The organism is Ensifer sp. ENS08 (assembly GCF_014852195.1).
Taxonomy (GTDB): domain Bacteria; phylum Pseudomonadota; class Alphaproteobacteria; order Rhizobiales; family Rhizobiaceae; genus Ensifer; species Ensifer adhaerens.
In genome coordinates this window covers 114,647-172,317 of sequence record NZ_JACVBF010000017.1, presented here as the reverse complement: position 1 = coordinate 172,317, position 57,671 = coordinate 114,647, and the positions used below count along the sequence as shown (strand labels likewise).

52 protein-coding genes and 1 pseudogene (2 of these 53 running past the window's edge) are annotated in these 57,671 nt (G+C 61.1%); 32 read left to right on the top strand and 21 right to left on the bottom strand.

Features of this window, described 5'->3' with window-relative positions:
- Positions 1-696: the 3' portion of a fatty acid desaturase gene (locus IB272_RS27995; RefSeq protein ID WP_192445499.1), read on the top strand. The gene continues 387 nt to the left of window position 1, outside the view; only the last 696 of its 1,083 coding nucleotides appear in the window; its start codon lies beyond the left edge, outside the window; it ends in the stop codon at positions 694-696.
- 310 nt (positions 697-1,006) lie between these two features.
- On the opposite strand, the gene IB272_RS27990 is transcribed toward IB272_RS27995, so the two are convergent.
- Positions 1,007-1,789 carry an NAD(P)-binding domain-containing protein gene (locus tag IB272_RS27990; protein ID WP_192445498.1) on the bottom strand — a complete coding sequence of 261 codons (783 nt, stop codon included), beginning with the start codon at positions 1,787-1,789 and terminating at the stop codon, positions 1,007-1,009.
- Between the two features lie 70 nt (positions 1,790-1,859).
- On the opposite strand from IB272_RS27990, the gene IB272_RS27985 reads away from it, so the two are divergent.
- The 10 genes from IB272_RS27985 (at position 1,860) to IB272_RS27940 (ending at position 10,613) form a co-directional block, all read left to right on the top strand.
- Positions 1,860-2,444: a TetR/AcrR family transcriptional regulator gene (locus tag IB272_RS27985; protein ID WP_234852818.1), complete on the top strand. Its 585-nt coding sequence runs from the start codon at positions 1,860-1,862 to the stop codon at positions 2,442-2,444.
- A 1,280-nt stretch (positions 2,445-3,724) separates the two neighbouring features.
- Positions 3,725-4,738, top strand: coding sequence for a methyltransferase (locus IB272_RS27980; protein ID WP_034803348.1), 1,014 nt, complete (start codon positions 3,725-3,727; stop codon positions 4,736-4,738).
- Between the two features lie 21 nt (positions 4,739-4,759).
- Positions 4,760-4,930 carry a hypothetical protein gene (locus IB272_RS27975; RefSeq protein WP_162728724.1) on the top strand — a complete coding sequence of 57 codons (171 nt, stop codon included), beginning with the start codon at positions 4,760-4,762 and terminating at the stop codon, positions 4,928-4,930.
- A 94-nt stretch (positions 4,931-5,024) separates the two neighbouring features.
- Complete coding sequence (locus IB272_RS27970) at positions 5,025-5,951, top strand: amino acid ABC transporter permease (RefSeq protein WP_034803346.1); 927 nt, start codon at positions 5,025-5,027, stop codon at positions 5,949-5,951.
- Positions 5,948-6,712 carry an amino acid ABC transporter ATP-binding protein gene (locus IB272_RS27965; protein ID WP_060519003.1) on the top strand — a complete coding sequence of 255 codons (765 nt, stop codon included), beginning with the start codon at positions 5,948-5,950 and terminating at the stop codon, positions 6,710-6,712. The genes IB272_RS27970 and IB272_RS27965 overlap by 4 nt, the downstream gene beginning before the upstream one ends.
- 31 nt (positions 6,713-6,743) lie before the next feature.
- Positions 6,744-7,604 carry an ABC transporter substrate-binding protein gene (locus IB272_RS27960; RefSeq protein WP_060519001.1) on the top strand — a complete coding sequence of 287 codons (861 nt, stop codon included), beginning with the start codon at positions 6,744-6,746 and terminating at the stop codon, positions 7,602-7,604.
- A gap of 22 nt (positions 7,605-7,626) precedes the next feature.
- The gene (locus IB272_RS27955; protein ID WP_127890328.1) at positions 7,627-8,427 is read left to right on the top strand and encodes a GntR family transcriptional regulator; all 801 of its coding nucleotides are present in this window, start codon (positions 7,627-7,629) and stop codon (positions 8,425-8,427) included.
- Position 8,428: 1 nt separating this feature from the next.
- On the top strand, positions 8,429-9,169 hold the full coding sequence (locus IB272_RS27950; RefSeq protein WP_034803342.1) for a BtpA/SgcQ family protein: 741 nt from the start codon (positions 8,429-8,431) through the stop codon (positions 9,167-9,169).
- Positions 9,166-9,675, top strand: coding sequence for an ureidoglycolate lyase (locus tag IB272_RS27945; protein ID WP_060607946.1), 510 nt, complete (start codon positions 9,166-9,168; stop codon positions 9,673-9,675). The genes IB272_RS27950 and IB272_RS27945 overlap by 4 nt, the downstream gene beginning before the upstream one ends.
- Positions 9,672-10,613, top strand: a complete 942-nt coding sequence (locus IB272_RS27940; RefSeq protein ID WP_060582121.1) for a carbohydrate kinase family protein — start codon at positions 9,672-9,674, stop codon at positions 10,611-10,613. The genes IB272_RS27945 and IB272_RS27940 overlap by 4 nt, the downstream gene beginning before the upstream one ends.
- A 258-nt stretch (positions 10,614-10,871) precedes the next feature.
- Here the strand turns inward: IB272_RS27940 and IB272_RS27935 are convergent, their stop codons facing one another.
- Both IB272_RS27935 and IB272_RS27930 read right to left on the bottom strand, forming a co-directional pair.
- Positions 10,872-12,200: an aminotransferase class III-fold pyridoxal phosphate-dependent enzyme gene (locus IB272_RS27935; RefSeq protein ID WP_060607948.1), complete on the bottom strand. Its 1,329-nt coding sequence runs from the start codon at positions 12,198-12,200 to the stop codon at positions 10,872-10,874.
- A gap of 57 nt (positions 12,201-12,257) precedes the next feature.
- Entirely contained in the window at positions 12,258-13,376 is a 1,119-nt protein-coding gene (locus IB272_RS27930; protein WP_060607951.1) for a C45 family peptidase, read from the bottom strand.
- A gap of 131 nt (positions 13,377-13,507) precedes the next feature.
- On the opposite strand from IB272_RS27930, the gene IB272_RS27925 reads away from it, so the two are divergent.
- The 6 genes from IB272_RS27925 (at position 13,508) to IB272_RS27900 (ending at position 21,121) form a co-directional block, all read left to right on the top strand.
- Entirely contained in the window at positions 13,508-14,419 is a 912-nt protein-coding gene (locus tag IB272_RS27925; RefSeq protein ID WP_060582123.1) for a GntR family transcriptional regulator, read from the top strand.
- 137 nt (positions 14,420-14,556) lie between these two features.
- On the top strand, positions 14,557-16,116 hold the full coding sequence (locus IB272_RS27920) for an ABC transporter substrate-binding protein (RefSeq protein WP_348646823.1): 1,560 nt from the start codon (positions 14,557-14,559) through the stop codon (positions 16,114-16,116).
- 15 nt (positions 16,117-16,131) lie between these two features.
- On the top strand, positions 16,132-17,076 hold the full coding sequence (locus IB272_RS27915) for an ABC transporter permease (protein ID WP_034803329.1): 945 nt from the start codon (positions 16,132-16,134) through the stop codon (positions 17,074-17,076).
- The gene (locus IB272_RS27910) at positions 17,073-17,891 is read left to right on the top strand and encodes an ABC transporter permease (protein WP_060518987.1); all 819 of its coding nucleotides are present in this window, start codon (positions 17,073-17,075) and stop codon (positions 17,889-17,891) included. Before IB272_RS27915 ends, IB272_RS27910 begins: the two co-directional genes overlap by 4 nt.
- Positions 17,888-19,504, top strand: coding sequence for an ABC transporter ATP-binding protein (locus tag IB272_RS27905; RefSeq protein ID WP_060607960.1), 1,617 nt, complete (start codon positions 17,888-17,890; stop codon positions 19,502-19,504). Before IB272_RS27910 ends, IB272_RS27905 begins: the two co-directional genes overlap by 4 nt.
- Positions 19,505-19,681: 177 nt before the next feature.
- The gene (locus tag IB272_RS27900) at positions 19,682-21,121 is read left to right on the top strand and encodes an NAD-dependent succinate-semialdehyde dehydrogenase (protein ID WP_034805416.1); all 1,440 of its coding nucleotides are present in this window, start codon (positions 19,682-19,684) and stop codon (positions 21,119-21,121) included.
- A gap of 153 nt (positions 21,122-21,274) precedes the next feature.
- Here IB272_RS27900 and IB272_RS27895 read toward each other — a convergent pair whose 3' ends face one another.
- Entirely contained in the window at positions 21,275-21,412 is a 138-nt protein-coding gene (locus tag IB272_RS27895; protein ID WP_156623649.1) for a hypothetical protein, read from the bottom strand.
- Here IB272_RS27895 and IB272_RS27890 point away from each other — a divergent pair.
- The gene (locus IB272_RS27890) at positions 21,412-22,161 is read left to right on the top strand and encodes an exonuclease domain-containing protein (protein ID WP_060521192.1); all 750 of its coding nucleotides are present in this window, start codon (positions 21,412-21,414) and stop codon (positions 22,159-22,161) included. The two genes, IB272_RS27895 and IB272_RS27890, sit on opposite strands and share 1 nt — an antisense overlap.
- A 113-nt stretch (positions 22,162-22,274) precedes the next feature.
- Positions 22,275-22,844, top strand: a complete 570-nt coding sequence (locus IB272_RS27885; protein WP_063891283.1) for a 2'-5' RNA ligase family protein — start codon at positions 22,275-22,277, stop codon at positions 22,842-22,844.
- Between the two features lie 160 nt (positions 22,845-23,004).
- Here the strand turns inward: IB272_RS27885 and IB272_RS27880 are convergent, their stop codons facing one another.
- The 4 genes from IB272_RS27880 to IB272_RS27865 form a co-directional block, all read right to left on the bottom strand.
- Positions 23,005-24,228, bottom strand: a complete 1,224-nt coding sequence (locus tag IB272_RS27880; protein ID WP_060604799.1) for an MFS transporter — start codon at positions 24,226-24,228, stop codon at positions 23,005-23,007.
- A 37-nt stretch (positions 24,229-24,265) separates the two neighbouring features.
- A complete protein-coding gene (locus tag IB272_RS27875) occupies positions 24,266-24,877 on the bottom strand; it encodes a TetR/AcrR family transcriptional regulator (protein WP_034791852.1) in 612 nt (203 codons plus the stop codon).
- 320 nt (positions 24,878-25,197) lie between these two features.
- The gene (locus IB272_RS27870; protein WP_192357334.1) at positions 25,198-26,847 is read right to left on the bottom strand and encodes a caspase domain-containing protein; all 1,650 of its coding nucleotides are present in this window, start codon (positions 26,845-26,847) and stop codon (positions 25,198-25,200) included.
- Positions 26,848-27,534: 687 nt separating this feature from the next.
- Positions 27,535-29,499, bottom strand: a complete 1,965-nt coding sequence (locus IB272_RS27865) for an AI-2E family transporter (protein WP_192357336.1) — start codon at positions 29,497-29,499, stop codon at positions 27,535-27,537.
- A gap of 796 nt (positions 29,500-30,295) precedes the next feature.
- On the opposite strand from IB272_RS27865, the gene IB272_RS27860 reads away from it, so the two are divergent.
- The 8 genes from IB272_RS27860 (at position 30,296) to IB272_RS27825 (ending at position 37,108) form a co-directional block, all read left to right on the top strand.
- Positions 30,296-30,559: a hypothetical protein gene (locus IB272_RS27860; protein ID WP_156623648.1), complete on the top strand. Its 264-nt coding sequence runs from the start codon at positions 30,296-30,298 to the stop codon at positions 30,557-30,559.
- Between the two features lie 238 nt (positions 30,560-30,797).
- Positions 30,798-31,109 carry a hypothetical protein gene (locus IB272_RS27855; RefSeq protein ID WP_051659234.1) on the top strand — a complete coding sequence of 104 codons (312 nt, stop codon included), beginning with the start codon at positions 30,798-30,800 and terminating at the stop codon, positions 31,107-31,109.
- Entirely contained in the window at positions 31,102-31,350 is a 249-nt protein-coding gene (locus IB272_RS27850; RefSeq protein ID WP_060521197.1) for a hypothetical protein, read from the top strand. The genes IB272_RS27855 and IB272_RS27850 overlap by 8 nt, the downstream gene beginning before the upstream one ends.
- Positions 31,351-31,836: 486 nt before the next feature.
- Positions 31,837-33,141 (top strand): extracellular solute-binding protein, encoded by a 1,305-nt coding sequence (locus tag IB272_RS27845; RefSeq protein WP_246810452.1) that lies wholly within the window; start codon positions 31,837-31,839, stop codon positions 33,139-33,141.
- Between the two features lie 75 nt (positions 33,142-33,216).
- The gene (locus IB272_RS27840; RefSeq protein ID WP_060521199.1) at positions 33,217-34,107 is read left to right on the top strand and encodes a sugar ABC transporter permease; all 891 of its coding nucleotides are present in this window, start codon (positions 33,217-33,219) and stop codon (positions 34,105-34,107) included.
- 7 nt (positions 34,108-34,114) lie between these two features.
- Positions 34,115-35,002, top strand: coding sequence for an ABC transporter permease subunit (locus tag IB272_RS27835; RefSeq protein WP_060521200.1), 888 nt, complete (start codon positions 34,115-34,117; stop codon positions 35,000-35,002).
- A 42-nt stretch (positions 35,003-35,044) separates the two neighbouring features.
- Complete coding sequence (locus IB272_RS27830) at positions 35,045-36,166, top strand: sn-glycerol-3-phosphate import ATP-binding protein UgpC (protein ID WP_060604819.1); 1,122 nt, start codon at positions 35,045-35,047, stop codon at positions 36,164-36,166.
- Positions 36,167-36,193: 27 nt separating this feature from the next.
- Positions 36,194-37,108 carry a sugar phosphate isomerase/epimerase gene (locus tag IB272_RS27825; RefSeq protein WP_060521202.1) on the top strand — a complete coding sequence of 305 codons (915 nt, stop codon included), beginning with the start codon at positions 36,194-36,196 and terminating at the stop codon, positions 37,106-37,108.
- A 794-nt stretch (positions 37,109-37,902) separates the two neighbouring features.
- Here IB272_RS27825 and IB272_RS27820 read toward each other — a convergent pair.
- The 13 genes and pseudogenes from IB272_RS27820 to IB272_RS27760 all read right to left on the bottom strand — a co-directional run bounded on the left by IB272_RS27820 (position 37,903) and on the right by IB272_RS27760 (position 52,947).
- Entirely contained in the window at positions 37,903-38,436 is a 534-nt protein-coding gene (locus IB272_RS27820; RefSeq protein ID WP_192357340.1) for an NUDIX hydrolase, read from the bottom strand.
- Positions 38,437-39,128: 692 nt separating this feature from the next.
- Positions 39,129-39,323 (bottom strand): annotated as a pseudogene (locus tag IB272_RS27815) (hypothetical protein); the annotation flags it as partial.
- 289 nt (positions 39,324-39,612) lie between these two features.
- Positions 39,613-41,319 (bottom strand): adenylate/guanylate cyclase domain-containing protein, encoded by a 1,707-nt coding sequence (locus IB272_RS27810; RefSeq protein ID WP_192357342.1) that lies wholly within the window; start codon positions 41,317-41,319, stop codon positions 39,613-39,615.
- A gap of 147 nt (positions 41,320-41,466) precedes the next feature.
- Entirely contained in the window at positions 41,467-42,405 is a 939-nt protein-coding gene (locus IB272_RS27805) for an XdhC family protein (RefSeq protein ID WP_192357344.1), read from the bottom strand.
- Between the two features lies 1 nt (position 42,406).
- Complete coding sequence (locus tag IB272_RS27800) at positions 42,407-42,988, bottom strand: UbiX family flavin prenyltransferase (RefSeq protein ID WP_034791753.1); 582 nt, start codon at positions 42,986-42,988, stop codon at positions 42,407-42,409.
- Positions 42,989-42,992: 4 nt separating this feature from the next.
- Positions 42,993-44,366, bottom strand: a complete 1,374-nt coding sequence (locus IB272_RS27795) for a UbiD family decarboxylase (RefSeq protein WP_192445496.1) — start codon at positions 44,364-44,366, stop codon at positions 42,993-42,995.
- A gap of 60 nt (positions 44,367-44,426) precedes the next feature.
- Positions 44,427-45,371: an amidohydrolase family protein gene (locus tag IB272_RS27790; protein WP_192445495.1), complete on the bottom strand. Its 945-nt coding sequence runs from the start codon at positions 45,369-45,371 to the stop codon at positions 44,427-44,429.
- An 18-nt stretch (positions 45,372-45,389) separates the two neighbouring features.
- Entirely contained in the window at positions 45,390-46,313 is a 924-nt protein-coding gene (locus tag IB272_RS27785) for an amidohydrolase family protein (protein ID WP_034791747.1), read from the bottom strand.
- Between the two features lie 401 nt (positions 46,314-46,714).
- Positions 46,715-47,851, bottom strand: coding sequence for a GTP-binding protein (locus IB272_RS27780; protein WP_192445494.1), 1,137 nt, complete (start codon positions 47,849-47,851; stop codon positions 46,715-46,717).
- On the bottom strand, positions 47,848-50,154 hold the full coding sequence (locus IB272_RS27775; RefSeq protein WP_060529470.1) for a xanthine dehydrogenase family protein molybdopterin-binding subunit: 2,307 nt from the start codon (positions 50,152-50,154) through the stop codon (positions 47,848-47,850). Before IB272_RS27775 ends, IB272_RS27780 begins: the two co-directional genes overlap by 4 nt.
- On the bottom strand, positions 50,151-50,633 hold the full coding sequence (locus IB272_RS27770; protein ID WP_034791743.1) for a (2Fe-2S)-binding protein: 483 nt from the start codon (positions 50,631-50,633) through the stop codon (positions 50,151-50,153). Before IB272_RS27770 ends, IB272_RS27775 begins: the two co-directional genes overlap by 4 nt.
- On the bottom strand, positions 50,630-51,493 hold the full coding sequence (locus IB272_RS27765) for a xanthine dehydrogenase family protein subunit M (protein ID WP_192445493.1): 864 nt from the start codon (positions 51,491-51,493) through the stop codon (positions 50,630-50,632). The genes IB272_RS27770 and IB272_RS27765 overlap by 4 nt, the downstream gene beginning before the upstream one ends.
- 62 nt (positions 51,494-51,555) lie before the next feature.
- Positions 51,556-52,947, bottom strand: a complete 1,392-nt coding sequence (locus IB272_RS27760) for a nucleobase:cation symporter-2 family protein (RefSeq protein ID WP_060521231.1) — start codon at positions 52,945-52,947, stop codon at positions 51,556-51,558.
- A 164-nt stretch (positions 52,948-53,111) separates the two neighbouring features.
- Here IB272_RS27760 and IB272_RS27755 point away from each other — a divergent pair, with 164 nt between their 5' ends.
- The 5 genes from IB272_RS27755 to IB272_RS27735 all read left to right on the top strand — a co-directional run.
- Positions 53,112-54,008, top strand: a complete 897-nt coding sequence (locus IB272_RS27755; RefSeq protein ID WP_034791737.1) for a LysR family transcriptional regulator — start codon at positions 53,112-53,114, stop codon at positions 54,006-54,008.
- 185 nt (positions 54,009-54,193) lie between these two features.
- Positions 54,194-54,982 carry an aldolase gene (locus tag IB272_RS27750; protein WP_034791888.1) on the top strand — a complete coding sequence of 263 codons (789 nt, stop codon included), beginning with the start codon at positions 54,194-54,196 and terminating at the stop codon, positions 54,980-54,982.
- A 222-nt stretch (positions 54,983-55,204) separates the two neighbouring features.
- Entirely contained in the window at positions 55,205-56,500 is a 1,296-nt protein-coding gene (locus tag IB272_RS27745; protein WP_192357353.1) for an amidohydrolase family protein, read from the top strand.
- 54 nt (positions 56,501-56,554) lie between these two features.
- Complete coding sequence (locus IB272_RS27740; RefSeq protein WP_162250988.1) at positions 56,555-57,544, top strand: BMP family protein; 990 nt, start codon at positions 56,555-56,557, stop codon at positions 57,542-57,544.
- A gap of 67 nt (positions 57,545-57,611) precedes the next feature.
- On the top strand, positions 57,612-57,671 hold the beginning of the coding sequence (locus IB272_RS27735; protein ID WP_051659225.1) for an ABC transporter permease. 1,035 nt of this gene lie beyond the right edge of the window; only the first 60 of its 1,095 coding nucleotides appear in the window; its start codon is at positions 57,612-57,614; the stop codon falls past the right edge of the window.

Below are 57,671 nucleotides of genomic sequence, written 5' to 3'. Positions count from 1 at the left end.
TCGGCAGGCAACCTCGACGAGCGAGGTGTCGGTGACATCACCACGCTTACCGTTGCCGAATACGACGCCCTCACGCCAGGAGGACGGGTTCGTTACCGCCTCTACCGGCATCCGCTCGTGATGTTCGGCATCGGTCCCGCCTGGCTCTTCCTGTTCAAGCAAAGGTTGCCGTTCGGAATGATGCGCTCTGGCGCTCTTCCGTGGGTTTCCACCATGGCAACGAATGTGGCGATTGCCGCACTCTCGGGCATTCTTATCTGGGCAGTGGGTGTCGCACCGTTCCTCCTGATCCATCTGCCGATCGTCCTTCTTGCTGGGGCTGCAGGTGTCTGGTTGTTTTATGTCCAGCACCAGTTCGAAGACACGCACTGGTCAAGGCCACCCGAGTGGACGTTCCAATACGCGGCCATGCATGGCGCCTCGCACTACGATCTGCCGCAGCCCTTGCGCTGGATCACCGGCAATATCGGCATGCACCATCTCCATCACCTGTCGAGCCGAGTTCCCTTCTACAGGCTTCCTGAGGTCATACGTGATCATCCTGAACTGGGAGATATGGGCCGCATCACCATCAGGCAAAGCCTGGGCTTGGTGAAGCTCGTCCTTTGGGACGAGGCCTCCCACCGACTGATATCATTTCGAGAAGCAGACGCGCGCGAAACTGTGGCACGATCGGCTTTGCCGACACCTGCTTGAGCGCACCAGGCGCCGGCCGCGGCACGCGGCCAGCCCCCGTTCTTCCCCGGCTTGACCCGTCAAAAGAGCCGCTCGCCAAGAGGTTCAGCGTAGCGCCCGCCAGCGTCCAGGAACGTTATCCAACTAGCCGCTCCGGTCGCTTTCATCGCACCATCGTCGCGCCCAGGCTCCATCGCCTGCTTGCAACGGGTCGACCTCACGGTTTTTTTGCTGATCGACAAAGCAAGACCGCTCGAAATGTTAATTTGGACAGCTCCGTCTAGCTGCACAGCGTATTGCGGCAGCACGCCTGCAGTTTAGAGAACCGTTTTCACCAAGCGCGGATCACTTTAACAATCGCACAATGCTCCTCGGCGCCGTACCCCGCGTCTGTAGCGTTGCGAAAGAGATCAGAGGCAAAGGCGGGAAACGCGGTGTTGATGTTCAAATCATCCGCTATCTCGACGAGCCGCGTGATATCCACGCCGACCGACCTGATGGCTATTGTTTCGCCAAATTCCGCGACATCCATTCCTTCCGCAGCACACATCGCCGCCCCGTGGCTGAAGCCAATCCAGTGCCCGGCAAAATAGGCAAGAGCCGCATTAAAGAGAACCTTTGCGCGGCTTATATCGTTTCCAACGTGAGTAAGATTTGGAGCGAGCAGCCTTAAGCTCGCTTCGAGCGAGGTGAAGACACTTTCTCGTCCGGCGATAACGATCGAGGCCTCAGGTCCACCGATCTGACTTGGCCAGGCAGAAATCGCGCCGTCAAGATAGCTTCCTCCGCGGTTCGCCACCCATTCTTCAAGCTGACGCGCTTGCTTCGGCGTGCCCGACGTGAGTTGCACGACGGTCTTTCCTTGGAGCAAGTCTGTCGCGCATGCGTCGAGGACCATCGAGGTTGCCGCGTAGTCTGACAGGCAGACGATAAGTGTGCTGCTGGCGGCAATAGCAGCGGACGGCGTTTCCGCCCTCGACGCGCCGAGGTGTTCCAAGGCCTCTGCCTTGCCTGGAGTTCGGTTCCAGACTGTAACGCTCCTTCCCGAAGTTATAAGCGCTTTGGCGAGCGCGCTGCCCATGCGCCCCAGCCCGATGACAGCTACTTCACTCATCACTTCACCCTTGACCGGTTAGTTACACTATGTAACTTACATATTGTAACTTTAGGTGCAAGGGGCAACCGTGAAGCTCAAGAAAGATATGCGTCGCGAACAAATGCTTGATGTCGCGATGCAAATTGTCCGGGATCAGGGCGCGGATGAACTGACGCTCGGGACCTTGGCTGCAAAAGCAGGGGTCAGTCGTCCGATCGCTTACGGACACTTTTCTACCCGGTCCGGACTTTTGCTGGCACTGTTCAAGCGGCTGGAGGAAAACTATGTCCACCGTCTCCGCTCCGCGCTTTGCGAAGCGCCAAAGGAGCTCACCGCCGTAGCTGACATTATCAGCAAAGCATACTTCAATTGCCTTGCCGATTTTGGCCCAGAAGGTCTCGCAATATCCGCGGCGCTCAAAGGGACAGAAGAGATGGCCGCGCAGCAACGGCTCATGATTCGCGCATACATAGATTTGATGTGTAATGCCCTTCGGCCATTCTCAGAGCTGGAAGTTGGCCATATCCATCCTGTGTGCGTCGGTCTGTTAGGTGCAGCGGAGGCGCTTGCTTCCGAAACGCAAACCGGCGCGATATCTGAGCGGGTCGCCACGGCCGTTCTGGCGGCGCTCATCATCAAAGGGGTCGCAAGTGAGCCGAGCAAGGTTGGGTGAATTTTACCCATGAGGCTTGAAGCCTCAATATCCTAAACCGGCTGGCCGACGCAGGATGCATCGTCAGGCGTCAGCAGTCTTTCGCAGCCGCTACGGTCATACGGCCGATTGATGCACGACGGCTCGTATCATCCACCGAACCACCCGCGATTGCCCTCTACAGAAACGCTGCTTCGTCTATCAGCGAGCGGGTGCTGCGGCACAACAATCGACGCGGAAAGGCCAGCGTCAATAACGACTAAGCGAAGCCCCGCGCGACAGGTCGGCTGTGCACTTTTACGATGGAGCGCATGGCCCGTTGTGCATTTCCAAGGAAACCGCCCTCGCGACAGTACCCACCTTGTCCCTTGGTGTTTCTCCTTGGCCGTTGGTCCGAGGAGCATATTTCAGGTTTCACGCCAAGCACCCGGGAGTATGCTGACAACAGACAATTCGTACTTGCCAATCAGCAAGCAACCTCTCGGCGTTTTCGAAGGGCTGCCTCCAAGGAGGTGCACAATGAGAGCCGCGCCATCATCCATTTATCTGATTATTCTTGCGACAATCTCAGTCGGAGTCGTCCGAACGGACGCTCACCAGGCAAAGACCGGCTGGACCTATCCTCTGGCGTGCTGCAAGGCCCATGAGGCAGGTGGCGATTGTGCTGCCATCCCCGCGCCCGACATTTTGCGAGGGGCTCGTGGTTTTTCCGTTTTCTTGCATGCTGGCGACCACCACATGGCAAGACGACCGCACGTGTTCTTTATCCCCTATGGCGATGAGATCCCCTCGGGCGATGGGCAGTATCATATTTGCCTTCATCCGACGGAAGACGACGTGAACTGTTTCTTTGCCCCACCTGACAGCAGCTAATGCGAATACGCCACCCCGGAGTTCAACCGCTCGAGGTCGCCCGCGTCCGTCATTCGCGGGCGCGATATCGAGGCGGTCCTCGCTGCCGTGACCGTAACCGAAACATCGATCCGAGGTTTCGGCAAATAAAGCGCGAGTCTCGCAACCTCATAGCTCGTGCGACGATCAAGGTAGCTGCTGAAGTTGACTTCGTACCAGCAAGACCCAGGCTCATCACACGACGCGAACAATTCCACCTGAAGTCACGCAACGGGATCTTTGATTGCGGTCCTTGCTAGTGATTCTTGATTAATTGCACCCCATCGCAGAACGCAATATTTTATTGCGTCGATGAGACGGGACGTCCACGGCCAGCGCTGCCGAACAGTTTCGGGTTCCGCACCAATCCCAGATGCCGTTCGACGACACGATCCACGAGGAGACGAGCGATGGGCACAACGACACCGAACAACATCATGCAGGTCGGCATGGGGTTCTGGGCGTCCAAGGCCCTGCTCAGTGCGGTTGAACTCGGCGTCTTCACCGAGCTTGCGACTGGCCCGGCCGAACTGCCGGATCTGCAGGCCAGGCTGAAACTGCATCCCCGCTCGGCCCGCGACTTTCTCGACACCCTGGTCGCGCTGAAGCTGCTCGAACGCGAGGACGGCCGCTATCGTAATGCCCCTGACACGGACCTCTTCCTCGATAAGGCGAAGCCATCCTATATCGGCGGCATCCTCGAAATGGCCAATGCCCGGCTCTACGGTTTCTGGGGTTCGCTGACCGAAGCCCTGCACACCGGAGAACCACAGAACGAAGCCAAGCACAGCGAAGATTTCTTCGCCGCGATCTATGCGGAACCGGCACGGCTGCGCGGGTTCCTCGAGGCGATGAGCGGGATCAGCGCCGGCGCGGCGCAGGCGATCGCCGCCAGGTTCGACTGGTCGAAATACACGACCTTCGCCGATGTGGGCGCGGCGCAGGGGATGGTGCCGGTGGTGATCGCGCGAGCGCATCCGCATCTCAAGGCCATCGGCTTCGATCTGCCCGCCGTGCAGCCGATATTCGACGACTTCGTCGCCCGGCAGGGCCTTACCGACCGCATCACCTTCCAAAGCGGCAACTTCTTCGACGGCCCAATGCCCAATGCGGACGTGATCGTGATGGGGCACATCCTGCACGACTGGGATCTTGCCGAAAAAAGGAAGCTCTTGGAAAAAGCGTTCGCTGCGCTGCCGAAAGGCGGAGCCGTGATCGTCTACGACGCCGTCATTGACGACGAGCGCCGCTTGAACGCCTTCGGCCTGTTGATGAGCCTGAACATGCTGATCGAGACCCGCGGCGGTTTCGATTATACCGGCGCCGACTGCCAAGCCTGGATGCGCGACGCCGGTTTTGTGTCCACGCGCGTCGAGCCGTTGCTGGGGCCGGACTCGATGGTGATCGGCTTCAAGCCCGGTTGATCGGAAACCAAACCCCGACCGTTGTTCCGCAAGACCGACCACTGGAGCAATTTCGATTGCCGGCAGCTGACAACGCCGTTGCTCAATCTGACTTTTGAACAGTCGCCGCAAAAGCGCCGCTACCAGCAGCCGACGTTTCTTGAAGTGCCGTCGGGAAAACCGAACCGCCTGCGCAATTCCCCAAGCAGCTAAACATGCAAACCCTCAAATATACCCGAGGGGGCCGCTTGACTCCCTCAGGCCGCGCCAGTATCAAGTTGTAGGCCTAACCCTACAATTGGATGCCATGCACCAGTCTCAGTCAAAACCAAGTCCCGCACTGTCGTTGTCGGATCTTCCCGCTCCCGATGTCGTCATTCGCCGGCTGAAACACCCCGGACGCTGGATCAGCGGCGGTCTCGTCATCCTGCTTCTGGCGGTGATCGGACGCGCCTTCGCCGTCGGGCAGATCCAGTGGACGGTGGTCGGCGAGTTTCTGACGGCCGGTGTCATCATCACCGGTTTCGGCTGGACGCTGCTCATTTCGGCCTGCGCGCTGGTGCTCGGCGTGCTGCTCGGCTTTGCCTTCGGCATCATGCGGCTCTCGGAAAACCCGATCCTGCGTTTTGCCGCCTGGCTCTATGTCTGGATCTTCCGCGGTACACCGGTGCTGCTCCAGCTTCTCATCTGGTTCAACATCGCGCTGATCTTTCCGAAGCTCTACATCCCAGGTCTTATTGACGCCCGCATGGTCGATGTGGTGACACCCTTCGTCGCCGCGGTTCTCGGTCTCGGCGTCAATGAAGGGTCGTACCTCACGGAAGTCGTGCGCGGCGGTATCGGTTCGGTCGACAAGGGTCAGAAGGAGGCGGCCCACACTCTCGGCATGACGCCCGGGCAGACGATGCGGCGCATCATCCTGCCGCAGACCCTTCGGCTGATCCTGCCCGTGCTCGGCAACAGCGCGATCGGCATGCTGAAGTTCTCTTCGCTCGCCGCCACCATCGCCATGGGCGAGATGCTGAACGCGGCCCAGCGCATCTACTTCATCAACGGCGCCGTCATCGAACTGCTGTTTGTCTGCGCCGTCTGGTATCTGGCCGGAACCACGGTTCTGTCCATCGGCCAGTATTATCTCGAACGCCACTTCGGCCGCGATGCCGCAACGACAACCACCGAACGCCGCTGGTTCAAAGCCTGGGCGCGTCGTCCGGCCGTCACGGGTGAAGCATGACACTTGCAGTTAAAGCGGTCGGTATCCGCAAGAGTTTTGGCAATCACGAGGTGCTGAAGGGTCTCGACCTGGACGTCGCCTATGGCGAGGTTCTCTGCATCCTCGGACCCTCGGGCAGCGGCAAGAGCACGTTCCTGCGCTGCATCAATCACCTGGAAACACCGAATGGCGGCTACGTGTGGGTGGACGGCGCGATCATGGGCTACGAGCTCAACCGCGGCGCGCTGCAGGAATTGCCGGTCAAGCGACTGCGCGCCCAGCAGAGCCAGCTCGGCATGGTGTTCCAGCACTTCAATCTGTTTGCGCACCGCACCGTGCTCGGCAACGTCACCGAGGGACCGATGGTGGTGCGCGGTCTCAGCCGCGCCGAGGCCGAAGCCCGCGCCATGGCCCTGCTCGAGCAGGTCGGCATGGCGGCCAAGGCATCGAGCTACCCGTCGCAGCTTTCCGGTGGCCAAAAACAGCGCGTGGCAATCGCGCGGGCGCTCGCCATGGAACCGCGCGTCATGCTCTTCGACGAGCCGACCAGCGCGCTCGATCCGGAGCTCGTCGGTGAGGTGCTGGAGGTGATGCGCAATCTGGCGCGCGGCGGCACGACGATGATCGTCGTCACCCACGAAATCGGCTTCGCAAGAGAAGTCGCCGACCGCGTCGTGGTGATGATCGACGGCGAAATCCGCGAGAACGGCGCACCTCAACAGGTCCTTAGCAACCCCGGTGATGCGCGTGTGCGCAGTTTTCTGAGCCGCGTGCTTGCCTGACGACAAGAGTTCAAAAAAGGGAGAACAGGAAATGAAACGATTGCTGCCGATGGCTCTGGCGCTTGCCTCCGCCACCTTCATCAGCCTTGCCGCAGGGGCTGCTGCCCATGCCGCCGACGAGAAGCTGGCCGCCGCCCTGCCGGATGCCGTGCGCGACACCGGCAAGCTGAACGTCACGATCAGCCTTGCCTATCCGCCGATGGAATACAGCGACGCCGGCTCGACCGAACTGAAAGGCTTCGACATCGATCTTGCCAAGGCGATCGCCGAGCGCCTCGGCCTGACGGCGGAATTCCAGAACGTCGAGTTCCCGCAATTGATCCCGCAAGTGGTCACCGGCCGCTCCGACCTGATTATGACCGCCTTCTCCGACAAGGTGGAACGCCAGACGCAACTGGACTTCATCGACTACTTCAAGACCGGCAACGTCTTCTATTCGACCGCCGACCACCAGGGTGAGATCAAGGCCGAGGCCGACCTCTGCGGCAAGACGGTTGCGGTCGCGACCGGAACCAGCTGGGTCACCTGGGCGGAAAACCTTGGCAAATCCATCTGCCCGGCCGACAAGCTGATCACCGTCATTCAGATCCCGACCCAGGCCGAGCACATCATGCAGATCCGCCAGGGGCGTGCCCAGGCTTCCGTCATCGGCCTTGAAGGACTGCTCGACCTGATGAAGCAGGAGCCGGACAAATTCTACCAGATCGGTGAGGTTGGCGAGATCAACCACTACGGCATTGCCCTTGCAAAGGCCAACACGCAACTGCGCGATGCAATCAAGGGCGCGCTCGACGCCATGAAAGCCGACGGCACTTATGCACAGATCCTCGACCGCTACGGCTTGAAACAGGCGGGTGTCGAGGAGTTCAAGATAAACGGAGCCACGAAGTAACAGAACCGCGCCGGAGCCTGCCTTGACCCATCCCCCTATGCCAGACGCCTCAACCGCAACGGGCGAACGCCCTGACGATCGACTGTCGCGGCTGCGCCTCGATCTCTATTCGAGCGAGCAGCTTTACCGGCAGCTCTATCGGGCGCTGCGCGCCGCGATCCTGAGCGGCGACTTTTCCGAAGGTGAAGCCATTCCCTCGGAGAACCAGTTGCGCGACCAGTTCGGCATTGCCCGCACGACTGTGCGCAATGCGATGGCGCTTCTGGTTTCGGAGGGCCTCGTCCAGCAGGTTCGCGGCCGCGGCACAATCGTCTCGCACCGACCGATCAGCCACAACATCTGGAACTTCGGCAGCTTCACGGAGCTTGCCCGAAAACAGGGCCAGCGCCCGGTGACGCAGGTGCTGGAGCACCGGGCAGACAACGGCCAACTCGTGCTGGTGCGCGCCCGCGGGCTTGCCAACGGCGACAGCGTGACATGGCTGAACGTCGACACGTCCGAGCTCGATCTCGCCCTTTATCCCGGGCTTGATCGATACGACTTCGCGTCGCAATCCCTCTACGAGGTGTTGCGCCGCGACTATGACCGTCACCCCCTGCGTTCGGAACTGCTGTTGACCGTCGTGCCGGCTTCCGATCGCCTGCGGGAGGTCTTTGCCCCGGCGCAGGACGTGCCGGGCTACCTTTGCGCCAGCGGGGATGTGCTCGACGCGGACGACCGGTTGGTCGAGCGCACGTCGATCGTCTACTCGCCGGCAGTCCAGATGAAATTTGCAACGCGCTGGGGCCGCGAGACCGCGCCGCACGGCGTGCAGGAGACATGACATGAGCCGCTTCGGCGACACCTTTACCATCCAAAAACCGATCCTCGGCATGCTGCACCTTGCCGGTGACGGCGCTCAGGCCAAGCTTGCCCAGGCCGAAGAGGAAGCCCGCATCATGGCCGGCGAAGGCGTCGATGGGCTGGTGGTCGAGAACTATTTCGGCGATGCCGAGGATGTCGAACGGGTGCTAGAGCGGATCTTCCACCTCGACCTCGGAACGCGCATCGGTGTCAACGTCTTGCGCGACGACTCCCGCGCCTTCGCGCTCGCGCGGACCTATCCGGTCTCGTTCATCCAGGTGGATTCCGTCGCTGGCCACCTGCCGCCCGAAGCAGACGTCCCCTTTGCGACCGAACTTCAGACCCGCCGCGACGGTGTGACGGCCCTGCTCCTCGGTGGTGTCCGGTTCAAGTACCAGCCGGTCCTATCAGGCCGGCTGGAGGAGGAAGACGTGCGCATCGGTGCGTCGCGCTGCGACGGGCTGGTCGTCACCTCGGACGCGACCGGCCAGCCGACCGACTTGGAGAAGGTGGCGCGATTCCGCGCTGCGACCGGTGGCGAGACGCCGCTCCTGATCGGCGCCGGCCTCACCGAAGCCAACGCCACCGAGCAATTGGCTCAGGCCGACGGCGCCGTCGTCGGCAGCTGGTTCAAGCACGATCACAAGGACACCGGCCGGGTCGAAGCCGCCCATGTCGCAGGCTTGATGCGTGTCGTGCGCGCGATCAGGAGTGCGGCATGAACGTCGTCCACGCCCGGCCGGTGACCCCGGACAATTTTTCCCGCTACGGCCGGGTGTACGACCTGACCGGTGACACGGACGGCAAGGTCCTCTGGACTGTCGGCGACGGCTGGAACGACGGCTTTACGAAAACGCCGTTGATCGACGGCCGCGGTCATCTCGGCATCACCCGTGGCGGACAAGCGCCCTGGGACTGCCGCGCGATGGAGCGGCACCCGCTGACCGAAGAGGCGATCTTCTGTCTCGCTGAACCGGTTGTCCTTGCGGTTGCGCCGGCGTCGGATGGCGAAGCACCTGATCGCGACGAGATCGAAGCCTTCGTCATCGCGCCCGGGCAGGCTGTCGTCATGGATCGCAATGTCTGGCACGATGCCTGCCGCGGCGTTTCCGGCCCCGCACCCTATTACTGGATGGCCGTCTGCGGCCTCGGCGAAAGCCCATGGGTAGCAGTTTCGGGCGGTCCGATAAAGGTGTCGGCGGCAGCGGGCACGGGACTAACCTTATGACTGCATTCTTCATTGGCGATGTCGCCCTCGACGAATACTACACCGCCGACCGCTGGCCCGGCCGCGCCGACAAGGGCATGGTCAAGGAGCTTCCGGCCGAAGCCGGCGGCTCCATCGCCAACGCCGCCGTCGTGCACGCCGGTCTTGGCGGCGATACGCAGTTCATATCGCTGCTCAACGACAGCCCATTGTCCGAGCGCCTGATCGCCGATCTCAGGCAAAATGGCGTCGGCGTCGATCACATGCTGATCGATCCGGCCATTCCGGAATCGCGCAACTTCATCTTCCTCGTCGAGGGCGAGCACATCGTGCTCACCGTCGAGATGGGCGAGCAGCCGATGTGGCTTTCAGGCGCCAGTCTGAAAGCGTTGCGCCAGCCGGGTTACCTCTACACCACGCTCTATCGCGTCCGCCGTCTGCACGCCAAGACGCAAAACGGCGTTCTGAAGCAAGCCGATCTCCTCAGGGACCTGCATTCCAACGGGCGCCGGGCGATCTTCGATCTCGACGTCGGCGGCTGCACGCCCGAGGACATGCCCTATCTGACCGGCGCGGCTGTCGTCATCTTCAACCAGATCGGTTTCCACACCGCTTTCGGCCACGACGACATCAACCTCATCGGCGACTGGATGCGAGAGCACCAAATCGACCGAGTGGTGCGGACGCTGGCCGCCGACGGCGCGGAGGCTCGCAACCATGAAACGGTCTTGCGCGTGCCCGGCTTTACTTTGAAAGTCGTCGACGTGACTGGTGCCGGCGACACCTTTGGTGGAACGCTCACCTGGTGCCTGTCGCAGGACCAGAGCTTCGAGGAGGCGCTCGACTTCGCAGTCGCGGCCGCTTCGCGCGCCGTCACCATCCATGGCCCGCGCGCAGGCAAGGCAACACCCGAAGATGTCCTTGCCTGGCGCCGGCGGCACCGCCACCAGGATCGCTGAACTGGCCTCATGGAGCGCACACGAACCGCAGGCCCTGCGGTTCTCCCGAACCATGACAAACACAAGCGTTTGGCCGATCACGGGGCGCACCTACCCGGATTTCCCGTCGCCGTTTGCATCGATCACGACGCGTACCGGCCCACCGTCTGGTCGTGCGGCATCGGCGGGAGGCCGGGCGCAGAAGGCCATCGAAGGTAGCACGCGGCGATCGAGCCGCAGGACACTCCTCGAGCCCGTTGGGGTGTCAGCTTTGCGATATCAGTTTGCTCGAAGGGCTGCGGCGATGGTCGCATATATCGTTTCGACCTCGTCCTTGCCGATCGTCAGAGGCGGCGACAAGACGATCGTGTTTGCGACCGGACGAATGAGCACGCCGCGTTCGAAGCAGAATTCATAGACCTTCTTGGCGAGTGTCTTGCCGACGGCGGCGTTTTCGCCAAGCTCGATGCCCGCAAGCAGACCGAGGTTGCGGATGTCGACGACACCGGGCAGCCCCTTCAGGCTGTGCGCACATTGCTCCCAGTGCGGTTCGAGCCTCGCTGCCCGCTCGAAAATCCCCTCGGAAACATAAACGTCCAACGCCGCCAATCCGGCGGCGGCCGCCAGCGGATGGCCGGAATAGGTATAACCGTGGGAGAGTTCGACCGTACCTGGTGCCGCCTTTGAGGTAATCGCATCGTAGATGCGATCGCTGGCAATGACGCCGCCCATCGGAACCGCGCCATTGGTCATGCCCTTTGCCACCATCAGTAGATCGGGCTTTACCGAAAAGCGGTCGGCCGCGAAAGCATGGCCGAGCCGACCGAAACCGGTGACGACCTCGTCGAAGATCAACAGGATGCCGTGGCGCGTGCAGAGTTCGCGCAGCCGCTCGAGATAGCCGACCGGCGGAACGAGAACACCGGTCGATCCCGCGACCGGCTCAACGATGACGGCAGCAATCGTCGATGCATCGTAGGTCGCGATCATCTGCTCAAGCGCATCGGCCAGCTCTGCCCCGTGCGGCGGCTGACCGCGGCTGAAGGCGTTCTTCGCCGGATCATGCGTGTGCGGCAAATGCACCGTGCCGGGCAAGAGCATGCCGAACTGCTTCTTGTGCGGGCCCATGCCCGCAGCCGACAGGCCGCCGAAACCGACGCCGTGATAACCGCGCTGACGCCCGACGATGCGCTGGCGCTGCCCTTCACCCCTCGCATGATGGTAGGCAAGCGCGATCTTGAGCGCGGTATCGGCCGCTTCCGAGCCGGAATTGGTGAAGAACACGCGGTTCATGCCTTCTGGCGCAATCGACGTTAGCCGGTTGGCATATTCGAAGACCAGCGGATGCCCGAGGCCGAACGAGGATGCGAAGTCCAGCCGCGCCGCCTGTTTCTGGATCGCCTCCACGATGCGCGGATGGCCATGGCCAACGTTGACGCACCAAAGCCCGGCGATAGCGTCCAGCAGGCGGTGGCCGCCGCTGGTGAAGTAGTAGAGCCCTTCGGCACGGGAGATGAATTCAGCATTCGCCTTGAAGTCCCGGTTGGCCGTAAATGGCATCCAGTAGGCATCAAGGTTGTTCGGGCCGGGCGTGGTGAGCGTATCCATGGCATGTGGACCTTCTGTGAATGGGCAGAGCGCGCGCGAGGCGACGGCGACCAAGGTTCAAGCGGCAATTTCGTCGCGATAGGTCGGGTAGCTCTTGAAGCTCGGATTGTCGGCCGGCAGCACCGCGAGTTCCATTTCACCTGCCGCCGGCCGCATCACGATGGTCGCGACTGTCGCCGAGACATGGCCGCGGGACGAACGATGCGGCGGACGGCAGACGGCGTAGGGATAACCAAACTTGTCAGAAAGCGCGGCTTTGACCTCGGCGACGCCGATCTTGTCGGACTTTTCGAGAATGCGGCGAACGCGCCAGTCGCGGTAAAAACTGTCCGACCAGCTTGAATGAGCCTGCTCACGCAATTTCAGAAGCGCCGTTTGACTCTGCCAATGGTTGGCATGCACGATGAGATCGTTTTCCGGATAGATGTTGAACGCTTCGTCCGGTGCGCATTCGAAGCTGACGGCAAAGCCATCCTTGTGGCTCACGATGATGTTGTTCGACGCCGACTTCCTCGTTCCGGCCACGGCACGCATGGCCATCGCCAGATGTTCCTGTTGCAGGACCATGCGCCGGATGAGTGCTAGCGGCACGCCGTCGCCGGCAAAGTCGCGGTCGCTCTCGAGATAATTTGCCGTGACGGCGATGCCCTTGTCGTTCATGCCGCTGCGTGCAAGGCCACCGGCCTCCGTGAACGTCTGATAGGACGGACCTTCATCCGGCTTGACGCGCAAGACAATCGCCGTCTCCGCGCATTCTGCCATCCAGTCCCAGTTCTGCGCGTGCACGAGCTCTCCCGTGGCGCTGCGCTCAGGCAGGACAACGACACCGGTGCAGCCGTCGCCCGAATGCTCAGCCCTCGCAGCCTGGGTCCTTCGTGCCCTCGCAAGGATCTCAGTACGGGCATTGATGAGGACGACGTGCTCGAACGGCAAGTCCGCACCTTCGGAGATACCCTTCATCTCCACCACGAAGTTTGGGTCGAACGCCTCGATGAGCGGTACATAGCCGGCAACGATCGACTTCAGGTCGTCGGCCAAGACCCCGAGCGTCGCAAGCCGACCAGCATACAGTTCGACGCTGCGACGCACACGGTCCTTCGCCTGCAGCCCATACTGACGCCCGCGCTCGAGCGGAGTTCCTGAGATCGAAACGAACGGAAACGGTGCGGCGGTCATCTGTCTTCTCTTTCACTCTATGTTGCGTTTTGTATCGTTAAAATGCACTATCACAAGGAATTGTCCAGAGGAAATCGAACAGCTATGTCAGAAGCGCAACCCAAAGACCGACCAGACCCTGGAGCCAGTTGATGAGCACGGAAAGCAGCCCGAGCGCGTTGCAGATCGACATTGCCCGGCAGATCCTGCTTCAGGCACAAAAAGAAGGCTGGCGGGCAGGTCATCCGATTGTCGAGAAGACCCTGGCAACAATGTTTGGCGTATCGCGCACACCGATGCGGGCCGCTCTCGAAATCCTTGCGACCAAGGATCTCGTGCGCCTCATCCCCAACAAAGGCTTTGTCGCCGCCACCGATCTCGGCAACGGCACCTACATCGAGACATTCAGTGAGAGCGAAACGGAGCGCCTCAAGCAGCAGATCCTGCGCGACCGCTCTGTCGGCACCATTCCGCAGGAAGTGTCGGAAAATGAGCTGACGGAACGCTACGGCATTGCGCGCGGGACGATCCGCAAGGCGTTGACGCAATTATCCTCGCAGGGCCTCATTCACCGCCAGCGCGGCCACGGATGGGCGTTTGTCGATTCGCTCGACAGCGCAGAAAGCCTGGCCGAAAGCTATCGTTTTCGCATCGCGATCGAGCTTGCAGGCCTTGCCGAGCCGAACTACCGCGCCGATCCGGATGCGCTCAAGGCCCTCATTGCCGAACATGAAAGCATGTTCGACCAGATCAATGCCGCCGGCAGCATCAGCCGCGACAGCTGGTTAAAACTGAACGCCTCCTTCCACGAGACACTCGCCACCTGGTCCGGCAACCGCTTCATCCTGCAATCCGTGCGCATGCAGAACGACCTTAGACTGCTGCGCGAATCCTCGGTATTCGATCGGCTCCGGCCCGAGCGCATGGAGAGGTCGCTGAAGGAGCACATCCAGATCCTCCGGTATATTGGCTCCGGCGAGATCGAATTCGCCCAGCTTGCGCTGCGGCGCCACCTTGAATCGACGCTGCAGAAAGTTGAGGACCGGATCCGCAGCGAAAGATAACGCCTGCCGAGAGCGCATTTGCCCCCCTTTTGGGGAGGCCGAGAAGGTTTGCGATTTTTCGTATTGCATTATGATCAAACAAAAGGCACAGTTCGCTCAACCGGAAAACCGGGCAGACCACAAAGAGGAGAACTGAGGTGAACCGTAGACAGAGACTGGCCGCGTCGGCCGCAGCACTAACGCTGACCTTGGCCTGCGGCCCGGCCGCAGCAGAAACGCTGAAAATCGCACTCAATGCCGACATCCGCAGCCTTGATCCGGGCGTCAACCGAGACGCCAACAGCGACGCCGTCGTGTTGCACATAGTCGAGGGTCTCGTTGCATATAGCGAGGACGCCTCGGTAAAGCCGCTGCTTGCCAAGGAGGTCGCTGTCTCGGACGACGACCTGACCTACACGTTTAAGCTCAGGGATGGCGTCAAGTTCCATAATGGCAACGTGCTGACTTCGGCCGACGTCGTCTGGAACTGGAACCGCTACATGGACGAAGCCACAAAATGGCGATGCCGCAACGACTTTGCCGCGGGCGGCGCCGCCCATGTCGTATCGGTCACGGCACCCGACGACAAAACCGTCGTCTTCAAGCTCGAAAAGCCGAACGCCCTCTTTCAGGCAACGCTTGCCAGAACCGACTGCGGCATGACCGGCATACTCGACAAATCATCGTTTAACGCCGACGGCTCGTTCAACGTGCCTGTCGGCACCGGTCCCTTCCGGTACAAAGAATGGCGTAAGGGCGAATTCATCGACCTCGAAGCCTTTGCCGACTACGCGGTACGCAGCGAAGAAAAGCGGGACGGCTACACCGGCGCCAAGCGTCCGCTTGTCGAGGCCGTCCGCTTCGCCGTCATTCCCGACCGCTCCTCCGCCAAGGCTGCGTTGCTCAATGGCGACATCGATATCGTACCGGACGTTCCCTATGCCGATGTCGAGGAGTTCAAGCAGAACGCCGATACCGCCGTTTCGCTGGCGACCAATCCCGGCATCGTCGCGCTCCTGTTGCAGACGCGCGATCCGCTGCTCAAGGACATGCGCATCCGCAAGGCCATCGCCATGGCTCTTGACACCAAGACCATGGTCGAGGGAATTACGCTCGGTCTCGGCAAGGCCAACAACTCGCTGATACCGCCGACCTCAAAATACCACTCCCCAGCCCAGACCCAGGGCTACAGCTACGATCCCGCGGCGGCAAAGGCGCTGCTGCAGGAAGCCGGTTACAACGGCCAGCCGATCAAACTCATCGCCAATACGCGCTACTCCAACACCTACGATGCGGCAATCGTGGCACAGGCAATGCTGCAGCAGGTCGGAATATCCGCGGAACTCGAAGTGCTGGAGTGGGCGGCACAACTCGACCGATATCAGAGCGGCAACTATACGGCGATGGTGTTTCCCTATTCGGGACGCTACGACCCCGCACTGACCATGGACTCCGTCATGGGCAACAAGGACAAGGAGCCGCGCAAGGTCTGGGACGATCCGGACGCGCAGGCCATGCTCGCCGACGCCGTGCGTTATTCCGACCCGGCCAAGCGCCAGGAGCTTTTCGACAAGCTACATGCGCGCTTCCTGGAAACCGTGCCCTTCATCATGCTCTATAACGGGCTCGAGGCTTCGGCCTACCAGAAACACGTCCAGAACTACGCGGCCTCGATCTTCTCCATGCCGAGGGCGTGGGAAGTCACGATCGCCGAGTAAGAGAGTTCGCTCGAGATGCTGCGCTTCATCCTTTCGCGGATAGGAATGGCCGTTCCGACGGTTTTCCTCGTCGCCGTCGTCGTCTTCTTCCTGATACGCCTTGTTCCGGGCGACCCGGCAGCATTGCTGCTCGGCGACATGGCGTCGCCGGAAAGTGTCGCTGCCTTGCGCTCGGACCTTGGACTCGACAAGAACATCCTGACGCAGTTTGCGATCTGGCTGACCAGCGTCCTGCAGGGCGATTTCGGGACGTCGATCACTACGAAGGAGCCGGTGACCCATCTCATCATCGAGCGTTTCAAGGTCAGCGCCGGCATCGTCCTCGTTGCCGTCGCCCTTGCCTCGCTGGTCGCCGTTCCGGCCGGCTTCATCGCCGCCCTCCGCCAGAACTCCAGACTTGATTTCACCCTTGTGTCGATCGCCGCGTTGCTTCTGTCGATCCCGACCTTCTGGCTCGGTCTCGTCATTCTGCTCATCTTCGGCCTCAAGCTCGGATGGTTGCCGGTGGTCGGCTACGTCTCCGTCGCCGAAGACCCGAGCCGCGGGCTGCTCTATGTGCTGATGCCGATCCTCACGCTCTTCCTACACGAGATCGGCGTGCTTCTGCGCATGGCCCGCGCCTCGGCGCTCGAAGTTCTCAGGCTCGACTACATCACTCATGCGCGCGCCAAGGGCCTGCCCGAGCGAACGGTGCTGTGGCGCCATGTGTTCCCCAACGCCTTTGCGCCGACGCTGACGCTGATCGGCCTGGTGCTTGGCAACATGCTCGGCGGTATCGCCGTCGTCGAAACCGTGTTCACGATCCCGGGTCTCGGGCGGCTCCTCGTCGATGCGATCTTCGGCCGCGACTATCCGGTCATTCAGGGATGCCTGCTCTTCATCGCGGTCATCTACGTGCTGGTCAACCTGATCGTCGACCTGTGCTACCCGCTCTTTGATCCGCGAGTGAAAATCACATGAAGACCCTTTCTGCCAATGCGCTGGTTGGCGGCCTGTTCGTCGGCGCCTTCGTGATCGTCGCCTGCCTGGGCTCCGTCTGGACGCCCTATGATCCGATGGCGCTCGACATGAAGGCACGCCTCGCCGGCCCCTCGGCCCGGCATCTGCTCGGCGCCGACGAATTCGGACGCGACGTGCTTTCCCGCTTGATGCTCGGCGCGTCGGCGAGCGGCATCGTCAGCCTTGCCACGGTCGCGATCGCAACTGTGCTCGGCACCGCGCTTGGCGCCATCTCAGGCTATGTCGGCGGTTGGACCGATCGGGTGCTCGTCGCCGTCACCAATGCCCTGCTCGCCTTTCCCGGCATCCTGCTTGCGCTTGGGCTGCTTGCGATCTTCGGCGCCAACAAATTCGGCATCGTGCTGGCGCTTGGCATTGCCTACACGCCGTCCGTAGCAAGGATCGTTCGGGGCACAGTGCTTTCGTTGCGGGAGAAGGAATTCATTGACGCCTCCCGGATTGCAGGCGATTCCGAAATCTACACGCTGCTGCGCCATATCCTGCCGAATTGCATCGCGCCGCTGACGGTCCTGACAACGTCGATGTTCGGGTGGACACTTTTATCTGAAAGCGCGCTTTCCTTCCTCGGCCTCGGCGTGCCGCCACCGGCCCCGACCTGGGGCAACATGCTGGCCGCTGCCCGCCCCTACCTCGCCCAGGCGACCTGGCTTGCAATCTTTCCGGGCCTTTGCATCTCCGTTGCGTTGCTCGGGATCAATCTGCTTGGCGATGCGCTGCGGGATAGGCTCGACCCGAAAATGAGAGGCACGCAATGACCCAGCTACCACTCCTGACCGTCGAGCAACTCGTGCTCGGCACCTCGGCTGCGATGGCACCACCCGTCGTCGATTGCGTCAGCCTCACTCTTCGCGCTGGCGAACGCATTGGCATCGTCGGCGAATCCGGTTCGGGCAAGTCGATGTTGATGCGCGCTGTCATCGGCCTTCTGCCGCCCGGGATCGTCAGGCGCGGGGGCTGCGTCCGGTTTGCCGGCCGCGATATGAGCGGGCTTGCGCCGGACGACCTGCGTAAGCTGCGCGGCAAGGGCATCGGGCTCATCTTCCAGGAGCCGATGACCTCGCTCAATCCGGCGCTCACCATCGGCCGCCAGATGGAGGAAGGTCTGGCACTGCACACGACAATGGACGCGTCAGCGCGTCAAAGCGCAATCCTGGCCATGCTGAAACGTGTCGGCATTGCCGATCCGGACGCAGCCATCCGTGCTTTCCCGCATGAGTTTTCCGGTGGCATGCGGCAGCGCATCATGATTGCCTCCGTTATGCTGCTCGAACCGGCGCTCTTGATCGCGGACGAGCCGACGACCGCACTCGACGCCGTCGTGCAACGTGACGTGCTGGAATTGCTGCATGCGCTGGTCGAAGAGAAAGGCACCGCGATGGTGCTGATCAGCCACGACATGGCGATGGTGGCGCAATATACCGATCGCGTGCTGGTCATGCAGAAGGGTGTCTGCGTCGAGGAAGGGACAACGGCCGAACTCCTCCGCATGCCGCGGCACGACTACACCCGGAAACTTCTTTCGGCCCTGCCGCGCCGCGTGCCGGCGCGTGCAGTCGCACCGAATGCTCCGCTCGCCAGCGTCAGAAATATGAAGCTTGCCTACGGCAGCGGCACGGGCGCAAAGCCTGTCTTGCATGGCATCGATCTCGATATCCATCCTGGCGAGATCGTCACGCTGGTCGGAGGTTCCGGCTCCGGGAAGACGACGCTTGGCCGCATCATCGCCGGGCTGCTGCAACCGGATGAGGGCACGCTTACCTTCCGCGGACAGGTGGTCAATCGCAAAAGCAGCGGCTTCGCCGACTACCGCGCCAATTGCCAGATGGTGTTTCAGGATCCCTACTCTTCGCTCGATCCGCGCATGCGGATCCGCGACATCGTGGCAGCGCCGCTCCGGCACGAAAAATCGATGCGCGCCGCAGACCGCCGTGCGCGGGTCGATGAGGTGCTCGCCGAAGTGGGTCTCGCTCCGCAATTCGCCGAGCGGTTTCCGCATCAACTCTCCGGTGGGCAAAGGCAACGTGCCGCCATCGCCCGCGCGCTTGCTCGCCGGCCCGACCTTGTCATCGCCGACGAGGCGGTCTCAGCGCTCGACCTGACCGTAAAGGCCCAGATCCTCACCCTTTTGAGCAAACTGCAGCGAGAACAAGGTTTTGCATGCCTCTTCATCTCCCATGACCTGGGCGTCGTAGAGCAGATCGCCGATAGAGTTGTGGTCATGCACAAGGGCGTTATCGAAGAACAGGGCAGCCGCGACGAGATCTTCGACCGCCCATCCTCGGCCTATACGCGCAAGCTCCTGTCTGCCGTACCTATGCTGACGCCGGCGGCCGGCGGAGGCATCGATCTCGTCTGGCGCGCCGCTTGACGGGAGCTGCTCGCGCCACAAAAACTTAAGTCGTCGCGCCTGGCGCCTTCGGCTTGGGACCCGGTGGCCGCATCGCTTTCCAGTCAAGGTCGCCTGGCCAGGCGACCTGTTCCCCATTGACCTGATCCTACGGCATCGCGCTCAAAGCGGCGAACTTCATTCAGTAAAGGGTTTCCCATGGCTCACTACCCAGACATCCTGCTTCATATCGACGGCGCCTGGCGGCCGGCGCGTTCCGGCAAGACCATTCCCGTCATCGACCCGGCCAACGAGGAAACGATCGGCCAGGTGGCCTGGGCCGAAGTGGAAGACCTCAATGAGGCGCTTGCGGCCGCCGAGAAGGGCTTCAAGACGTGGCGGGCAACCTCCGCCTTCGACCGCGCCCAGGTGATGCGGTCGGCAGCCGCCCTGCTGCGCGAACGGGCCGGCGACATTGCCTTTCTGATGACGCGCGAGCAAGGCAAACCGCTTGCCCAGTCGAAGGGCGAGATCCTTGGCGCCGCCGACATCATCGAGTGGTTCGCCGAGGAGGGAAAGCGGGCCTACGGCCAGATCATTCCGCCGCGCGCACCCGATGTCACCCAGATGACCGTCAAGCTGCCGGTCGGTCCGGTTGCCGCCTTCACGCCCTGGAACTTCCCGATCAACCAGGTGGTGCGTAAGCTGTCGGCGGCGCTGACCACCGGATGCTCGATCATCGTCAAGGCGCCCGAGGAAACACCGGCGTCGCCGGCCGAACTCATCCGCTGCTTCGTCGATGCCGGGCTTCCGGCCGGCGTCGTCAACCTTGTCTACGGTGTGCCCTCGGTCATCTCGGAATACCTGATCGCCCATCCGGTGATCCGCAAGATGTCGTTTACCGGCTCGACCCCGGTCGGCAAGATGCTGGCGGCCCTTGCCGGCCAGCACATGAAGCGCGCGACGATGGAACTGGGCGGGCATGCGCCTGTCATCGTCACCGATGATGCCGATGTCGAACGCGCCGTCGCCATCATGTCCGCCAGCAAGTACCGCAATGCCGGCCAGGTCTGCGTGTCGCCGACCCGCTTCCTCGTGCAGGAGCGCGTCGCCGATCAGTTCCTCGACGGCTTCGTCGCCGCCTCGAAGACGATCAAGGTCGGCAACGGTCTCGAAGCCGGCGTCGACATGGGGCCGCTTGCCAACGAGCGGCGCATCCCGGCGATCGAAAGCCTGGTTGCCGACGCGCTCGAGCATGGTGCCCGATTGGCGACCGGCGGCCATCGCATCGGCAACCGCGGCTACTTCTTCGAGCCGACGGTTCTGGCGGACGTGCCGCTTTCCGCCCGGATCATGAACGACGAGCCGTTCGGCCCGGTCTCGATCATCAATCGCTTCCATGATCTCGACGAGGCGATCAACGAGGCCAATCGCCTGCCCTTCGGTCTTGCGGCCTATGCCTTTACCGGATCGGAGCGCAGCGCCCACCGCCTGGCAAGCGAGGTCGAAAGCGGAATGATTTCGATCAACCATCTGGGCCTGGCGCTCCCCGAAGTCCCCTTCGGCGGCATCAAGGATTCCGGCTACGGCACCGAGGGCGGTTCCGAAGCGATCGAGGCCTATCTGGAAACACGCTTCGTCACGCGAAAGAGCGTCTGACACCGCAGCATCTGAAACGTGGTCTGAGGAGCGACGACGTCCTCTTGCGGAATTCCGTGGATACAGTGGCGAATTTTCCACAACCCTGACGGTTTCAGTCCTTGGACAACGAGGTATGGCTCGTGAGGGATAGAAGTTCGACTTTGCACAACGTCATTCGAAGTGGCAGGCATGACCTTGCGGCACTAGATAATTGAGCACCGCTGCCTTGATGGTGGAGGAGAGAAAGCCGTAGTGGCCGGCTCGCATCGAAAGCATGGTGGCCGCAGTAGGACGAAGGACAGCAGGCATTGTCGACATCCCGCGTTCGCGTCATCGATCTGGAAACGGCCGGCAACGGACCGAACGACGTCTGCGAAATCGGGTGGCAGGACGTGGTCCTTGAAGACAATGGACGGTGGGTCGTCAACGACGAACGCGGCGCATTGATGGTCAATCCGGGTCGGCCGATTTCGCCCGACACGATGGCCATCCATCATATTCTCGACGAGCAAGTCGCCGGCGCGCCCTACTGGAAAAATGTGGCGCCAGAAGTGTTGCATCCGCACGGCGGGATCGACGCGTTGGCCGCACATCGTGCAGCCTTCGAACAACGGTATTGCACGCCTCGTCTCACCGGCGGCTTGCCCTGGATCTGTACCTGGAAGTGCGCCCTACGGATTTGGCCTGATCTGCCACGATTTTCCAACCAGATGCTCCGCTACCAGCGTATGCCGGAAGGGCTCGTTCACGAGATAGGTCTTCCGGCCCATCGAGGCATGCCGGATGCCTACGTGACGGCCCATCATCTGCGCGATCTGTTGAACGCTGCATCGCTCGATCAGTTGCTGGCGTGGAGTGCCGAGCCGGGCTTGTTGCCGCGCGTGCCCTCCGGGCCTGATCGTGGGAAGGGCTGGGATCGCCTTAGTACGGAGACGCTCACCGAATTTCTTCGCGATAGAGATAGCGACATCCGCTTCAGCGCCCAGACCGAGTTGCAAAGGCGCGGTGAATTCGAACCTACCGCTGCCGACGAGCCAGTGCAGCAAACCTTGCTATGACTGGAACTGTGCGTCGCGCATGCGCCGAATGAAGGGCGGCACCAGGGTGGCGCTCGGCGAACGCGGTGATCTGCCTTGGTGAAGTACTCTACTCAGCATCGACAGGAATTGCCTTGAAGACACGCAAACCGCTTATCCTCACAGCCCGGATCGCGGAGATCGATCTTGAGATCTTCGATCGCCTTCGAAACGCGCATTTCCCGTCGGAGCGAAACTTCCTCCGCGCTCACCTCACGATGTTTCATCGTTTACCGGGCGAACACCTCGAGCGGATCGTTGGAGAATTGCAGGCCGCGGCCACCAAGCGTGACCAGATCCGCGCGCAGGCAGCCAGTGTTCGCCATCTCGGCGCGGGTGTGGCGTTCACGATCAGAAGTCTTGAGCTTGAAGACCTTTATGCAGAACTAAAGCGCGCTTTCATGCCATGGCTGGGCGGTCAGGACATGCAGAGGTGGCAGCCGCATATCACCGTCCAGAACAGGGTTTCGCGGTCAGCCGCAGACACCTTGCACCGGCAACTGACACACGATTTCAAACCACGATCGTTGACGCTGGAGGGCCTGGATCTCTGGAGATATCTAGGCGGACCTTGGCAGCTCGAACGAGCGGTCTGTTTCGAGATCTCCGCTCTCCGTACAGCGCCATTGGCCGGCTCAGCGGCGATCGTTGACGATCATCGCTGAGCCACATGGGCGGACAGATGCTTTATCCGCGCGCTTATGACCAACAGGGTCGGGGCACAGAGACCTCGAAAGAAGACTGTGGGCCGCACCAGGAAGAGACCGCCTACCCGTCACATCGCGCGGAGGCGTACATCGATGACGGATGCGATGCCGAACTCGCTCAACTCTCCGAGCATCGTTCTGACCGGGTCTCGGTCAGGAAGATGGCGAACGCTGTGGCGGGCAGTGCGAGGCCGATCATGGAGGCGAGCCACCATCCACCAGAGGCAAATGCCCAGGCACCCAGGGCAGAGCCAATGGCGCCGCCGGTGAAGAAGATTGCCATGAACAAGCCGTTGAGCCGGCTGCGCAAGTCCGCGCCGAGTTCGTAAATCGAGCGCTGCCCCGTCACCAACGTCATGGTGACGCCGAAGTCGAGCAGGATTGCAGCAAGCGTTAAAAATGTGAGCGCAAAGGTCGAACCTTCAGAGATTTGCGTCATCAGAAAAGCGGCCGCGACACTGACAAGGCCGAATGCCGTTGCCGGCCGCACCAATCCCTTGTCAGAAAGGCGCCCAGCGATGGGCGAAGCAATTGCGCCCGCAACACCGGCCAGGGCGAAAAGCGCAATGCCATTATGACCCAACCCAAAGCTGGGCCCGGCAAGATAAAGCGGCGTCACGGTCCAGAAGAGGCTAAATGCGGCGAACTGACAGGCCTGATAGGCGGCGCGCCGCTGCAGGACCGGCTGCGTCGCGAGAAGCTGGGCCATCGACTTGAGCAGCTGGCCGTAGCTCAATCGACCCGCCGCAGGCATGCGGGTCGGCAATTGCGTCCATAGAAGGGCTCCAAGCCCGACCATGACGATCGCGGAAACATAAAACACGGTATGCCAGGAGCTGACGCCGGCAATTAATCCGGCAATCGGCCGCGCCATCATGATCCCAACCATCAAACCGCTCATGATATTGCCAACGACGCGACCCCGAACGGCATCCGGTGCAAGGTTGGCAGCGAACGGCACGATCATCTGGACAGCAACCGAGCCAAGCCCGATGGCGAGCGAAGCGGTGAGAAAGGGTCCAGGTGTGGTGGAGAGCCCGGCCGCGATCAGGGCAAGAGTAACCAGGCTGATCATGGTCACAATCAGCCGACGATTTTCGAGGAGATCACCCAGTGGCACGAGGAGCAGCAACCCAAGGCCGTAGCCGATCTGGGTCACGGTCACGATCAAGCCTGTTGCCTCAGCCGGTAGGCCGATGTCGAGTGCGATCGGCCCGGCGAGTGGCTGCGTATAATAGAGGTTGGCGGCAATCAGGCCGCAGGCGGCGGCCATCAGAAAAGTCATGCCGACGGAGAGACCGGCCGGGCGCTGCGACTGGGCGAGGGAAGCTGGAGTTGTCATGGAATGTGCCTTGGGAGAAAGGAGACGGGCGGGTTGATCAGTCGAGAATGCGCAAGATTGCTTCACCGGAAGGGAGCAGCTGGTTCTCCAGCTCTCCGGTCTTGCCGGCGATACGCACGCCCTGCAGATAGGAAAATAGCGCAAGCGCGGTACTCGCGGGATCGGCGTCATGGCGAATTGAACCATCTAACTGGCCATCGCGAATGAAACCTTCGAGCCGCGTGACGAGCTTGCGATTGTGTCCTGCGACCTTGGCGGCGATCTCGGCATCGGACAGAACCAGTTCCACGGCGGCACCGATGGCCAGGCATCCACGCCTGCCGGTCTCACCACAGGCGGACATGGCATAGAAACTGACGACGCGGGCAACCTTTTCGCGACCGGTGGAGGCTGAAGACAATGCCTGTTCCAGAAGGTCAGCTCGGACCTGTTTATAGCGGTCGTAGGCAGCGACGAAGATGTCACGCTTGTCCTGAAACGCCTTGTACAGGCTGCCGGCAGTCAGTCCCATTTCGGCTTTCAGTTCTGCGATGGAGGTTCCGTGATAGCCCCTCTCCGAAAATATGCGGATCGCCGCATCCAGAGCTTGGGTCATGTCGAACTCGCGGGGGCGCCCGACGGAGCGATGGGAGTTTCTTTCGGAATTCATTTGACGGCCTATTAGGAAACGATCGTTCCCTAATAGGCCGTCAAAGAGATTTGGTCAAGCCGCTTATCGATCGGCATCTATTGGAAAGACGAGTGGCGCGAGCTTAGATCGAACCCGTTGCAGTTGACGATGTCCCACATTACGCTTGGTATCGAGCACATTGGCTGACAGGAGCTGCAGCGTTGGCTCAGAGCGCAGACAAGTTGTCCGTGGGCGTTCCACCGTGAATGCCGTCGATCTCCAGGCATTCATGTCCACGGCGTCGACGGAAGCACCTGAGGGCGATCGATTCGCAAGAGCCCATGCCGGGGAGTTTCAGACTACATCCTGCTCATCGTGACAGTTCCTGAGCAACCGCTGCCCGCCCCGGTCCCCTTGAACCTGCCTTTCCCTTTGTCGTTCTTTATCATGCCGGTGAGGATGTTGCCGCCCTTGCGGCCTTTATGGACGAATGTGAGGGTCATATTAATAGTCCCATTCCTCGCGACTTTCCCCGCAAGCCCCGAGCTGGAGGATACAACGCCGTCATTTACCAGGATGGACGTTGAAAGCTCACGCCAATCACCGCAGTCCGTCGTCGCGTGCCTCGTTAGCTTCCACACGCCATTGAACACGCTCAAACCAGCCGCCACGCAACGATTTCGGCGGACTTCCATTCCGTTGCCACAGACGAGGGGGCAGACACGGCCACCGGCCGCCTTCAGACTATTCACGAGCTCCTCGGTGGGGGTGAGCGAGGCAAGCTTGATCCCCTTGCGTTCGGCATAGGCTTGCAGCGCCTTCTGACTGCCGCTACCCCATTTGCCGTCCACCTGCTCAAGGCATCCGACACGCACCAGTTCCCTTTGGGTGATCAGTGTGAGCTCACCGGCACTCATTTGGCTGGTCGGATCGCTTGATCCCTTCAAGCCTGGTGTGGTCTGCTCAAGTTTAGCAAGTTCGGGTGGCACGCCGGTGACCTTCGGCAGGGCGGCACGCTTGAGGTCGCCCTGCCCCAGTTCAGCCGTCTCCCGTTCCTTATCCCGCGCTTCAATCGCTGCGATTTTCAGTTTCGCAAGCGTGACGAATGCGCCGCTTGGGTATTGCTGAAGGTAGGCTTCAAAAAAGTTCCTCTCGGTCGCGTCCTTGATGGAATTCCAAAAGGAAAGCTCCACACTTCTGTCGGTGTCCGATGTGACCACCGCCGAGTTCGTTGGCGTCTCGGGGATTTTCGCCGGGTTCAGCACAACCGGGCCCGTCAGTGAGGAACTATCCCAGGGAATCTGCTTACCGCCGGTGACCTGCAAAACGGCGCGACGCACAGCAATCAGGTCATCCGTTATGCTCTGCCCGGGTGTGCCGAGGTGTTGAAGCAAGGCCGACGTAAACGGGGAGTTTCGACCGGCCCCGTCGAGCGCAACGTTTCCCGGCTGCGTGGCGAACGCAATCAGCGACCCCACACCAGTATCGAGCTTGGCCAGGCCTCGACCGACGACCACGGACCGTGTTCCAAGCGACCGAGCCAAAGTCGTAGCGAGCGGATTGTCACGGCAAGCGTCGAGGAAAACCAGATTGACCTTGGCGTTGCGCTCCATGGCAGCAAGCACGAGTTCGATCGGCAGCGCCTCGAAGTCTAGATCATTGTTCGATTTCAGCTGCGCGTCGATCGGGATGATATAATTGCCACCGTTCACCTGCAGCCCGTGCCCGGCATAGAAAAAAAGCGCCACGTCTGCGCCTTCGACCTTGCCGACGAACTCTCGGATCACTCCCCGCATTCCTGTCAAATCGAGGTCCCGACCCGTTACCACCACGAAGCCCAGTGCTGTCAATTTCGACGCCATGTCGCCGGCATCATTTTGCGGGTTCGCGAGCTGAGGTGCGTGTCTATAGGCGGAGTTCCCAATGACCAGCGCGACGCGCTTTTCGGCCCAGACGGGGGAGCCCACAAAAAAGAGCAAGAGCAAGACAGCGGCACGAAGGGAATTCATGAAGCAGCTCCACCACTCCGATCCCGAGCCGAGCGTTTGACAGCCACAGCGCGCAACCGTTGCCGTCACTTCATCGGAGCGGCCCCAAAAGGCCGCGACGGGAACATCAAGAATGATCCTGCCGGAAGATGTAGTCAATCGACGTCGGAAAGCAGATGAGATCAACAATCGACGGTTGCTGGTCTAAAAAGGGGCCTCCTGATCGTGTGGTTACTCCAAACTGCCCGCATGGAAAAATGGATAATCCTGACTGCTCATAAATATCCATCGGTACTAGTTCAGAATGACTAAAGAACGAGTGGCTCCCACTACTGTCGATTTAGAATCTACTTAATTTCGAAGGAGCGAACATGGTGAGGATCTTTCTCCTGCTTACAGCGCTGGCCGTCCCGACGGTCGCAATCGCTGATGATGAAACTGACCGTGCACAGGCCGGTGGATTACAATTCCGCGCGCTGAAGAAGTGCGTACGAAAGGCGCCCGCGGGCGAGTTCGGTAGAAAATGCGACATTCCAGCAGTCGGGTGGCCAGGGGCTGAACGACTTTGGCTGCCTAGTGTCTCTCAAAATGCCGGCTGAACAATCTGTTTAGCACTTCCACGTGCTTCGTCGCCTTTCGGGGGAAGCATTTCCAGACAAATAGCACTCGACTTTGATCCGTCCGACGAATTGGCTCACCAGGGCTGCCCTATCCGCCATGGGCCGGCCCTCGCATCGCCGCACGACCGGCGCTCCCCGGATGTGCCGACTTGAAGGGTTGCGGTGGTTCCGTCGACAGCGCCTCCCGGATGGCGTCCGTGATCGCAGAAACGACAAAGTCCGCCTGCGTTTCCTCAACGAGGAACTTCCCGGCTTCGTGTTCGTCCACGTCCTGCCATAGGACGATGCCGACCCGCGCTTCAGGAGCCAGTCGCTTCAGGCGACGGACAAGGAATTTGGCGTGGCGCATGGATTCTCGATCGAGAACAGTGAGAACGATGGCATGCCGACCTTTTGTCGGCAGCTCCTTGATTTTTTGCGGCCTGAGAGCTTCATGGCTGAAGTAATTGACGTCCGCCCCTTGTACCCGCAGAACCTGCAGGAGCATCATCGCCGTGACATCATCGAGCGCACTTCGCCCTCCTAGGCAAAGCACGGATCGCCCTTCACCAGGAGGGAGTTCATAATCGTTCTCTTTTTCATCGGTGTCGCGGTCGGGATCTTCGCTTTTGTCTTCGTCTTCCTCTTCAACCGCGATCTCCTCGAGGTTGGCAACCAGTGTGCCTGCACTTTCGGCAACCCGTGCTCCTTGCTCTTCCGTCAAGGCACCACGCATACGGTCACTTTCGGCCAGAAGCAGCGCGGGAATGGCAACCGTGTCGTAAAATTCGACGAGGTACATTTCCTCAAGCATCTCCTCTGCATTATCCGTTGCTTCGTCCGGGTCTCCCGCCAGCAACCGTTGGTAAAGGCGCTCTTTCGGATTGAGGACGGGCTCATTGCCCAACAGAATTTCGAGGAATTCGAACTGCCGGACGTGACGGCCAAGCACAACCAGGCAGACGGTGAGCGGTGTCGACAGTACCAGTCCAACCGGGCCCCAGAGCCAGGCCCAGAAGATGGCAGCAACAATGATCGCAAGGGGAGACAGTCCTGTGCGAGACCCATATAGCAAGGGCTCGACAACGTTGTTGCTTAACAGTTCAAGAGCAATGAAGAGCCCAAGCGTCAGAACCACCAAGCTCCAGCCCGGAGCTGCTGCGAACGCGAGAAACAGGGGCAACGCAGCAGCAATCACCGGGCCGATATAGGGCACGAAGCGCAGCATGATCGCCAGCATCCCCCACAAAAGTGCGTTTGGAATCCCTAAAAACCAAAGGCCAATCGCGAGCGGCACCCCATAGGTGATGTTGACGACAAGTTGCATGAGCAAATACTGGCCCACACGAGCGCCCGCATCTTGGAGTGCCTCGGTCGTTCGATGAAGATCGCCATACCCGACAAGCCGAATGAATCGGTCGCGCAGATCCTCCCGCTCGAACAGCATGAAGATGACGACAACGATGACGAGGCCAGCGGTTGCCAAGGGACCTAGGAGCGGATTGATGACGCTCATCAGGATTTCGATCGGGCGCTGCGGCGAAAATATCTCTACCAGAAGCGGCTTCGGTTCAGGCGCGGTCGCGGGCGACACAGCCACATCTTTTTCAGGTCGGCTGAGCTCGATGCTGATCCGCTCCATCACCCGGCTCAATCGATCGAGTATCTGGCTGTCCGACCCAGCTTCTTTTAGGGAGCGGACCTTCTCGACGATATTTGACTGGTATCTCGGCACATCCCGCGCGACCTCGCTGATTTGCAGCGCCACCATGGCGCCAAATGCGCTGAGGAACAGGAAAGCCATCGTCACGGTTCCGATAACCGCGACCGAGCGAGGGCAGCCGGCGCGGCGCAGCCTTGAGACAACGGGTGCAAGAGCAAACGTCAAAAGGATGGCAATCGCCAGGGGAAGGAAGACATCCCTGGCAATGTAGAGCACCGCCACCGTTGCAGCAATTGCTGCAAGCGTTGGCAGTTTCGAAGTCTCAGCAGCTGCCCGCGACAAGGTCAGCGGATGCAATTCGACGGCCATATTGACCGGTTCTTTCCCACTCTTGCGCGAAAATCTCAGCATCGAACCTCCCGGGCCTTCCAGGCGTACCCCTTCTGGTCTCCAATTGCGAACCCTCCGGCCCGGTGGTTCTCAAGCTACGGGCAGGCGTCATCGATCCATAGGCACTGCCGATCAGCACCAACCAAACTGATAATATTAGAACGGACGCAAAAATAAGCCAGACGGCGAGGTCCCGATGCCAACGGCCAACCTGGCCTGGAACGTTGCAGGACCTGTCGACACCGGCTCACCCGAGTGGCAATGGTCGGGGTGATGATGCGCGGCTCGCGGCGGGAATTGTAGCCCCATTTGAGTAAGCGCCTAAGCATTGATCCCCAATTTCAGACGTGTTGGTATCCGCTCTCAATCGAGGGAGCGTTATGTTTGACGATGAGATCGAAATCGAGTGCCCCGAGTGCGGCCACGAAAACGGGACACCGGTCGACCGAGTGAGGGACGACGAACACGTCCCCTGTGAAAGGTGCGGAAGCGCCATCGCGCTGGGCCGACGGAAGCATTTGCTCATCATCGAGCACGTCACTAAGAACATCGCGAAACTCAGGCGCTCGCTCACCAAGTTCAGGCAAAGCTCTCCCGCTGCCCGCCGGAGGCCCCGAGGAAAGTCGTAGATGGGACTGCGTCCCTTCGCGCTTTGAAGGCCCCCGGGATTTCAAACGCGTCGGATGGCCCAGCCGTCTCGCGCGCACCCTTCAACGATGATGGCGCGGAGCCGGGAACAACAGGAAAGTCGCACGCGTTTTAGCGAAAGCTTGAGGATAGCTTGATGCGCTCTACTGCGGATCCAAGGAGGTCCGTTATGGCAAAGCATCCAAGATACGTATCGCCGAAACAGACGGGCTTGTACCCGGATCGAGATCTGGACTGTCAGATGGCAATGGAAGATGTTTTCCAATCGGTCGCCGAATATGGCGAGGCGGCCGGCTGGAGCGAGCGCGAGGTCGCCGACGCGTTGATTGAACTGGCGCATAACCGGTGGTTCATGCTGGATGCCAAGGAGAAGATGTTCGAGGAAGGGGCCGGCATGATCATTCGCAAGGATAGGACCTCCCCACTCCACTGAGCTACTCGGCCTCCATCTTGGCGACGAGGAGAAAATTAAGCGGGAACGGGACCGATTTCATCGCGGGCGGTTTCCAGGGCGGGGCCGCTGTATTCCATCCTGCCGGCCCACGCAGACAACGCACTCTCATCGCCCTCAGGCGCCTTTCGGGCGATTTCTTTTGGCATCAATAAATTAGCAACCCGACAAGGAACAAGGTCTGCATCGGTGAGTTGAGACTCCGAGAAGGAGTTTGCTTATGATTTTTATACGACCTGAATTCGATTGCCGGGGCGGCGGAGGGGCTGACGTCTCAGGGCTGATCGCCTCGATCAAATACGCTCTGGCTTCCGAAGCGCCCTTCGATACGCAAAATCTCTGCTTCAGAGTGCTCGGAACATCCGTCGTCATCGAGGGTCAGGTCAGCCATAGCAGTGGTGACGATTTTGTCCGCCGTATCGCCGAGGATATTGCCGGGGCTGACCGGGTCCTCGTGCGCGTCGGTTGTCCTCGAAGCAACGGACTTTCGACGATCGGCGAAAGCATACGCAAGGAGAACGGTGATGCCTAACACAGGCGGTAATAGCGAGAGCCTCGCGAATAGGCTGACAGCACACGGACGCGAACCGACCGATTTCCCCGACGATAGCCCGCTCGGCAAGGGCGATTTGCGCGAACCGCGCGAGCCAGTGCCGGAATTTGACGAACCCGATGACGAAGACGATCTCGACGAGATCGAGGAAATAGAGCTCGAAAGCATCTTTGATCCGGACAGATACGACCCCGACGACGACTTTCCTCCTCCGGGATAGCAATGGTCTGGTCCAACTTTTCGGAAGAGAAGATGGAACCTGTTCGAGGCATCTGCGTTTTCGTTTCGTGGAACCCTGAGCCCCCGATCAGGGTGACGCCTTCACCATCCCTCCGGAAGTGAAGCCCCGATAAGCCAATGGCCTCGTCGCCGCCCGACGGGGCCATTCCTTTTCATGGCCCTTAATTCGGGGGTGCATTTTCGCTCCTGGGGACCACAATGGGGCTCGTCGGAGGCGCACGCACTTCCTGAGGTTGCCCAACTTTGCACCATCAAGGGCAAAACGGGGAGATTGGTTAGCCTGCCTGTCTCGCGCCTGCGTTACGAAACTTTCATTTTATCATCATGCAGATTGTCACGGACTGTCACACGCAACTGTTAGCAAGCGCCCCGGCTTCATCGTGCCACCGATCCTGGTGTCCGCCATCCTGCAAGGAGCGTTTTGCAAATGAGAGTCTCCGTCACTACCTCCGTATTCCTCGGCCTGATGGCTAGCGTCGCGTTTGGCGCGCCAACCGCAGCCGCCGAAAAGACGAAATTCGAGTTCTGGTACGGCCTTTCGGGCGATCTTGGCGAACGCGTCCAGGATGCCTGCAAGAAGTTCAACGAGAGCCAGTCAGAATTCGAGATCGTCTGCACCTCGCAAAACGGTTACGACACCACCCTGCAAAACACGATTGCCGCCTACCGCGCCAAGAAGCAACCGGCGATCACCCAGATCTATGATGCCGGCACGCTCGACATGATGCTGTCCGGCGCCTTCGTGCCTGCAAAGAAGCTGATGGCCGACAATGGCTACACCATCGACTGGAACAACTATTTCGGCGGCATCGCCAACTACTACGCAACGGCGAAGGGCGAGCTGAACTCCTTCCCGTTCAACTCCTCGACCGCGATGTTCTACTACAACGTCGACGCCTTCCAGAAGGCCGGCATCGACTTCAAGCCGGACACCTGGGAGCAGGTCGAGGAAGCAGCCCGCAAGCTGAAGACGGCCGGCTTCGAATGCCCGCTCGCATTCAACTTCGACACTTGGCCGCTGATGGAGCAGTTCTCGGCGATCCACAACCAGCCGATCGCAACCAAGGCGAACGGCTATAACGGACTGGACGCCGAGCTTGTCGTCAACAAGACCAAGTTCGTCGACCACGTGAAGTTCTTCAAGAAGATGGCTGACGAGAAGCTCTTCGTGGTCAAAACCAAGCAGCTCGGCATGGACATCGTCCCAGCCTTCACGTCCCAGACCTGCCAGATGATCCAGACCTCGGTCGCCGACCACGGCACGATCGGCAAGACCCTTCCTGAGAATGTGAAATGGGAAGTCGCCATGTTGCCGGTCTGGAAGGGCACCGAGCGTCAGAACTCGCTGGTCGGCGGCGCATCGCTCTGGGTGCTCGCCGGTCGTCCGGAAGCCGAATACAAGGGTGCAGCCGCCTTCCTCAACTATCTTGCAACTCCGGAAATGGCCGAGTGGTGGTCGACGGTGACGGGCTACATCCCGGTGACCAAGACCGGCTTCGACGCCATGAAGGCCAATGGCTTCTACGACAAGGCTCCCTATAAGGGCCGCGAACTCGCCATCCAGAGCCTGTCCTTTACCCCGACCTCGGAAAACACCCGCGGTATTCGGCTAGGCGGCTTCACGCAGATCCGCAAGGAGTTCGCAACCGCCCTTGAAGCAATCTTCATGCAGAACGCAGACGTACAGGGCGAACTCGACAAGACGGTGGAACGCGGCAACGCGGTTCTGCGCCGCTTCGAAAAGACCTACGCCGGACAGACTTTGAACTAAAATCTGATCCGCCCGGAGCCTGCCATAATATCGGTGGGCTCCGATCGCTCTTCTTGCGCATTGGAATTTCGACATATGGACAAGCGCGCGGCCTTTCGCAGCTGGTGGCTGCCCAGCCTATTCGCCCTGCCGCAGATCATTTTGATCCTGCTCTTTTTTTATTGGCCCGCTGTCGCCGTTTTGCGATGGGCCTTCACGTTGGAGCCCCCATTCGGCGGTGCTGCCGAGTTCGTCGGCCTCGCCAACTTCCAGGAAGTCTTTGCCGATCCGCTCTATTGGAACTCCGTTGGCGTCAGCCTGGCATTCGCGCTTTGTGGAACGCTTGCCACCATTTTCATCGGTCTTGTTCTTGCCCTTGCTGTCGACCGGCAATTGCCGGGATCCGCGCCGTTCCGGTTCCTCTACATTCTGCCCTATGCGATTGCGGGACCGGCGGCCGGTATGGCCTTCCGTTTCATCCTGTCGCCCGAGCGCGGACTGATGGCCTCGGTCAACGCGGCCTTTCCGGACTTCTGGAACCCGGCCAAATACGGCAGCCACGCGCTCATCCTCGTCATCGTCGTCTTTGCCTGGAAGTGGGCGGGCTACACCTTCATCTTCCTGCTCGCCGGCCTGCAGTCGGTCCCGCGCTCCTTGATCGAGGCAGCCGCGATGGACGGCTGCGGCCCGATCCGCCGCGCGGTCGATATCCAGATCCCGTTGCTGGCGCCAACGCTCTTCTTCCTGCTGGTGATCATGATGACCGAGGGTTTCGTCGGCGCCGATACCTATGGCATCGTCGCACGCACGACCGATGGGGGCCCGAACCACGGCACCGACGTGATGGTCTACCGCATCGTCGAGGAGGCGTTCCGAGGCCTGAACTACTCGGGTGCCTCGGCCCAGAGCCTCGTGCTCATCGGCCTCATCATGATTTTCACCTTCATCCAGTTTCGCTTCATCGAGCGCCAGGTCCATTACAAGTGAGGCTTCCATGATCCAGCGGACACCCTTTGCCAACGCGCTGACCTATGGTGTGATGATCTTCGGCTTCCTGCTTTTGATCGGCCCCTTCATCGTCATCGTGTCGGGCGCCAGCCAGACCTTCCAAAAGGTCAACGCCATACCCTTCAGTTTCGTGCCGCAGGATCGCCTCTTCGAGAATATGGGTGCTGCCTGGTCGCGCGCCAGCCTCGGCACGGCGATGCTGAACAGCTTCGTCATGGCGAGCCTGGTCACGGTCGGCAAGGTAGCGCTGTCGGCGCTGACGGCCTTTGCCATCGTGTTCTTCCGAACACCTCTGAAAGGCTTTTTCTTCTGGATGGTGTTCATCACCCTGATGCTGCCGCTCGAAGTGCGCGTGGTGCCCACCTATGCCGTCGCCGCCGACCTGTTCCAGCCGATCCGCTTGCTGATTTCCGCCGTCACCGGCTTCGAGGTCTCAGTCGACTGGAACCTTCTCAATTCCTATGCCGGCCTCACATTGCCGCTGATCGCCACGGCGACTGGGACCTTTCTCTACCGCCAGTTCTATCTGACCCTGCCGGACGAACTGGCGGAGGCTGCGCGCATGGACGGGTCAGGCGCAATCCGCTTCTTCATCGATATGCTGCTGCCGCTGTCGCGCACCAACATGCTCGCGCTGACCACGATCATGTTCGTCTACGGTTGGAACCAGTATCTCTGGCCCCTCCTGATGGTGACGGACCCGCAATACAAGACCACGATGATGTCGCTGGTTGCACTCCTGCCAGCTGACAACGGCACGCCGGACTGGAACGTGACGCTTGCCGGATCGCTGATCATCATGCTGCCACCGCTCATCGTCGTCGCCGTGCTGCAGCGGTGGTTCGTGCGCGGCCTCGTGGCCACGGAAAAATGACCCCGCTTTCCCCAAACAGAAGAAACAGAGAGGTCCGCGCTCATGGCTGACATCGCAATCCGCGCCGTGCGTAAATCCTACGGCAAGAACCCCACCCTGCATGGCATCGACCTCGCCTTTGCGTCGGGAGAATTCGTCGTGATCCTCGGCCCGTCCGGCTGCGGGAAATCGACGCTTCTGCGGATGATCGCCGGGCTGGAGGAGATCACCTCAGGCGAGATCGCGATCAACGGGAAAGTCGTGAACCGGCTCGAACCGCGCGAACGCGGCTGCGCCATGGTCTTCCAGAACTACGCTCTCTATCCGCACATGACCGTTGCGGGAAACATTGGCTACGCCTTGAAGGTGGCGGGCGTCGCAAAGGCGGAGCGCCTGCGCCGGGTTGAGGAGACCGCAAAGATCGTGGGGCTTTCCGATTATCTCGATCGCAAACCGGCGGCGCTTTCCGGCGGTCAGCGGCAGCGCGTCGCGATGGCACGCGCGATCATTCGCGAGCCGAACGTGTTCCTGTTCGACGAACCGCTTTCGAACCTGGACGCCAAGCTCCGCGTCACCATGCGGGCCGAGATCCGCAAACTGCATCAGCGCCTCCAGGCAACGTCCATCTTCGTCACGCATGACCAGGTCGAAGCAATGACGCTGGCCGACAAGCTGGTCGTGATGAACAGGGGTGTGGTCGAACAGGTGGGCCAGCCGCTCGACATCTATCACCGTCCGGCAAGCATCTTCGTCGCATCCTTCATCGGCTCTCCGGCAATGAACCTTTTTGATGCCGTGGTCGACGTCGACAACGCCTGCCTCACATTCGGCGGTACGAAGATGCCGATCGAAAGAGGTCTGGCCACCCGACTGGGCGCAAGGCAGATCACGGTCGGCATCCGCCCCGAACAATGTGTCGTTGCGCCTGAAGGCGTCTCGATCAAGGTGGATTTCATCGAGGAGCTCGGCTCCGGCCGCGTCATCCACTCGGAACTGAACGGCTATCCCTTCGCGGCCACAGTCGACGAGCACACGCGCGTGCGGCCGGGCGAGAGGATCACCCTGGAACTGCCGCTCGCGCACCTGCATCTCTTCGACAAGGAGACCGGCCGAAGGATCGAGGTCGATCTGGAGCCGCGTGCCATCCGCAATTCCGCTAGCCAACCGACACTCCAAGCAGTCTGATCGTTTTCATAAATCAGGAGAACCGTGATGAACGACATCATTTCCGCCGTAGGATTCTGCAACCGGACGGGCAAGGGTGACCTTTCGACCCTTGATGCTTCCCTGCGTGAGATTGCAGAGACGGGCGCTGACGCCTGCGAGATCGGGATCTATGGCGAAGAGATCGTCAGCGGCGGCCGCATCATCGAAGACCGCGTCCAGCGCGTCGCCGAGATCACGAAGAGGTACACTTTCAACAAGCTATCGCTGCACGGCCAGATCGTCTCCAACTTCATGGATCGCCAGCACCATCATCTGCAGAAGAAGGTCGTAAGAGCGATGCTCGAGTTGTGCGACCGGCTTGGCGCGGGGATCCTCGTCCACCACTCCGGTGCAGCACAGCTTGCCGCCGGCGAGAACGCCGCTGACCTCGACAAGATGGAACGTGACGCGCTCGCAGAAATGGCCGAGATTGCCAAAGGCTACGGCGTTCGCATCGCACTTGAGAACATCTTCACGACGGAAAGCGGCCAGTACCGCCAATCCCCGAGCCAGGTTGCCGAAACGGTGCGGGCGATCGGTTCCGACAACGTGGTCGCACTCATCGACTTCTCGCATGCCTATATCGAGGCCACGCATCGCGGGCTCGATTTCCGTGATGAACTCAGGGCCATGGCTCCGGTGACCGGTCACCTTCATGTTCACGACAGTTTCGGCCTGCCCTGTACCATGAACCGCTTCTATCATCCGGCGGAAGCAACCGCGCTCGGTATCGGGGACCTGCATTTGCCGATCGGCTGGGGCGACATTGCTTGGGATGACATCTTTTCTGAGCTGACCTTCCTTCCCGATACGACGCTGATCATGGAAATCAGCGCCGAGCGCTTTGCCGATCAGCAGCTGGCGTGCCTGGAGCAAGCCAGGCGACTGGCGGCAGGCGTGGGGCTTAGGCGCGCTGCTTAACGTGCCACCGACGGCCCTGGCGGACAGCTGAATGGGGCTTCCGGCTTGTCGCAAGCAAGGACACCGGCAGGATCAAGTGTTACCGAGGCGCGCCAATCGACGAGAAGTGCGCCTCAACGTGGCAAACCTGCGCGCAAGCGCATCTGGTCTGCGCCTCTCAGCTGCGGGGCGTCGCCAGAGACCGGCCATATCGATGACGTCGTCTCCTGGCGATGACGTGAGGGGGAACCGAAGCTTTTTCCTTCGGCTTTGTTTGCACAGCCTTTCGCGGTCGACCACCGCTACCACTTTCATGCAACGAACAGAACCGGCGATCAGTGTCCCAATCGCCGGTTCGACCGTCTCACCGGTCGCGCGGTGGACAACAGGGGATACTAGCGGGTCTTCCTGTCATCGAGATCCACGCCTTCAAGCCTCGCCATCAGTGTCGCGCGATCCTCGACTGACCTGAGGCGGACTGTCAAGGCGGTACTCTTGACCGGGACCTGCGGAGGCAGGGACAAGGCGATACCTGGGATGTTCTCGGCGGCCCACTGTCTGAATCGGGGCAGCTTGTTTGCGCCGCTGATCGGCAAAGTATGACTGTATCTGAAGCTCATTGCTTATTCTCTCTGTATGCGGATTCGGCCGGATAGGTCGGCATTTGAGGGATCAACCCCGGGAGGTTCCTGGCGCCGCTCTTGCCGTCGCAGGTAGTGGCGCCAGGCATTCATCGTGCGCGACTGACCCTATGGCTGCAGACGGACTTAACTGGTCGCCGATACTTTTCGAGGTGCGGGAACGTCGACACTGGTCTAGCGCCTCAACATGAGGATCTCGTCGAGCGCCGATTTTTTCCCGGTTGCGCCGGTCGGTGGCTCCAAACATTCAGACGCGGCATCCAGGGTGCGCACGAACTCCGAAAGTTCGCGGTCATCAAGCTTGTCCGCCGCCGCGGCGAGCGAAAACCAACGCCGCTGCCTTTGTGCTTTTTCCCGCCAATCAACCAGTGTCCCGCGCACGTTCAGCCCAAACACGGCCACGCGGCAGGCAACGTTTGCACCGTTATCCAGGCGTTTCATGTAGCGATAGGTCGTCACCGGCGCCTTAGAGAGGACGCCAATGACACCGCCCTCCTCCAACGCTTCCCGCGACGCGGTCTGGCGGGGCGCAAAACCCTTTATTGGCCATCCCTTGGGCACGATCCACCGCCCGCTGCTGCGCGACGTGACGAGCAAAATCCTTGCCTCGCCATTCTTGGCGATGCGCCAGGGAAGAGCTCCGACCTGCTGCATCTCTTCCCGGGCAGTCTCCTCAGCGGCGCAACAGTTCTTATTGGTGTCCTTCATTTTCCGCTCCCCCTGCAAAACGCGCAGAGAACTGGCGGATGCGCGCTCCGTTCGCGCACGGCGCACGCGTTGCGGCAGGTGGCAGCGCAGTGCGTCTTGCACCACGGGCAACGGCGAGCAGAAAGGGGAAGATGCCGGTTGCAAGCGATGCAAACGGGGCGGGCTGGAGACGCGGGCATAGATACACTCCGTCAATAATGAACCGCACTGTTGGTCAGTGGATTCCCGGAGCGGCGGGGGCTATGGCGGCGTTACAGGATCAGGGTAGCCGGCTCCGGGTAAGGGAGCGTGCTTGCTCGATGAGCCGCGATATCCTGATGAAAGTTTCCGTATGCATACCCCTCACATCGCCCTTTCGTGCGAGCACATCAATGGGCAATTTTGTCGCGCCATACCCAACACAAGAGCGCCATAGAAATCGCGCGTTGAGGTAAGTGGCGGTAAAGGCTCAGTTTCGCACAACTGGTTTCAGAACACGGCTCTATCTTTTAACGAAGACGGACATGAGCACCTTGCCCCAAGATCGCTCGGGCGCCGCTCACCCGGCCCAACTCCCGCACCACGGGCTAATCTTCGGCGACCGCTGAATGAATGCATCCGCGGTAGCACAAGGTAGCCAGTGCCTTCGGGGTTGGCAAAGGAGCGATGCAACGCTGCTTGACGGAAACCGACCCGCCAAAGTCCTGAGACAATCATGGCGTCGCCTGTGAGGCGTCCGACGTTCGCCAGAAGGGGCGCTTGATTTCGACCAGCTGGCGTCTTGGATCGCCGGCTTTGGCTCTGTCGCGAATGAGCGCAACCAAGTCTGTCTTGATGGTGGCGTCGGACAAGAAGTAGCTGTGGCCGATGAAGCCGCCGCCGCCTGAAAACTCGACGGAATCAACCAGCACACTGCCGATTGAATCCAACCTAACAGCATGACGATTGCCGCCAGGACCACCTGCATACGCTCTCGGTCGCGTATGGCGCACGCTATGGTCTTCACCACCGCCAGCCGATAGCGTTCGCATGCAACTCCTGTAGCGGTAAGGAGTCCGCTGTCCGCGCAAGGCCAATAGCTGCCAAGGCGACCGTCGTGTCCTGATTGGATACGCCGCCGTGCGCGATAGGCATCGATAACGTCGCTAGTCAAAACGATGAGGCTGCCCACAGGCCGATTGCCCTTCCTCCCCGCTGTCACATCTCCGGCAGGCCAGCCTTTCGGAAGCCGTCTGCAAAGTGGTCCCGTACAGATGCATCGCGCAGCGGCTGGGAGTTGAGCCAATGGCCGATCGTAAAATGAGGGTGGGCGATCAGGAACAATTCTGCTTCTCGCCGCGCCTCCTCAAAGTGGCCCAATTGCGCAAGCGTAGCAGCCAGGAATTTGCGTGAGTTGGTACGATACGTGTCTTTCCTGCGCAGTGTAGCCGTTGCCGCCTCATAGTCACGCGCGGCATATTGCGCCTGCCCAAGATGACAAAGATACCAGCAGGCTGGATAGGGATTGAGCCGCAGAGCTTTTTCAATCTGTGCCAGTCCGTCGGCAACCCTGCCGTCCAGCACGGACATGTCCGACATGGCGGCCCAGGTGTCGGCGTGGTTGGGGTCTAGCTCCAGGGCCTTGGCGAAGGCGGCTTCTGATTCCTCCCATCGCCGTTCATAAGCCAAAATAGTCCCCAGAACGTAACGGCTGCCGGCATCGTTGGGGTCCAGGTCGACGGCCTTCTGCGCGAGCGTCACCGCCATCTGACGGTTCGGATCTTCGGGCTCGCCGAAGTGAGTCCAGGCCAGCCAACGATTATAGGCGAGCAGACCGAGCGCTTCGGCATATGATGGCTCAAGCTCAACCGCGCGCTGAAGCAACACATAAGCCTCACGCGCAGTCTGCGGCGACTCTTCCGTCAGCAGGCGGGCGCGCACACACAGATCGTACGCCTCAAAATTCTTCGGCCGATTGCGCTGCGTCGGGATGGTCAGTCGGCCGATGAGGGCTTCAACAATCTTGGCGTTAACTTCATCCTGTAATTCGAAAACGTCTTCCACCGTCCTGTCAAACCGATCGGCCCACAAGTGCTGGCCGCCAAGCGCGTCGATCAATTGTGCATTGATGCGGACACGACCCATTGCGCGTCTGGCGCTCCCCTCGAGGACGTAGCGCACGCCGAGATCCTGGGCGACGAGCCGTACGTCAACCGGCTTGCCCTTGTAGCCGTACACGGAATTGCGCGCGATGACGAACAGGCCAGCGGTACGGGAAAGGTCGGTGATCAGGTCTTCGGTCAAGCCGTCGACGAAAGGCGCGTCCGCTTCATCCCCACTCATATTCGTGAACGGCAATACAGCGATCGAGGGACATTCGGGCAGCGGCAATATGCTCTGCAGCGCATCCGGCCAATGCCACACGTGGACCGGGCGAGCCAGGTTCTTTAGGTAGCGTTCGCCTGCATCAAAGAAACGGTCGCCGATCTTGCCGACGATCTCGCCGTGAACTTTGGCTGAAATGCAGATACCTCCCGGTGCGGCCAGCGTCTCTAGGCGCGCCGCGACATTGACACCGTCGCCGAGAACGTCTGAACCGTCGTCAATGACATCTCCCAGATTGACCCCTACACGCAAAAGCAGGCGCCGGTCTGCGGAAGCTTCGACAGCAGTGGTGGCCCGTTGCATTTCCAACGCTGCTGCGACCGCGTCCACCGCGCTACCGAATTCGATTAAAAATCCGTCGCCCATGACCTTGAAGATGCGCCCCGTGTAACGCATCACAGCCGGCTCGATAACGCCAGAACGGAGTTTCCTGAGGTCCGCCAGCGTTGCGACTTCATCAGCCTCCATCAGGCGTGAATATCCCACCACATCGGCAACGACGATGGCGGCAAGGCGACGCTGAAGAGATTGATCCGTCATGTTGAGGACAAGCCTAACGACCGAGCTCGCAAGGTATTGTTCAACCGCGAGTGAGTCAACAAGTCGCAAGAGGTAATGCCAGGCGGCCTCCGCCTCCATCGAGGATTGAGCGACTTTATCGGCGCCCTTTGTCTTCGGATGCGAGACCTACATCCAGTCGAGCCGCAGGCGCGCGTGTGCGATATCGGCCACGACCGAGACTGCGAGTGAACGTGCATCCCTCGCCTTGTCGAACAGGCCGATCGGCGCCTTGATGCGAGAAAGCAGACGCTCATCTCCCCCGCAATCACGCAGGAGCTGGCAGCGTTTCGCATGGGTCCGGCGGCTGCCAAGGGCGCCGATGTAGAACGCATTCGACGTCAGCGCCGCATAGAGCAGCGGCAACTCGCGATCAACATCGTGGAAGAGGAGCGCGACGGCGGTGTCGCCGTCTAGTTCGTCAGGCGAAGGCACTTGCCCGCGCTCGAGCACGACTGTCTCGTAGCCGGCCGCAACAGCAACGCGGGCAACCGCATCGATCTCGAGCGGAGTGCCGGCGAGGATCACCCGCGGCCTCGGCCGGTAGGCGCGCACAAAACTCTCGCCGTACCAGCCGCTTGCCTCGCTGCCGTGCTGCAGCGAAAGGGCGCGCTTGCCAGGATGATAGCGTAGCCCCACCGGCGAGCGACGTTGGAGGGTGGAAAGCGCCTGGCGCAAGACGGCCGCGTCCGCCAATACATGGATCGCAAGGGTAATGCCGCCGCCACAGGGCAGGACAATATCAAAGAACGGGGACCCTTCGCCAAGTCGAAGCGTGCGATCAAGGCCCTTTCCAAGAGCGGTGATGGTTTCGGCGGCCACGGCCGCTTCGGTGCAACCACCGGAGACGAAACCGCAATAGAGACCGTCACTGCGCACGACCATTTGCGCGCCGAGGGCGCGCGCAGCGCCGCCACGAATTTCGACGAGCGTGATGAGGGCCGTTGACTGCCCCTCTTCGAGCGATCGAGCGGCGAAAGACAGTATTTCGATTGCATCGTCCGACAGGAAGGCAGCGCGCGGTTCTGGCGAAAGCGTTTCCGGATCGGCGGCGATGCGGATCGTCATCTCACTCCACTCCTTGCGTTCCCCGCCAGCGGCGCACGATACCCGGATCGAGATCAAAGAGATCGAGCACGCGGCCGACGGTGTGGTCGACCATGTCTTCGATGCTCTGAGGTTTCGCGTAAAAGGCTGGGACAGGCGGATAGATGATGCCGCCCATCTCGGTCACATGCGCCATGTTACGGATATGGCCGAGATGAAGCGGCGTTTCTCTGAGCATCAGGACGAGGCGACGACGTTCTTTCAGCACCACGTCGGCCGCACGGGAAATGAGGTTGTCCGTCGTGCCCGTGGCGATCTCGGCCAGCGTCTTGACCGAACAGGGGGCGACGATCATGCCGAGCGTCTTGTAGGAGCCAGAGGAACAGACGGCGCCGATATCCTTGTTGGAATGGGTGGTCGTCGCCAACGCTTCGAGGTCCTGTCTGGAAAACGTCGCCTCGGCCGCAAGCGTGATGCAGGCCGCGCGCGACATGATCAGATGTGTCTCGATCTCGAGGTCACGCAGCAGTTCGAGGATGCGCTTGCCGTAGACCACGCCCGACGCGCCCGAAATGCCAACGATCATGCGTCTTGGATGCGTCATCGCCCTATCCCGCGCTTTTCAGGAGTGCTGCGGCGCGCGCGCAGGCCTCGTCGCTGATGCGGGCGCGCACGCCATGGAAATTCGGGCCGCGCGTCGCATCGAGCCCCATCCGCGAGGTCGTGCCGATGCCGCTGGCGGAGGGGTCGAGCGCATTGCCTGGCAGGCCTTCGATGATGACGACGTCCTTGTGCGGCTGGAAATGAGTTGCAAGCGCCCAGAGCACCTCACTGTCGCGGGTAATATCGACATCCGCGTCCAACACGACCACGGTTTTCAGGTACTGGTCCCAGCCGAGAAGGCCGAGCATGACCTGCCGCGCCTCCCCCTCACGCGTCTGGTTCATGGCGATGTAGGCGTGAAAATGCGTGCCCGACGAGGGGTAGTGTACCGCGGTGATGGAGGGAAAGCGCGCCTTCAGCTTCTCCACCACCTCGGCCTCGCGCGGCACGCGGCCGAGATTGAGGTGTTCGGCCGAATTGCCGCCGGCGACGCTGACGAGGATGGCATTGCGCCGGCGCATGACGGTTTCGACGGTGAAAAGGTTGTTGGTCGAGCGGTCGGAGGAATAGCCTGTGAACTCGCCGAACGGCCCCTCCTCCACATGCGCCTCGGGATCCAGCACACCTTCGAGCACGATCTCGGCATGGGCGGGAACACGAATGCCGTACTTTGGTGTCCGCACCACCTGAAGCGGCTCGCCCATCAGGCCGCCGGCAACATCACGTTCGTCTTCGCCGAAGGCAAGTCGGGCAGAGGCTGCGATCATGAAGAGCGGATGGCCGCCGATGACCATCGCGACCGGCATCGGCCTGCCCTTCTCCTTGGCCATGTTCATCAGCCGCCAGAGATGGCCACGCGAATGCAGCGAGGTGGCGAGCGAATTCTTCGAATGGATCATCGCGCGGTGGTAGCTGAGATTGCCGGCGCCGGTTTCGGGATGCTCGCCGATGATGATGCCGCTGGTGATGTATTTCGCCCGGTCCGTGTCGAAGTGCTTGAGCATCGGCAACGCGTTGAGATCGACGGCATCACCCGAGACGATCTCCTCGGTGATCGGACCTTCCTTCAGGACTTCCGGCGTGAACGGCCGGTTGGCGCGTGCCTGGTAGGTCTCGTGCAACCTGTCGGCGGTCGAACCGAGCAGACGGGCGATACGATCGCGTGAGGCAAAGATGTTGCAGAGGACCTCGCTGCCGACGCCGCTGACATCCTTCAGGTGCAGCATGGGATGTCGCCCCCGCTCAGCCAGGTTCCAGATCAGCGCTGTCGCATCCTGATCGTCTAAGACCGGCTGGTCGATGGTGATGACATCTTCGGGGTGCTCCGCCCTGTAGTCGGCGAGGAAGCTGCGGACATCTTGCTTGTGGTACTGGGTCATATCTTTGCCTCGACGCGACTGGGGGGTGACGGCGCCCGGAATGGGCGCCGTCGTCTTTACTCAGGCAAATTCCTTGTGCTTGCCCGTGGCCCGGTCGACACCGGCATAGCTATCCTTCAGACGCGCCTGAGCGTCCCTCAGGTCGCGCGGCGGCGGCGACGGATCGATGCCGACGAGCTTGGCGATGTTGTTGCCGAGATAGCCTTCGAGATCGTCCTCGGAGAGATTGATGCCGTGCGGCGGATCCTTGCAGAGCACTTCCAGTTCGCGCAGCCACATGCCCGGATCGTTCGGCGGGCTGTCCGTGCCGAAGACGATCTTGTTCTTCGGCAACTGCTGGGCGAACTCCACGATGCGCGACTGGAAGCACCAGCCGGACTCGCAATAGACGTTCGGGGTATCCATCGCCATCCAGAAGGACTCGAACGAATAGTTGCCGCCGGTCTGGATGCCGAAGTGACCGATGATGAAGTTCACCATCGGGAACTCGCGAATGATCGGATAAAACATCGTCGGGATGGTGTACGGGCCGTCGCCCGTGTGGATGAGCACGACGACGCCGAGTTCGGCACACTTCTTCATCGCCGGACGCAGCCAATCAAGCGCGCGGTCGGGGCGATAACCGTGCATGTTGGCGTGCAGCTTCAACATCTTGAAACCGTATTCCTTGACGTGGAATTCCAGCTCCGCAGCGCCGTTTTCAGGTCCCCAGCGCGGGTTGTAGTTGAAGTTGCCGATAAAGCGTTCCGGGTACTTCTGGCAAAGCTCGGCGCAATAGGCCATGTAGTCGCGAATGCCGTCGCGACCCTTGCGGTTGCCGTCGCGGTAGCCGGTGTTGCCCGGCGGCGGCTGGATGAAGCCCATGTCGATCCGGCGCGGCTTGCCGTTGATCATGTAGGGACCGTCCATCAGCTTGAGCATGCGCTCGCCGGTGAAGGGCTCGCCCGTGTGACGCCACGCCTCGTCGACGAGGTTGGTCGGGTGAAGATGGGTATCAATGATCATTGTTCACTCCGTTCAAATTTACGCGGCAAGGGCGACGCCGTGCTGGCGCAGATACGCCTCGGCTTCCTCGACGGTGGCCGGTGGCTTCGTCGCTTCCAGCCCGATCATCCGGGCGACGTTGTTGCCGAGGTAATCTTCGAGCGTATCCTCATCGAGGTTCAGGCCCTGCGGCGGCTCGTGGCAGAGAACCTCCAGGAGGTTGATCCACATGCCCGGTTCGTTCGGCGGCGTATCCGAGCCGAAGAGGATCTTGTGCTTGGGCAGAACCTTGGCGAATTCAACGATGCGCGACTGCAGGCACCAGCCGGATTCCACGTAGACACTCGGTGTGTCGAGTGCCATCTGCATCGGCTCAAACACGTAGACGCCGCCGGTCTGAACGCCGAAATGCGCCAGGATGAAGTTGACCTCCGGAAACTCGCGGATGATCGGATAGAACTCCGTCGGGATCGAGTACGGTCCGTCACCGGTATGCACCTTCACCATCAGGCCGAGATCCGCGCACTTCTTCAGTGCCGGTCGCAGCCAGTCGAGCGCGCGGTCCGGGCGGTAGGCGTGCATGTTCGCCTGCAGCTGCACCATCTTGAAATCGAACTCCTTGGCGTAGCGTTCGATCTCTTCGGCGCCGTTCTGGGTGCCGTAGCGCGGGTTGTAGACGAAGCAGCCGAGGAAGCGGTCGGGGTGCTCGGTCACCATCTTTTCCGTGTAGGCCATGTACTGGCGGATAGCGGCCTTGCCCTCGAGATCCATCACCTCGTGGGTGTAGATGGTGTTGCCTTGCGGCGGCTGAATGAAGGCCTTGTCGATCCGGCGCGGCTTGCCGTTCACATAGTAGGGGCCATCCATCATCTTCAGCAGCTTGTCGCCGGTGAACGGCGGTCCGTCGTGTCGCCAAGCCAGGTCCACCAGATCGGTGGGATAGCAGCTCAGGTCAATAATCATAGGTTTCTCCTGTCGTAGAGGGTCCGGTCGATGCGGGGCCGCGCGATGAACGCCATGCCGGCCAAAGCCAGGCCTGGATCCGCGATCTCAGGAAATGCCGAAGACGGAGGGAACAGGCCGGCGCATAAGCTCCCAGGGCGGGGCAACCGGGTGTTCCTTTGGTGATCAGCATCGACATCGCAGCCTCATCTTCCAACAGACGGTGAGCAATTGTCGGTGCTTCTACTCGCCTTCAAAGGAACCACTTCGCGCGATTCTTGTCAACTCAAAAAATGAGCTAAACAATTGTTTTTAAAACGATTTGTGTCGTTGAAAGCAGCAGCAACCGCCCGCGCTGGAGGGGCGCGGGCGGCTCAGACAGAAAGGCTTACGCAAGCGCCGTCCGGCGTGGAGATTCGCTGCTAAGGCACCAGGCATGCACGCAAGTTTCTGTCGATACTTTCGCGGTCGAGATTGCGGCCGATGAACACGAACTTCGACTTCCGTTTGTCTTCGCCCCAGGCGTGGTCCGGGCGGAAATCGACGAGCTTGTGCACGGCCTGAAGCACGAAGAAGCGGTCGTCTCCGGCAACGGAAACGATGCCCTTTGTGCGAAAAATGTCGTCGCCGTGCTCGCCGAGGTAGCCCTTGAGGAAACCTGCAAGCTTCTCGCCGTCGAAGGCTTCGGGATAGACGAAGGAGTGGGATTTCACCGTCGCGTCATGCTGGTGCGGCCGAAGGGGGGTCGCGTGCGCGCGTCCGTGGTCATGATGATGGTGGTGCCCATGGTCGTGATGCGCATGGTCGCAACACGGCTCCTTGCAATTATGGTGATGATGGTGATCGGCATCGCGATCGTCATCCATGTCGATGTCGAGAATTTCCGCCCGCTCTCGCACATAGGACGGCCGGAAACCCTTGACACCGAGAATGTTGGAGAGATCCACCTTGCCGTAGCTGGACCTCAGGATGGGTGCTGTCTGGTTCAGCCTGCGCAGCGATGTTTCCAGCGAACCGAGGGCATCCTCCCCGGCAAGGTCTATCTTGTTGACGAGGATGCGGTCGGCCGCGACGATCTGGTTGACCGCCTGGTTGTCGCTGCCGTCGAGCACCGGATCGTAGAGATGCTGGTCGATGTGCATTGCGTCCACCAGCGTGACGACGGCGTCGAGCTCCACCTCGTCGGCCACGCTACGGTCGACGAAGAAGGCGGTGGCGACCGGCGTCGGGTCGGCAAGACCCGAGGTCTCGACGATGATGTGGTCGAACTTGTCCTTGTGGCTCAGGAGCTTCTTCATCACGTCGATCAGGTCGTTGCGCACGTCGACGAAGCAGCAGATGCAGCCGTTCTGCATCTGGAAGATTTCCTCGTCTGAGGCCAGCACCAGGTCGCTGTCGACGTCCACTTCGCCGTATTCGTTCTCGATCACCGCGATACGGTGACCGTGACGCTCGGTGAGAATGTAGTTGAGCAGTGTCGTCTTTCCTGATCCGAGGAAACCGGTGAGGATCGTGATCGGGAGTTTCTGCTGGCTTGCAGGTTCGATATGCATGTTCATGCGCCCTTCTCCCTCAAGGCTTTCAGGATGTCTTCCGGTGTGATCGGATAGTGGTGGAAGCGAACGCCGATGGCGTCGTGGATGGCATTGGCGATGGAAGGGCCGATGGCGATGATCGGATCTTCGCCCACACCCTTGGCGCCCCAGGGACCACCCGGGTCGGGCGCTGCCTCGAGGATGATCGTCTCGATGTCGGGCATGTCCATCGACAGCGGCATCTTGTAGTCGACCAGGCCCGCATTGAGTGAGCGCCCGGTCTTCTTGTCGATGACGTAGTCCTCGGTCAGCGTGTGGCCGATGCCCTGCTGGATGCCGCCCTCGATCTGGCCTTGCGCCGCGATCGGGTGAATGACGCGTCCAACGTCGTGCACCGGCACGACGCGCTTAACCTCGACGATGCCCGTTTCCGTGTCGACGTCCACCTCGGTGAAATGTGCGGCGAAGGAGTAGGATTTCGTCGGCTCGTAAGTGCCGTTGGCAACGATATTGGCGGCAGGAATGCCACGTGAGGGCCCCATGGCCTCCGACACCGTCATAGAGCGATCTGGCTCGGCAATGAGGAAGACCTTGCCTTCGGAAAGGTCGATCTCGTCGGGCGAGACCTGCAGTTTCATCGCTGCCCTGGCGAGCACGGCGGCGCGGACCTTGCCGGCCGCCATCTTGGCGGCTGTGCCGACCAGATAGGTCGTGTGGCTGGCAAAGGCCCCGATGTCCCATGGAACCACGTCCGTGTCGCCATGGATGACGCCGACATCCTCGAAGCGGACCCCGAGCTCTTCGGCAACGATCTGCGCCAGCGCCGTATGGGCTCCGGTGCCAAGTCCGGCAGCGCCAGTCAGCAGCGTCACCGTGCCGTCCTCGTTGACCTTCACCGTGGCGTTGCCCTGTTCCTTGATGCCGGGATAGGCGGACGAGCCGTGCATTTCGCAGCCGATGCCCCACCCTTTACGGATGTGCGGGCGCTTCGGATCTGGAGCCCGGTCGCGGTTCCAAAGCGCCTTCCAGTCGAGCACGTCGATGCCGTGCTTGAGGCAGATTTCAAGCCCGTGACCGAGGATCGGATGGCCTGATGGCGCGATGTCGCCGGCGCGCACCACGTTCTTCAGCTTCAGTTCGGCCGGATCCATGCCGAGCCGTTCGGCCGCTTCGTCCATCTGGATGTCGAGCGCATAGTAGCTCTGCACCACGCCGTAGCCGCGGAAGGCGCCGTTGATCGGGGTGTTGGTGTAGACGCACCGCCCCTCCAGCCGCACGTTCTCGCAGCGATAGAGCGAGGTAGCGGCGGTGGTTCCAACGATGGTCACGCCCGGGCCATGGGACCCGTAGGCGCCGGAATCGTAGACCAGCTTCATGTCGCGGGCGACGAGCGTGCCGTCGTTCTTGAAGCCCTGCTTCAGCCAGATCCGGCAAGGGTGACGGGAACGACCGGCCACGAATGTCTCATGGCGGGTGAACTCCATCTTCACCGGCCGGCGGGTTTCCTTCGCCAAAAGCGCACAGAGAAACTCGTGCTGGAACAGGTCCTGCTTGGCCCCAAAGCCGCCGCCCATATGGTCGACGAGCACGCGCACCTTGGTGAGCGGCAGGCCTAGCACTTCTGCAAGGATGCCGCGCACCATGAAAGAGGTCTGGGTCGAGGTCCAGAAGGTCAGCTTGTTGGAACCGTCCCAGTCGGCGATGCAGACGTTCGGCTCCATGTAGGCCGGGTGCGGCCGCCCGCCGGCAAACGTGCCCTCGAGAACGAAGTCCGCCTCGGCAAAACCCTTATCGATGTCACCGCGGTTGACGCGCACCGGGTCGAGCACAAGATTGCCGCCCGGCCCAACGTCGTGGATCAGTGGTGCGCCTGGCTGCGCGGCGTCCTCCGGCTCGAAGACGGCCGGCAAAGGTTCGTATTCCACCTCGATCAGGTCGAGCGCCTCGTCGGCGATCTCTTCGCTGATGGCGGCGACGGCGGCTACGCCCTCGCCCCAGAACCGCACCTTGTCGTCGAGAATGTACTGGTCCTTGGTGCAGGAGGCCGAGCGTGGATGCGGCGACCCATAGTGCAGCACGCGTGGCACGGTCTCGTGGGTCAGCACAGCCTTGACGCCCGGATAGGCGAGCGCCTTGCTGACGTCGATCGACTTGATGCGCGCATGGGCGATCGCCGCGCGCTTGATCTTGCCGTGCAGCATTCCGGGCAGCTTGATATCGCCGGTATACTGCGCCTCGCCCGTGACCTTTTCGAGCACGTCGTCGCGCTTGACGCTCTTACCGACGATCTTGAACTCGCGCTGTTCAATGGGGGTGGTCATGTTCATGGTCTTGCAGCCTCCATCTCGCGCGCGGCCGATTTGATCGCGTCGAATATCTTGGTGTATCCCGTGCAACGGCAGATGTTGCCGGAGAGCCCGAAGCGAATGTCCTCGTCAGTCGGGTGCGGATTGTCGTCGATGAGCTTCTTCGCCATCATCAGGATGCCGGGCGTGCAGAAGCCGCATTGCGAGGCACCGTGCCGCATGAAGGCATCCTGCAGCGGATGCAGTCGATCGACACCCGGCTGGAGCCCTTCGACGGTCTCGACCGCACGGCCTTCGGCTTCCACGGCAAGCATCAGGCAGGCGTTGACCGGCTCGCCATCGACGAGCACGGTGCAGGCGCCGCAGTCGCCGACATCGCAGCCCTTCTTGGTGCCGGTGAGGCCGACCTCGTCGCGCAGCGCATCGAGCAGGGAGCAGCAGCCATCGACGGCCATCTCGCGCGCCTCGCCATTCACGGTGAATTCGACCATCCGTTTCATGCGAAAGTCTCCAATGCCTGTTTGATGGCGCGACCGGTCAGGACGCCGACCATGTCGCGACGGTAGTCTGCGCTGGCGCGCACGTTGCTGATCGGCGTGCATTCCTCCATCGCCCTGTCGGCAGCACTCCTGACAGCCTCAGCATCGAGCCTCGTGCCCCGCAGCATGGCTTCGGCTTGCGGCGCGCGCAGCACAGTGGCGCCGACCGCACCGAGCGCGATGCGGATGTCGCTGCAGACGCCATCGTCCATCGCCAGGCTGACGGCGACGCCGACGGTGGACAGCTCCATCGCCTTTCGACGGCCGTGCTTGAGATAGGCCTTGCCGGTATTGTCACCCGCCGGCGGCACGGTGATGCCGGTAACGATTTCGCCCTTGGCGAGAACGGTCCTGCCGGGGCCGGTGAAGAACTCGCAGATCGGCACCACACGCATGTTGGTGCGGCTGTAGATGTGCACGAAGGCGCCGTCCGCCACCAAGGGCGGAATGGTATCGGCCGACGGCGAGGCGCGACAGATATTGCCAACGACGGTCGCGCGGTTGCGCACCTGGATGGAGCCGAGCGAGGCGAGTGCTGAACGCAGGTTCGGATATCGCTGGCGCACCAGCGACAGGTTCTCCAGCCGTCCGACGGTCACCAGCGCACCGAAGGTCAATCCGCGCGTCTCGTCATAGGTGATGTCGGACAAACCAGGGATCTGCTTGATGTCGACGACGTTGCGCACGCGGCGCAGCCGTTCGCGGATCTCGACCAAAAGGTCCGTGCCTCCGTTGAACAGGAATGTGTCGTCGCCGAGCTCGGTGAGAAGACGGGAGGCATGCTCCAGCGTTTCCGCCCGATGATAGTCGAAGCGTCTCATGGAATCCTCTTGGGGTTGGGGGCTCCGGCGGCGCGCCGCCGCCGGACTAATGGTGTTGTTCTCTAGGCAGGGTCGGCAGCCGGCGCGCCGTCCGCGAGTTCGGCCTCCTCCGGCTCTTTCGCCGGAACGCCGTTGAAGAGAATGTTGAGCAGTGCCGCCGCAAAGGTGCCGACGAGCACGCCGCTGTGCAGGAACTTCTCGATCGCCGCCGGCAACTGATCGAAGATGTTTTCGGCAACGACCGGCACCATGGCGAGGCCGACGCTGACGGCGACGATGTAGAGATTGCGGCGATTGGCCACGAAATCCACCTTCGACAGGATCTTCACCCCCGTCGCCGACACCATGCCGAACATCACGATTGCCGCACCGCCGACGACATAGCTCGGGATCGATGCGCTGACGAAGGCAACCTTCGGCAGCGAGCCGAGCAGGATCAGGATGGCGCCGCCCGCTGCCACCACGAAGCGGCTGAGCACGCCGGTGATCTGCAGCAGTCCGACGTTCTGCGCATAGGTCGTATAGGTGAAGGTGTTGAGCAGGCCGCCGATGATGTTACCGACACCGTCGGTTCTCAAACCCCGGGTCAGTTCTGCCTCGGTGATCTTGCGTCCGGCCATGTCGCCGACAGCCAGGAACTGGCCGGTCGATTCGATCATCATGACCGTCATGACCGCACAGAGCGACAGGATCGACCAGAACTCGAAGATCGGCCATCCGAAGGCGAGCGGGTGAATGATACGCACCCAGTCGGCCTCGGCAACGCCGTGGAAATCCACCTTGCCGGCAGCGATCGCGACCACGAAGCCGATCCCGATCCCGATCAGGACCGCAAGATTGGCCATGAAGCCCTTGAGAACGCGGGTGAGAAGCAGGATCGACATGAGCACGATGGCAGCCACGGCGAGCGCGAACGGCGCGCCGTAGGCCGGGTTCGGGATCATGCCGTCCGGACCCTTGATCATCGGCTGGCCGCCTGCCGCCCAGTTTACCCCGACGCGCATCAGCGAAAGGCCGATCACCAGCATCACCGTGCCGGTGACAACAGGCGGGAAGAACCGTACCCAGCGGCCGAAGAACGGCGCCACCAGGATCGTGAACACCCCGGAGCCAATGACCGCGCCGATGACGCCCGGCATGCCGAGATCGGGATTGGTGCCCGTCGCGATAATCGAGGGTACGGCGGTGAACGAAATCCCCATCATGATCGGCAGGCGAATGCCGATGTTCCAGATGCCGAGCGCCTGGATGAGGGTGACGATGCCACAACAGAAGAGATCCGCGCTGACGAGCATCGCAATCTGTTCCTTGGGCAATTGAAGTGCGCTGCCGACAATGAGCGGCACGGCGACCGCTCCGGCATACATGACGAGAACATGCTGTAGGCCAAGGGCCATCAAACTTGGGATCGGGTAGGTTTTTTCGACAGGATCAGTCGTATCGGATTTATGCATTCGCTTTCCTCCCAGCGAACAGCTTCCGGCGCGGTGGGAGGGCAACTTCGGCCTCATGATCTGGTCACCGCACGCCGTACAAAGCGGATCATGCGGCTGGCCAAATCAGCAAACAATCGGCACAATCATATTTATTCATATAGTAATTGAATGAATGGACCGGCATGGACATCACGCTGAAACAGCTTCGAGCCTTCGTCACCGTAGCCAATCTGGGGCAGTTCACCCTCGCCGCCGACAGGCTCGGCTCCTCGCAGTCGGCGGTGAGCACGCTGGTTCGGCAGCTGGAGCAGAATTTGAAGCTGCGTCTCTTCGACAGGCATACGCGTCTTCTACGGCTTACGCAGGCCGGCATGGACATCTTGCCGGTTGCCGCACGTGCCGTCGCCGACATCGATGGCATGGTGGAGAGCTCGCGCGAGTTGAATGCGCTGAGACGTGGTAAGGTTTCGATTGCAGCGGGCACCGTGCAGGCGGCTTTGATGCTGCCGCAGCTCGTCAACGCCTTCACCCGGCTCTACCCCGATATCACCGTCGCTCTTCATGACGTGGCGGAGATCGCCGTCCTGGAACAGGTGACCAACAGCTCGGTCGACCTCGGGATCGGAACCGTGCCGGAGGACGATACCGAATTGATGGGTACCCGGCTGACGACCGACGAATTCCTCATCGTCCTTCATCCGGACGACCCGCTGGTCAGGCTGCGTGAAATTCGTTGGACCGACCTGGTTGATCGCAAGCTGATCGGTCCGCACCGCGGCAATCCGATCAGGGACCGCCTCGAAAACGAGCTGGCACGCAACGGTATCGTGCTGCCCTTCGACAAGGCGATGCAGGAGGTGGCCTTGCCGCTGACGATTATCGGCATGGTCGAAGGCGGGCTCGGCGTCGCGATCATGACATCGGCGGTCACACGGCTTGCGACCTCCATGGGCCTCGTCGTGCGCACGCCGACCGAGCCGCACATCAAGCGCGAAGTCAGCCTGATCCAGAAACGCACGCGCTCCCTCTCTCCGGCCGCCCGGCGGTTTCGCGACTTCCTGCTGAAATCCGTGCACTGACGTTTCCATGGAAAGACGTCTTGTATTCAGACGCGACCTTGCGTTTGACCACGCGCATTTTCCGGCGTTATCTGGGCGCGCTGCTGGACCGCGGAACGGCGGGCAGGCAGGGCGCAGCCTTCGCTGCGCGCGGCGGGCTTTCGGCCGGCCGCCGCTCCCAGCTCAAGCCAAACCAGGAGCAACTCATGGCGCATTCCCTGAAAAGCAGCACCGAAGCGGCACGGTCGAACCGGCCCAACCTTTCCACAGATGCCATCCGCAGCACCAAGGAAGATCTGGCGGCCTGCTTCCGCATGGCGGCGCGCAACGGCTTCGAAGAGGGCATCTGCAACCATTTTTCGGCTGTCGTACCCGGCCATGACGATCTCTTCATCGTCAATCCCTACGGCTATGCCTTTCGCGAGCTGACGGCATCAAAGCTGCTGGTGTGCGATTTCAAGGGCACCGTCATCGACGGTGACGGTGAGCCGGAGGCAACCGCTTTTTACATCCATGCCGAAATCCACCGCCGGCTGCCGCGCGCAAAAGTCGCCTTCCACACGCACATGCCCTATGCGACCGCCTTATCCATGACCGAGGGCGCCCCCTTGATTTGGGCCGGCCAGACTGCGCTGAAATTCTACGGACGCACCGCTGTCGACGAAAACTACAACGGCCTTGCCCTCGACCATCGGGAAGGCGCTCGCATTGCTGCTGCAGCGGGCGACGCCGATATCGTCTTCCTGAAACACCACGGCGTGCTGGTCCTGGCGCCGACAATCGCCGATGCCTGGGACGATCTCTACTATCTGGAACGGGCGGCCGAAGTGCAGGTGCTTGCGATGTCCACCGGACGGGAAGTCCTGCCCGTCGCCCCACAGATCGCTGAGGCCGCTTACCGGCAGATGCGCGAGGGTGACCCGGAGTCGGCACGGGCCCATCTTGCCGCCATCCGCCGGCAACTCGACGCCGAGGAACCGCAATACAGGCACTGAATGCGAACCAGGGCCGATGCCAAAAGCGATCGCATCGGCCCGTTCCAGATTGCCGGTCAACCAGTTGATCAGGCGTCTCTTTCCATGACGTTGGCCATGCTCGAACGGTGCCTGGCGATCGGCAATTAATACGATCCATTTATCAAATAATTGAAATAATGAATTTGTTTGAATTAAAAGCGCGTGCTTAGTTTCCCGCCATAACAACAAGGTGGGGACGACATGGTACGTGAAAATCCAGCTGCGTTGCTCGCAAGACTGATCCCCGGTCAGTCCTTTGCCCTCACGGGCGGTACCGTCATAAACGATGACGGCTCGCAGTCGGCAAGCGACATTATCGTCGGCGCCGACGGGCGCATCACGGTCGTCGAGCCCTTTCTCGACACCGGTTCGTGCGGCGCCTGCATAGACATTTCCGGCATGCTCGTTTCGCCGGGCTTCGTCGACGCGCACCAGCATCTCGACAAGACGGGGGTGCTGCGGTTTACGCCAAATCCCTCCGGCACGCTCCAGGGCGCCCGCGAAGCCTTTGCGAAATACGCCCGCACCGCCGGCCCCGACGACATTCACAAGCGCGCGACGCGCACAATCGGGCGATGTCTTTCGCGCGGCACGACCGCGATCCGCAGCCACATCAACGTCGACAAGGATGCCGGTTTCCATGGCATCGAGACGCTGGCCGCCATTCGCGATGCCGAAAAGCACCGCATCACGCTTCAGCTCGTCGCCTTCATGACGCCGCATCCGGGCCAAGACTTCGAGTGGCTCGGCAACAACATCGACGGCGCCGTTGCGCTCGCCGATGCCGTCGGCGGAACGCCCGCCGTTTCCGAGGACCCGCCGCGCTACCTCGACATCCTGTTTTCGGCCGCTGTGAAATCCGGCAAGCCTATCGACCTGCACCTCGACGAACACCTCAATGCCGGCGTGCATCTCATCGACGCCGCACTCGAACGCGTCGAGCGCTTCGGCATGCAGGGGCGCACCGTCTTAAGCCACGTCTCGGTGTTGAGCGCCTTGCCGCGCCGGGAGTTCCAGCGGATAGCAGAGCGCCTGGACAAACTGAATGTCGGCGTGGTGACACTGCCGGCCGCAAATCTCTATCTACAGGGCCGCGACTACGAGATGCTGCCGCCACGCGGGTTGACGCGTGTCGCCGAACTCCATCGCGCCGGCATCACCATCGCCACCGCCTCGGACAATATCCAGGATCCGTTCGTTCCGACCGGCTCGGGCGACATGCTGGAAATCGCCCGCTGGACACTGCTTGCAGGCCATCTGCGCGGGGACGAGCTCTCAGCCGCGCACAGCATGATCACGACGGCCCCTGCCCGACTGATGGGGCTTGGCAAGGACTACGGTTTCAGACCCGGCGCGCGCGCCGACTTCGTCATTACCGACTGCATCGATACCGACACGCTGATTGCCGGCGGGCCGGATCGGGCTTTCGTCTTTTCGAACGGGCGCCTGGTCTCGCAGAGCACTACTGAAAACATCCGCCTGAAGGAGAACGCATAAAAGGGAACGGCTGCTCCGGGGGGATTGGGACTGCAATCTAATGGGAGGAATGAAATGATAACTGAAATTTCACGTCGTTTGCTGCTTGCGTCCACTCTCGGAATGGCCCTGACCGGAATACTCTGGCAGGACCTCGCGCACGCCGAAGACTTCAAGATGGGCCTTCTCGTGCCCGGCAGTGTTTCCGAAGAAGGATGGAACCGGATCGGCTACAACGCGCTCAAGGGCGTTGAGCAACAGCTTGGCGCCAAGATCAGCTATGTCGAGCTGCAGCAGAACCCGGCCTCCTTCGAAAAGGCGTTTCGAGATTATGCGAGCCAGGGCTACAAGGTCATCCTTGGCCACGGTTTTGAGTTCCAGGACGCCGCGCGCGATGTCGCGCTCGATTATCCGGACACCTATTTCCTGATCTCGTCGAGCGCGATCCACGAAGGCAACGTTATCGGGCTCAATACCGATACCAGCCAGCCCTTTTACCTGATGGGTGTGATCGCTGCGAAAATGGGCGGCAAGGCCGGCCTTGTCGGCGGCATGGAAATCCCGCCGATCCAGCAGGCATTCGCCGGCTTCAAGAACGGCGCAAAAAGCATCAATCCGGACTTCCCGATCAGCGAAGCCTATATCGGCAACTTCACCGATACGACCGCCGCCAAGGAAGCGGCGCTCAGCATGATCTCGCAAGGCGCTGACTTCGTCGTACCGAACGCTTCCGGCGCCACCGTCGGCGGCTACCAGGCGATTGCCGAATCCGGCCCGGACGTGCGCTCCTTCTCGATCTTCAGCGACTTTACCGAGGTTGCGCCTAACAACATTCTCGGGCTCTACGTCGCCGACTATGCTCAAGGCGTGGTCGAAGTGGTTCGCGCGATCAAGGAAGGCCACCCGCCCACGGAGAACGTGGTTTTCGGCCTGAAGGACCCGAAGGTCATCTCGTTTACCTTCCGCGACGACGGCCCGGTCTCCGTGCCGGAGGATATCCGCGCCGAGGTCAAGGCAATCAGCGCCAAGATCGCCGCCGGCGAGATCAAGACCGGCGCAGAATAGCTGCCTCCATGCTGCGGCGGGATATCCAGCCGCAGCCACTTCCCGCATCACACCAATGGACACACCCATGGCTGAGATAAACCAGGGAGTGCGTGAGACCGTGAATTCTCAAGCAGCCCAAGCTTTC

What these genes read in the sequence shown, in the direction of transcription:
- IB272_RS27990 (WP_192445498.1), bottom strand. Translation starts at nt 1,789, where the DNA reads ATGAGTGAAGTAGCTGTCATCGGGCTGGGGCGCATGGGCAGCGCGCTC.
- IB272_RS27980 (WP_034803348.1), top strand. Translation starts at nt 3,725, where the DNA reads ATGGGCACAACGACACCGAACAACATCATGCAGGTCGGCATGGGGTTC.
- IB272_RS27970 (WP_034803346.1), top strand. Translation starts at nt 5,025, where the DNA reads ATGCACCAGTCTCAGTCAAAACCAAGTCCCGCACTGTCGTTGTCGGAT.
- IB272_RS27965 (WP_060519003.1), top strand. Translation starts at nt 5,948, where the DNA reads ATGACACTTGCAGTTAAAGCGGTCGGTATCCGCAAGAGTTTTGGCAAT.
- IB272_RS27960 (WP_060519001.1), top strand. Translation starts at nt 6,744, where the DNA reads ATGAAACGATTGCTGCCGATGGCTCTGGCGCTTGCCTCCGCCACCTTC.
- IB272_RS27950 (WP_034803342.1), top strand. Translation starts at nt 8,429, where the DNA reads ATGAGCCGCTTCGGCGACACCTTTACCATCCAAAAACCGATCCTCGGC.
- IB272_RS27945 (WP_060607946.1), top strand. Translation starts at nt 9,166, where the DNA reads ATGAACGTCGTCCACGCCCGGCCGGTGACCCCGGACAATTTTTCCCGC.
- IB272_RS27940 (WP_060582121.1), top strand. Translation starts at nt 9,672, where the DNA reads ATGACTGCATTCTTCATTGGCGATGTCGCCCTCGACGAATACTACACC.
- IB272_RS27935 (WP_060607948.1), bottom strand. Translation starts at nt 12,200, where the DNA reads ATGGATACGCTCACCACGCCCGGCCCGAACAACCTTGATGCCTACTGG.
- IB272_RS27930 (WP_060607951.1), bottom strand. Translation starts at nt 13,376, where the DNA reads ATGACCGCCGCACCGTTTCCGTTCGTTTCGATCTCAGGAACTCCGCTC.
- IB272_RS27925 (WP_060582123.1), top strand. Translation starts at nt 13,508, where the DNA reads ATGAGCACGGAAAGCAGCCCGAGCGCGTTGCAGATCGACATTGCCCGG.
- IB272_RS27915 (WP_034803329.1), top strand. Translation starts at nt 16,132, where the DNA reads ATGCTGCGCTTCATCCTTTCGCGGATAGGAATGGCCGTTCCGACGGTT.
- IB272_RS27910 (WP_060518987.1), top strand. Translation starts at nt 17,073, where the DNA reads ATGAAGACCCTTTCTGCCAATGCGCTGGTTGGCGGCCTGTTCGTCGGC.
- IB272_RS27905 (WP_060607960.1), top strand. Translation starts at nt 17,888, where the DNA reads ATGACCCAGCTACCACTCCTGACCGTCGAGCAACTCGTGCTCGGCACC.
- IB272_RS27900 (WP_034805416.1), top strand. Translation starts at nt 19,682, where the DNA reads ATGGCTCACTACCCAGACATCCTGCTTCATATCGACGGCGCCTGGCGG.
- IB272_RS27895 (WP_156623649.1), bottom strand. Translation starts at nt 21,412, where the DNA reads ATGCCTGCTGTCCTTCGTCCTACTGCGGCCACCATGCTTTCGATGCGA.
- IB272_RS27880 (WP_060604799.1), bottom strand. Translation starts at nt 24,228, where the DNA reads ATGACAACTCCAGCTTCCCTCGCCCAGTCGCAGCGCCCGGCCGGTCTC.
- IB272_RS27875 (WP_034791852.1), bottom strand. Translation starts at nt 24,877, where the DNA reads ATGAATTCCGAAAGAAACTCCCATCGCTCCGTCGGGCGCCCCCGCGAG.
- IB272_RS27870 (WP_192357334.1), bottom strand. Translation starts at nt 26,847, where the DNA reads ATGAATTCCCTTCGTGCCGCTGTCTTGCTCTTGCTCTTTTTTGTGGGC.
- IB272_RS27865 (WP_192357336.1), bottom strand. Translation starts at nt 29,499, where the DNA reads ATGCTGAGATTTTCGCGCAAGAGTGGGAAAGAACCGGTCAATATGGCC.
- IB272_RS27860 (WP_156623648.1), top strand. Translation starts at nt 30,296, where the DNA reads ATGGCAAAGCATCCAAGATACGTATCGCCGAAACAGACGGGCTTGTAC.
- IB272_RS27855 (WP_051659234.1), top strand. Translation starts at nt 30,798, where the DNA reads ATGATTTTTATACGACCTGAATTCGATTGCCGGGGCGGCGGAGGGGCT.
- IB272_RS27850 (WP_060521197.1), top strand. Translation starts at nt 31,102, where the DNA reads ATGCCTAACACAGGCGGTAATAGCGAGAGCCTCGCGAATAGGCTGACA.
- IB272_RS27845 (WP_246810452.1), top strand. Translation starts at nt 31,837, where the DNA reads ATGGCTAGCGTCGCGTTTGGCGCGCCAACCGCAGCCGCCGAAAAGACG.
- IB272_RS27840 (WP_060521199.1), top strand. Translation starts at nt 33,217, where the DNA reads ATGGACAAGCGCGCGGCCTTTCGCAGCTGGTGGCTGCCCAGCCTATTC.
- IB272_RS27835 (WP_060521200.1), top strand. Translation starts at nt 34,115, where the DNA reads ATGATCCAGCGGACACCCTTTGCCAACGCGCTGACCTATGGTGTGATG.
- IB272_RS27830 (WP_060604819.1), top strand. Translation starts at nt 35,045, where the DNA reads ATGGCTGACATCGCAATCCGCGCCGTGCGTAAATCCTACGGCAAGAAC.
- IB272_RS27825 (WP_060521202.1), top strand. Translation starts at nt 36,194, where the DNA reads ATGAACGACATCATTTCCGCCGTAGGATTCTGCAACCGGACGGGCAAG.
- IB272_RS27820 (WP_192357340.1), bottom strand. Translation starts at nt 38,436, where the DNA reads ATGAAGGACACCAATAAGAACTGTTGCGCCGCTGAGGAGACTGCCCGG.
- IB272_RS27810 (WP_192357342.1), bottom strand. Translation starts at nt 41,319, where the DNA reads ATGACGGATCAATCTCTTCAGCGTCGCCTTGCCGCCATCGTCGTTGCC.
- IB272_RS27805 (WP_192357344.1), bottom strand. Translation starts at nt 42,405, where the DNA reads ATGACGATCCGCATCGCCGCCGATCCGGAAACGCTTTCGCCAGAACCG.
- IB272_RS27800 (WP_034791753.1), bottom strand. Translation starts at nt 42,988, where the DNA reads ATGACGCATCCAAGACGCATGATCGTTGGCATTTCGGGCGCGTCGGGC.
- IB272_RS27795 (WP_192445496.1), bottom strand. Translation starts at nt 44,366, where the DNA reads ATGACCCAGTACCACAAGCAAGATGTCCGCAGCTTCCTCGCCGACTAC.
- IB272_RS27790 (WP_192445495.1), bottom strand. Translation starts at nt 45,371, where the DNA reads ATGATCATTGATACCCATCTTCACCCGACCAACCTCGTCGACGAGGCG.
- IB272_RS27785 (WP_034791747.1), bottom strand. Translation starts at nt 46,313, where the DNA reads ATGATTATTGACCTGAGCTGCTATCCCACCGATCTGGTGGACCTGGCT.
- IB272_RS27780 (WP_192445494.1), bottom strand. Translation starts at nt 47,851, where the DNA reads ATGAACATGCATATCGAACCTGCAAGCCAGCAGAAACTCCCGATCACG.
- IB272_RS27775 (WP_060529470.1), bottom strand. Translation starts at nt 50,154, where the DNA reads ATGAACATGACCACCCCCATTGAACAGCGCGAGTTCAAGATCGTCGGT.
- IB272_RS27770 (WP_034791743.1), bottom strand. Translation starts at nt 50,633, where the DNA reads ATGAAACGGATGGTCGAATTCACCGTGAATGGCGAGGCGCGCGAGATG.
- IB272_RS27765 (WP_192445493.1), bottom strand. Translation starts at nt 51,493, where the DNA reads ATGAGACGCTTCGACTATCATCGGGCGGAAACGCTGGAGCATGCCTCC.
- IB272_RS27760 (WP_060521231.1), bottom strand. Translation starts at nt 52,947, where the DNA reads ATGCATAAATCCGATACGACTGATCCTGTCGAAAAAACCTACCCGATC.
- IB272_RS27755 (WP_034791737.1), top strand. Translation starts at nt 53,112, where the DNA reads ATGGACATCACGCTGAAACAGCTTCGAGCCTTCGTCACCGTAGCCAAT.
- IB272_RS27750 (WP_034791888.1), top strand. Translation starts at nt 54,194, where the DNA reads ATGGCGCATTCCCTGAAAAGCAGCACCGAAGCGGCACGGTCGAACCGG.
- IB272_RS27745 (WP_192357353.1), top strand. Translation starts at nt 55,205, where the DNA reads ATGGTACGTGAAAATCCAGCTGCGTTGCTCGCAAGACTGATCCCCGGT.
- IB272_RS27740 (WP_162250988.1), top strand. Translation starts at nt 56,555, where the DNA reads ATGATAACTGAAATTTCACGTCGTTTGCTGCTTGCGTCCACTCTCGGA.